At 75.0% G+C, this 56,310-nt stretch carries 49 protein-coding genes, 3 tRNA genes and 1 pseudogene (1 of these 53 only partly in view); 26 read left to right on the top strand and 27 right to left on the bottom strand.

Annotated features, from left to right (window positions below; genetic code table 11):
- Positions 1–1,146, bottom strand: the 5' portion of a protein-coding gene (locus Ae331Ps2_RS17400; protein ID WP_075307714.1) for an FAD-dependent oxidoreductase. The gene continues 354 nt to the left of window position 1, outside the view; only the first 1,146 of its 1,500 coding nucleotides appear in the window; its start codon is at positions 1,144–1,146; its stop codon lies off the left edge, out of view.
- A 13-nt stretch (positions 1,147–1,159) separates the two neighbouring features.
- Complete coding sequence (locus Ae331Ps2_RS17395) at positions 1,160–2,089, bottom strand: diiron oxygenase (RefSeq protein ID WP_075307716.1); 930 nt, start codon at positions 2,087–2,089, stop codon at positions 1,160–1,162.
- Between the two features lie 186 nt (positions 2,090–2,275).
- Between Ae331Ps2_RS17395 and Ae331Ps2_RS17390 the strand changes: the two genes are divergently transcribed.
- Both Ae331Ps2_RS17390 and Ae331Ps2_RS17385 read left to right on the top strand, forming a co-directional pair.
- Positions 2,276–3,100 (top strand): collagen binding domain-containing protein, encoded by an 825-nt coding sequence (locus Ae331Ps2_RS17390; protein WP_075307718.1) that lies wholly within the window; start codon positions 2,276–2,278, stop codon positions 3,098–3,100.
- Complete coding sequence (locus Ae331Ps2_RS17385) at positions 3,093–3,905, top strand: YceI family protein (RefSeq protein ID WP_020627540.1); 813 nt, start codon at positions 3,093–3,095, stop codon at positions 3,903–3,905. Before Ae331Ps2_RS17390 ends, Ae331Ps2_RS17385 begins: the two co-directional genes overlap by 8 nt.
- 106 nt (positions 3,906–4,011) lie before the next feature.
- On the opposite strand, the gene Ae331Ps2_RS17380 is transcribed toward Ae331Ps2_RS17385, so the two are convergent.
- The 11 genes from Ae331Ps2_RS17380 to Ae331Ps2_RS17330 form a co-directional block, all read right to left on the bottom strand.
- Complete coding sequence (locus Ae331Ps2_RS17380) at positions 4,012–4,341, bottom strand: hypothetical protein (RefSeq protein ID WP_020627541.1); 330 nt, start codon at positions 4,339–4,341, stop codon at positions 4,012–4,014.
- Between the two features lie 38 nt (positions 4,342–4,379).
- Positions 4,380–5,675, bottom strand: a complete 1,296-nt coding sequence (locus Ae331Ps2_RS17375; protein ID WP_083696293.1) for a YeeE/YedE family protein — start codon at positions 5,673–5,675, stop codon at positions 4,380–4,382.
- A gap of 23 nt (positions 5,676–5,698) precedes the next feature.
- Entirely contained in the window at positions 5,699–7,705 is a 2,007-nt protein-coding gene (locus tag Ae331Ps2_RS17370) for a hypothetical protein (RefSeq protein ID WP_075307720.1), read from the bottom strand.
- On the bottom strand, positions 7,705–9,537 hold the full coding sequence (locus Ae331Ps2_RS17365) for a hypothetical protein (protein WP_075307722.1): 1,833 nt from the start codon (positions 9,535–9,537) through the stop codon (positions 7,705–7,707). Before Ae331Ps2_RS17365 ends, Ae331Ps2_RS17370 begins: the two co-directional genes overlap by 1 nt.
- Complete coding sequence (locus tag Ae331Ps2_RS17360; protein ID WP_020625532.1) at positions 9,534–9,884, bottom strand: hypothetical protein; 351 nt, start codon at positions 9,882–9,884, stop codon at positions 9,534–9,536. Before Ae331Ps2_RS17360 ends, Ae331Ps2_RS17365 begins: the two co-directional genes overlap by 4 nt.
- 773 nt (positions 9,885–10,657) lie before the next feature.
- On the bottom strand, positions 10,658–11,530 hold the full coding sequence (gene couO / locus Ae331Ps2_RS17355) for a 4-hydroxyphenyl-beta-ketoacyl-CoA hydrolase (protein WP_170917040.1): 873 nt from the start codon (positions 11,528–11,530) through the stop codon (positions 10,658–10,660).
- A 14-nt stretch (positions 11,531–11,544) separates the two neighbouring features.
- Positions 11,545–12,558: a 3-hydroxyacyl-CoA dehydrogenase NAD-binding domain-containing protein gene (locus Ae331Ps2_RS17350; protein WP_249265272.1), complete on the bottom strand. Its 1,014-nt coding sequence runs from the start codon at positions 12,556–12,558 to the stop codon at positions 11,545–11,547.
- Positions 12,555–14,501 (bottom strand): acetoacetate--CoA ligase, encoded by a 1,947-nt coding sequence (locus tag Ae331Ps2_RS17345; RefSeq protein WP_075307724.1) that lies wholly within the window; start codon positions 14,499–14,501, stop codon positions 12,555–12,557. The genes Ae331Ps2_RS17350 and Ae331Ps2_RS17345 overlap by 4 nt, the downstream gene beginning before the upstream one ends.
- Positions 14,498–15,271 (bottom strand): crotonase/enoyl-CoA hydratase family protein, encoded by a 774-nt coding sequence (locus Ae331Ps2_RS17340; RefSeq protein ID WP_020625536.1) that lies wholly within the window; start codon positions 15,269–15,271, stop codon positions 14,498–14,500. The genes Ae331Ps2_RS17345 and Ae331Ps2_RS17340 overlap by 4 nt, the downstream gene beginning before the upstream one ends.
- Positions 15,271–16,794 (bottom strand): long-chain fatty acid--CoA ligase, encoded by a 1,524-nt coding sequence (locus Ae331Ps2_RS17335; RefSeq protein WP_075307726.1) that lies wholly within the window; start codon positions 16,792–16,794, stop codon positions 15,271–15,273. Before Ae331Ps2_RS17335 ends, Ae331Ps2_RS17340 begins: the two co-directional genes overlap by 1 nt.
- A gap of 57 nt (positions 16,795–16,851) precedes the next feature.
- A complete protein-coding gene (locus Ae331Ps2_RS17330) occupies positions 16,852–17,331 on the bottom strand; it encodes a MarR family winged helix-turn-helix transcriptional regulator (RefSeq protein WP_249265587.1) in 480 nt (159 codons plus the stop codon).
- Positions 17,332–17,416: 85 nt separating this feature from the next.
- On the opposite strand from Ae331Ps2_RS17330, the gene Ae331Ps2_RS17325 reads away from it, so the two are divergent.
- The gene (locus Ae331Ps2_RS17325; RefSeq protein WP_075307728.1) at positions 17,417–18,748 is read left to right on the top strand and encodes an MFS transporter; all 1,332 of its coding nucleotides are present in this window, start codon (positions 17,417–17,419) and stop codon (positions 18,746–18,748) included.
- A 70-nt stretch (positions 18,749–18,818) separates the two neighbouring features.
- Here Ae331Ps2_RS17325 and Ae331Ps2_RS17320 read toward each other — a convergent pair whose 3' ends face one another.
- Entirely contained in the window at positions 18,819–20,270 is a 1,452-nt protein-coding gene (locus Ae331Ps2_RS17320; protein ID WP_075307730.1) for a DHA2 family efflux MFS transporter permease subunit, read from the bottom strand.
- 163 nt (positions 20,271–20,433) lie between these two features.
- On the opposite strand from Ae331Ps2_RS17320, the gene Ae331Ps2_RS17315 reads away from it, so the two are divergent.
- From Ae331Ps2_RS17315 to Ae331Ps2_RS17300, 4 genes are all read left to right on the top strand, one after another.
- Entirely contained in the window at positions 20,434–21,600 is a 1,167-nt protein-coding gene (locus Ae331Ps2_RS17315) for a geranylgeranyl reductase family protein (protein ID WP_075307732.1), read from the top strand.
- A gap of 52 nt (positions 21,601–21,652) precedes the next feature.
- Positions 21,653–22,192 carry an isopentenyl-diphosphate Delta-isomerase gene (gene idi / locus Ae331Ps2_RS17310; protein WP_043281743.1) on the top strand — a complete coding sequence of 180 codons (540 nt, stop codon included), beginning with the start codon at positions 21,653–21,655 and terminating at the stop codon, positions 22,190–22,192.
- Positions 22,193–22,216: 24 nt separating this feature from the next.
- A complete protein-coding gene (locus Ae331Ps2_RS17305; RefSeq protein ID WP_075307734.1) occupies positions 22,217–23,233 on the top strand; it encodes a small ribosomal subunit Rsm22 family protein in 1,017 nt (338 codons plus the stop codon).
- 164 nt (positions 23,234–23,397) lie between these two features.
- Positions 23,398–23,970, top strand: a complete 573-nt coding sequence (locus tag Ae331Ps2_RS17300; RefSeq protein WP_020625846.1) for a hypothetical protein — start codon at positions 23,398–23,400, stop codon at positions 23,968–23,970.
- Between the two features lie 17 nt (positions 23,971–23,987).
- On the opposite strand, the gene Ae331Ps2_RS17295 is transcribed toward Ae331Ps2_RS17300, so the two are convergent.
- Positions 23,988–24,989 (bottom strand): GTP-binding protein, encoded by a 1,002-nt coding sequence (locus tag Ae331Ps2_RS17295; protein ID WP_020625845.1) that lies wholly within the window; start codon positions 24,987–24,989, stop codon positions 23,988–23,990.
- A 98-nt stretch (positions 24,990–25,087) separates the two neighbouring features.
- Between Ae331Ps2_RS17295 and Ae331Ps2_RS17290 the strand changes: the two genes are divergently transcribed.
- Positions 25,088–26,098, top strand: coding sequence for a carbohydrate kinase (locus Ae331Ps2_RS17290; protein WP_075307736.1), 1,011 nt, complete (start codon positions 25,088–25,090; stop codon positions 26,096–26,098).
- Between the two features lie 67 nt (positions 26,099–26,165).
- On the opposite strand, the gene Ae331Ps2_RS17285 is transcribed toward Ae331Ps2_RS17290, so the two are convergent.
- A complete protein-coding gene (locus Ae331Ps2_RS17285; protein ID WP_139318784.1) occupies positions 26,166–27,113 on the bottom strand; it encodes a glycoside hydrolase family 16 protein in 948 nt (315 codons plus the stop codon).
- 375 nt (positions 27,114–27,488) lie between these two features.
- Here Ae331Ps2_RS17285 and Ae331Ps2_RS17280 point away from each other — a divergent pair, with 375 nt between their 5' ends.
- Positions 27,489–27,890, top strand: a complete 402-nt coding sequence (locus tag Ae331Ps2_RS17280) for a cupin domain-containing protein (RefSeq protein WP_020624207.1) — start codon at positions 27,489–27,491, stop codon at positions 27,888–27,890.
- 10 nt (positions 27,891–27,900) lie between these two features.
- Here the strand turns inward: Ae331Ps2_RS17280 and Ae331Ps2_RS17275 are convergent, their stop codons facing one another.
- The 4 genes from Ae331Ps2_RS17275 to Ae331Ps2_RS17260 form a co-directional block, all read right to left on the bottom strand.
- Positions 27,901–28,935 (bottom strand): PHP domain-containing protein, encoded by a 1,035-nt coding sequence (locus Ae331Ps2_RS17275; protein ID WP_075307742.1) that lies wholly within the window; start codon positions 28,933–28,935, stop codon positions 27,901–27,903.
- 10 nt (positions 28,936–28,945) lie between these two features.
- Positions 28,946–30,529 carry a CHAD domain-containing protein gene (locus tag Ae331Ps2_RS17270; RefSeq protein ID WP_075307744.1) on the bottom strand — a complete coding sequence of 528 codons (1,584 nt, stop codon included), beginning with the start codon at positions 30,527–30,529 and terminating at the stop codon, positions 28,946–28,948.
- Positions 30,530–30,588: 59 nt separating this feature from the next.
- On the bottom strand, positions 30,589–32,076 hold the full coding sequence (locus Ae331Ps2_RS17265) for an FAD-binding oxidoreductase (protein WP_233147458.1): 1,488 nt from the start codon (positions 32,074–32,076) through the stop codon (positions 30,589–30,591).
- A gap of 178 nt (positions 32,077–32,254) precedes the next feature.
- Positions 32,255–33,208 carry an NAD(P)/FAD-dependent oxidoreductase gene (locus tag Ae331Ps2_RS17260; protein WP_075307746.1) on the bottom strand — a complete coding sequence of 318 codons (954 nt, stop codon included), beginning with the start codon at positions 33,206–33,208 and terminating at the stop codon, positions 32,255–32,257.
- A gap of 74 nt (positions 33,209–33,282) precedes the next feature.
- On the opposite strand from Ae331Ps2_RS17260, the gene Ae331Ps2_RS17255 reads away from it, so the two are divergent.
- Positions 33,283–33,894 (top strand): MSMEG_1061 family FMN-dependent PPOX-type flavoprotein, encoded by a 612-nt coding sequence (locus Ae331Ps2_RS17255; RefSeq protein ID WP_020627377.1) that lies wholly within the window; start codon positions 33,283–33,285, stop codon positions 33,892–33,894.
- On the opposite strand, the gene Ae331Ps2_RS17250 is transcribed toward Ae331Ps2_RS17255, so the two are convergent.
- Positions 33,881–34,852 carry an o-succinylbenzoate synthase gene (locus tag Ae331Ps2_RS17250; RefSeq protein ID WP_075307748.1) on the bottom strand — a complete coding sequence of 324 codons (972 nt, stop codon included), beginning with the start codon at positions 34,850–34,852 and terminating at the stop codon, positions 33,881–33,883. The genes Ae331Ps2_RS17255 and Ae331Ps2_RS17250 overlap by 14 nt on opposite strands.
- Before the next feature lie 50 nt (positions 34,853–34,902).
- Between Ae331Ps2_RS17250 and Ae331Ps2_RS17245 the strand changes: the two genes are divergently transcribed.
- From Ae331Ps2_RS17245 to Ae331Ps2_RS17230, 4 genes are read left to right on the top strand one after another with little or no spacing between them, the layout of a single operon-like run.
- Positions 34,903–35,508, top strand: coding sequence for a TetR/AcrR family transcriptional regulator (locus Ae331Ps2_RS17245; protein WP_020626810.1), 606 nt, complete (start codon positions 34,903–34,905; stop codon positions 35,506–35,508).
- Positions 35,509–35,534: 26 nt separating this feature from the next.
- Positions 35,535–36,296 (top strand): siderophore-interacting protein, encoded by a 762-nt coding sequence (locus Ae331Ps2_RS17240; RefSeq protein ID WP_075307750.1) that lies wholly within the window; start codon positions 35,535–35,537, stop codon positions 36,294–36,296.
- Positions 36,297–36,348: 52 nt separating this feature from the next.
- Positions 36,349–37,089 carry a response regulator transcription factor gene (locus tag Ae331Ps2_RS17235; RefSeq protein ID WP_060711037.1) on the top strand — a complete coding sequence of 247 codons (741 nt, stop codon included), beginning with the start codon at positions 36,349–36,351 and terminating at the stop codon, positions 37,087–37,089.
- A gap of 4 nt (positions 37,090–37,093) precedes the next feature.
- Positions 37,094–38,584, top strand: coding sequence for a cell wall metabolism sensor histidine kinase WalK (locus Ae331Ps2_RS17230; protein WP_075307752.1), 1,491 nt, complete (start codon positions 37,094–37,096; stop codon positions 38,582–38,584).
- Here Ae331Ps2_RS17230 and Ae331Ps2_RS30495 read toward each other — a convergent pair.
- The gene (locus Ae331Ps2_RS30495) at positions 38,570–39,376 is read right to left on the bottom strand and encodes a MerR family transcriptional regulator (RefSeq protein ID WP_083695676.1); all 807 of its coding nucleotides are present in this window, start codon (positions 39,374–39,376) and stop codon (positions 38,570–38,572) included. The genes Ae331Ps2_RS17230 and Ae331Ps2_RS30495 overlap by 15 nt on opposite strands.
- 365 nt (positions 39,377–39,741) lie before the next feature.
- The gene (speG, locus tag Ae331Ps2_RS17215; protein ID WP_075307754.1) at positions 39,742–40,281 is read right to left on the bottom strand and encodes a spermidine N1-acetyltransferase; all 540 of its coding nucleotides are present in this window, start codon (positions 40,279–40,281) and stop codon (positions 39,742–39,744) included.
- Between the two features lie 427 nt (positions 40,282–40,708).
- On the opposite strand from speG, the gene Ae331Ps2_RS17205 reads away from it, so the two are divergent.
- Both Ae331Ps2_RS17205 and Ae331Ps2_RS17200 read left to right on the top strand, forming a co-directional pair.
- Entirely contained in the window at positions 40,709–42,379 is a 1,671-nt protein-coding gene (locus Ae331Ps2_RS17205; RefSeq protein ID WP_075307756.1) for an AMP-binding protein, read from the top strand.
- Between the two features lie 53 nt (positions 42,380–42,432).
- Positions 42,433–43,371: a sucrase ferredoxin gene (locus Ae331Ps2_RS17200; protein WP_075307758.1), complete on the top strand. Its 939-nt coding sequence runs from the start codon at positions 42,433–42,435 to the stop codon at positions 43,369–43,371.
- Here the strand turns inward: Ae331Ps2_RS17200 and Ae331Ps2_RS17195 are convergent.
- Both Ae331Ps2_RS17195 and Ae331Ps2_RS17190 read right to left on the bottom strand, forming a co-directional pair.
- Positions 43,368–44,153, bottom strand: coding sequence for an HAD family hydrolase (locus tag Ae331Ps2_RS17195; protein WP_075307760.1), 786 nt, complete (start codon positions 44,151–44,153; stop codon positions 43,368–43,370). The two genes, Ae331Ps2_RS17200 and Ae331Ps2_RS17195, sit on opposite strands and share 4 nt — an antisense overlap.
- Entirely contained in the window at positions 44,150–44,668 is a 519-nt protein-coding gene (locus tag Ae331Ps2_RS17190; RefSeq protein WP_198932139.1) for a GNAT family N-acetyltransferase, read from the bottom strand. Before Ae331Ps2_RS17190 ends, Ae331Ps2_RS17195 begins: the two co-directional genes overlap by 4 nt.
- A 220-nt stretch (positions 44,669–44,888) precedes the next feature.
- Here Ae331Ps2_RS17190 and Ae331Ps2_RS17185 point away from each other — a divergent pair, with 220 nt between their 5' ends.
- The 5 genes from Ae331Ps2_RS17185 to Ae331Ps2_RS17165 all read left to right on the top strand — a co-directional run bounded on the left by Ae331Ps2_RS17185 (position 44,889) and on the right by Ae331Ps2_RS17165 (position 52,967).
- Positions 44,889–47,069 carry a glycosyltransferase family 39 protein gene (locus Ae331Ps2_RS17185; RefSeq protein ID WP_075307762.1) on the top strand — a complete coding sequence of 727 codons (2,181 nt, stop codon included), beginning with the start codon at positions 44,889–44,891 and terminating at the stop codon, positions 47,067–47,069.
- Between the two features lie 83 nt (positions 47,070–47,152).
- Positions 47,153–48,439 (top strand): bifunctional glycosyltransferase family 2/GtrA family protein, encoded by a 1,287-nt coding sequence (locus tag Ae331Ps2_RS17180; RefSeq protein ID WP_075329753.1) that lies wholly within the window; start codon positions 47,153–47,155, stop codon positions 48,437–48,439.
- Positions 48,436–50,574, top strand: a complete 2,139-nt coding sequence (locus Ae331Ps2_RS33855; protein WP_075307766.1) for a glycosyltransferase family 39 protein — start codon at positions 48,436–48,438, stop codon at positions 50,572–50,574. Before Ae331Ps2_RS17180 ends, Ae331Ps2_RS33855 begins: the two co-directional genes overlap by 4 nt.
- A gap of 156 nt (positions 50,575–50,730) precedes the next feature.
- Positions 50,731–51,282, top strand: a complete 552-nt coding sequence (locus Ae331Ps2_RS17170) for a PH domain-containing protein (RefSeq protein ID WP_075307768.1) — start codon at positions 50,731–50,733, stop codon at positions 51,280–51,282.
- Positions 51,279–52,967, top strand: coding sequence for a PH domain-containing protein (locus Ae331Ps2_RS17165; RefSeq protein ID WP_075307770.1), 1,689 nt, complete (start codon positions 51,279–51,281; stop codon positions 52,965–52,967). The genes Ae331Ps2_RS17170 and Ae331Ps2_RS17165 overlap by 4 nt, the downstream gene beginning before the upstream one ends.
- Here Ae331Ps2_RS17165 and Ae331Ps2_RS17160 read toward each other — a convergent pair.
- Entirely contained in the window at positions 52,930–54,489 is a 1,560-nt protein-coding gene (locus tag Ae331Ps2_RS17160; protein ID WP_075307772.1) for a helicase HerA-like domain-containing protein, read from the bottom strand. The genes Ae331Ps2_RS17165 and Ae331Ps2_RS17160 overlap by 38 nt on opposite strands.
- 79 nt (positions 54,490–54,568) lie before the next feature.
- Between Ae331Ps2_RS17160 and orn the strand changes: the two genes are divergently transcribed.
- The 4 genes from orn to Ae331Ps2_RS17140 all read left to right on the top strand — a co-directional run bounded on the left by orn (position 54,569) and on the right by Ae331Ps2_RS17140 (position 55,560).
- The gene (orn, locus tag Ae331Ps2_RS17155) at positions 54,569–55,201 is read left to right on the top strand and encodes an oligoribonuclease (RefSeq protein ID WP_043280303.1); all 633 of its coding nucleotides are present in this window, start codon (positions 54,569–54,571) and stop codon (positions 55,199–55,201) included.
- 64 nt (positions 55,202–55,265) lie between these two features.
- Positions 55,266–55,338: transfer RNA gene (locus tag Ae331Ps2_RS17150), tRNA-His, on the top strand.
- A 49-nt stretch (positions 55,339–55,387) separates the two neighbouring features.
- Positions 55,388–55,460: transfer RNA gene (locus Ae331Ps2_RS17145), tRNA-Lys, on the top strand.
- A gap of 24 nt (positions 55,461–55,484) precedes the next feature.
- Positions 55,485–55,560 (top strand) — tRNA-Lys (locus Ae331Ps2_RS17140).
- A gap of 90 nt (positions 55,561–55,650) precedes the next feature.
- Here the strand turns inward: Ae331Ps2_RS17140 and Ae331Ps2_RS17135 are convergent.
- Complete coding sequence (locus tag Ae331Ps2_RS17135) at positions 55,651–56,073, bottom strand: amidohydrolase family protein (protein ID WP_249265588.1); 423 nt, start codon at positions 56,071–56,073, stop codon at positions 55,651–55,653.
- 90 nt (positions 56,074–56,163) lie between these two features.
- Between Ae331Ps2_RS17135 and Ae331Ps2_RS33350 the strand changes: the two are divergent.
- A pseudogene (locus Ae331Ps2_RS33350) lies at positions 56,164–56,310 on the top strand (IS5/IS1182 family transposase); the annotation flags it as partial.

Here is a 56,310-nt window from a genome sequence, read left to right as displayed (position 1 = left end):
GGGCGCCGAGTGGAACCGGAACACCACCCGTGGGCGCTCGGCCGGCACCGACCAGTCGATCTTCTCCCGGCGGGCGCCGCGCAGCAGCGCGTGCGACGGGGACGCGGCGGGGCCATCGAGGGACTCGGCGATGCGCGGGTCGTGCTCGTCGACCACGACCTCGACGCCGCTGCGGCCGAGCAGCTCGCGCAGCTCCGGTGCGGTCGCGGCGACGGCCTCGGGGCCACGGCGGGCGAGCAGCACGACCTCGGTGATCGCACCGGTGCGCAGCGCGGCGAGCGCGGCCGGGTCGATCGGCGTGCCCTCCAGATCGGCGGCCGACGCGGTGAGGACCCGGGCGACGTCGATCGCGACGTTGCCGGTGCCGACCACGACGACACGCTCCACGGAGGTGTCGACGGCGTCGCGCGGCACGTCGGGGTGGCCGTTGTACCAGCCCACGACGGTGTCGGCGGCGATGCTGCCGGGCAACCCCTCCCCCGGCAGGCCCAGGTCGCGCGGCGCGGGCGCGCCCACGGCCCAGACCACCGCGTCGTGCCGGGCGGCCAGCTCGTCGGCCGAGACGTCCCGGCCGACCTCGGTGCCCAGCCGCATCCGCACCCGCGGGTGGGAGTGGAACCGGGCGAAGGACTCCCCGATCCCCTTCGTCGACGGGTGGTCGGGCGCGACCCCGAACCGCACCAGCCCGCCCGCGACGTCGAGCCGGTCGTAGAGCGTGACCGTCGACGAGGTGTGCAGCAGCAGGTCCTGTGCGGCGTACATCCCCGCGGGCCCGGTCCCGACGACGGCGACGTCGAGCGGGGCCATGTCCGCGGGCAGCGACCGCGTGAACTTCAGCGGGTACCACTCGTGGAACAGCGGGGAGTCGCCCTCCAGCTTCCCGGCGACCGGCTTGCCCTCGAAGTAGTCCGCGTTGACCTCGGCGTACCCGGCGAGCGATGCGCTCAGCCGCTCCACCGGGAAGATCGCGTCCACCGGGCAGGCGTCGGCGCAGGCCCCGCAGTCGATGCACGCCCGCGGGTCGATGTAGAGCATGTCGGTCGTGGCGAAGTCGGCCTCGTCCGGCGTGGGGTGGATGCAGTTGACCGGGCAGGCGGCGACGCACGACGCGTCGGTGCAGCAGGTCTGGGTGATCGCGAAGGGCACGGCCGGCTCCGGATCAGATCAGGTTGGCGCGACGGTAGAGGGCCAGCGCCGGCTTGGTGAGCAGGCCGCAGGAGGACAGGAACTCCATGAGCCCGGCGCAGGAGGACCGCAGCAGTGCCTTGTGGTGCTCGTTGTTCCGCGCCTCGCGCAGCGCGCGCTTCCGGCCGAGGCCCGCGTTCTCGTACAGGTCCTCGTTCCACATGGCGGTGACGATCTCGTAGGCGGCCAGGGCCACGAACAGGGCCTGGACCTGGCGGCGCAGCGGGCCCGCCCCGCGGAGACGGTCACGCGTCTCCTCGCGGGCGAACTTCATGTGCCGCGACTCCTCGACCACGTGGATGTTGTTGATCGTCCGGACGAACGGGACGACGCGCTCGTCGCGCATCCAGTCCCGCTGCATCACGTCGAGGACCTCCTCGGCGACGAGGATGGAGGCGTAGGCGGCCTCACCGGAGTAGACGGCCGCGCAGAGCCGGCCCATCGCGACGACACGCTTCTTCGGGATGTAGGCCGGGGCGCCGAGCTTGGCCGAACCGCGGGCGAACATGATCGAGTGGCGGCACTCGTCGGCGATCTCGGTCAGCGCCCACTGGAACGCCGGGTCGGTCGGGTCCTTCGCGTAGAAGTCCCGCAGGATCAGCTGCTGCAGGATCATCTCGAACCAGATGCCGGTCGAGGCGACCGACGCCGATTCCTGGCGGGTCAGCTCCTTGCGCTGCTCCTCGGTCAGCTCGGCCCAGTAGGCGGTGCCGTAGAGGCTGCTCCACTCCGGGCTCATGCCGTGGTAGTCGCGGTCCAGCGGCGTGTCCCAGTCGACCTGGGTGGCCGGGTCGAACGAGAGCTCCTCGGAGGACCGCAGGAGGCGCTCGGCGGTGTCGTGCCGATCCTCCGCGTGCCGGTCGTTCCCGGCCTCGAGCCCGTGCTCCGGAACGGTGGCGGTCATGTCGACTCCTCGCAGACAACGACGTCAATGCTGTAACCACCGGTAACGTTACCACCGGTTACACGTGACGCAAGCCCCCCGAGCGCACGGCGGCCCGATCACCGGCCGACGACACCGGTGCGGGTGACGCACCGCCCACCCGGGAGGGTTATCGTTGCGATGCGCAACTAACTGGGAGGTCGCGACGTGACACCGGAACGGGACGGACCTGCGGTCGTCGGCACCGTGCGGGGGCGGTCCGGCACCCCCGTGCCGGGCGCGACCGTCACCGTCACCGACCTCGACGGCCGCCAGCACGGGCGGACCGCCAGCGGCGACGACGGCACCTACGCCGTGCCCCTGGGCACCGGCGGGACGTACCTGGTGGTGACCCGCACCGACGGCGCCGGGCCCGACGCCGGGCTGGTCGCCGTCGGCGCGTCCCCCGCCCGGCACGACGTGACCGTCGCCGGCGGCGGCACGGTGCGGGGCACCCTGACCGACGCGACGGGCCACCCGGTCGGTGCCGCCGCCGTCACACTGATCGACACCGCGGGCGAGGTCGTCGCGCACACGCCGACCGACCCGGCCGGCCGGTTCCTGGTCGAGACCCCCGGCACCGGCCCGCACACCCTCACCGCGACCGCACCCGGGCACGGGCCGCTGGCCCGCACCGTCGACGCCGACCCGGCCGCGCCGCCGGTGGAGCTGCGCTTCCCCGCCCTGGCCGGGATCGCCGGCGTCGCCCGCAGCGGCGACGGCCGCCCGGTGCCCGGGGCTCGGATCGTGATCGGCGACAGCGACGGCCGCACCGTCGCCGAGACCACCACCGGCCGGGACGGCAGCTACGAGCTGCACGGGCTCCCGCCCGGACGGCACGAGCTGACCGCGAGCGGCTGGGCGCCGGTCGTCGTCGCGGTGCAGGTGGCACGGGGGGCGACCACGCCGGTCGAGGTGCGCTTCGGCGCCCCGGACCCGACCGACGACGACCGGATCGGCGGCCCGACGCGGACGGAGCACGGACATGGCTGAGCTCTACGGACGGCTGAGCACCCCCGACGGCTGGCCGGTGACCGGCGCGACGGTCACCGTCATGGACGCCACCGGCGTGCAGCGGGGCCGGGCGGCCAGCCGGGCCGACGGCGGGTTCGCGGTGGCGGAGCTGGCGCCGGGGCCGCACACGGTCGTCGTCGCCGCGGCGGGGTACGAGCCCTCCGCGCGGGCGGTCTCCCTCGCCGGGGACGGCGTCGACCTGGGCCGCGTCGAGCTCGCCAGGGCCGGCGGCGCGGTGCTGCCCACCCCGGGGCTGTGGCGGATCGACCCGCAGCACTCCAGCATCCGGGCCACCGCGCTGCACCTGGGTATGAGCCGCATCCACGGCAGGCTGCGCCGGTTCTCCGGCGACCTGCGGGTGGCCGACCCGTTCGAGGCCAGCTCGGTCAGTGTGTCGATCGACGCGGGATCGGTGGACTCCGACGACCCCGACCGCGACTCCCACCTGCGGACCGCGGACTTCCTCGACGTCGAGACCCACCCGGCCATCGGCTACGAGGGCGACGGCCTGACCCGGGTCGACGCCACCCGCTGGACGGTGCACGGGATGCTCTCGCTCAAGGGCGTCAAGGCGCCGGTCGACCTGCACATGACCTACGGCGGCACCGGCCCCGACCTGTGGGGCGGCACCCGGGCGGCGTTCACCGCCACCACCGAGATCTCCCGCGACGAGTTCGCGATCGACTGGAACCAGTCGGTGCTGGCCGGCGTGCTCGCCGTCGGGCGGACGCTGCGGATCGACCTCGACGTGCAGGCCGTCCTGCAGGAGGCTCCGCACGCGTGATCGCCCCGCCCGGGAGATCCCGGACGGGGCGATCCCGGCCCGCCTGCCCCGTGCGAGCCGGTTGCACCCCGGGCGGCCCTGTGCACGACCGTCCGGGGCGGACCGGTCAGCTCAGGCCGTCGAGCGCCCCGAACACGGGCGCGGTCAGGTCGACCGGGGTCAGCAGGTCCTTCGGCAGCGGCGCCGCCGGGACGTCCTTGAGCAGGTACACGGGGGTGTTCCCACCCGGCCGGTCACCGGCGGACGGGTTCAGCTCGGCCGAGTCGCTCGGGGTCGCCTCGCCGTCGTAGTGCCAGACGGTGCCGTCGTAGTGGGCGTCTCCGTGGCCGTGGCGCTGGTGGCCCTCGTCGGCGTGCGCGAGCCCGCCGGCCAGGGTGGCCAGCGCCCCGGCGCCGGCGACGGCGGCCAGTGCGCGGGCGGTGGTGCGTGCGGTCATGGTGTGAACCTCTCTGGTGGGGGGAGCGTCCGGCCTGCTCAGCAGAGCGAGTCGACCGGCTTGGGGTTGGTCAGGCCGAACAGCGGCCGAAGCCGCAGCCCGACCCAGGTGCCGCCGAGTGCGACGACGGCCCAGATCCAGCCGTGCAGGCTGAACGAGGCGATGCCGGAGAAGTAGGCACCGATGTTGCAGCCGCCCGCGAGGCGCGCGCCGTAGCCCATCGCGATGCCGCCGAGGACGGCGCCGAGGCCGAGCTTCCAGGGGATGCGCTTGTGCAGCACGAACGCGCCGCCCACCGCGGAGGCCACCAGCGCGCCGATCATGATGCCGACGTCGAGGTTGGAGATGCGGTCGGCGAGCACCGGCGCGGCCAGCGACCGGGCGTTCGCCGGGACCTGCCAGTAGGCCAGCCCCGCCATGTCGAACCCGACCGCCTGCAGGACCTTCGAGCCCCACAGCGCGAACGCCGAGGTCACACCCCACGGGGCGGCGGAGACGAACAGGACGGCCGCGTTGAGCACCGCGAGCACGAGCGCGCCGACCCACATCGGCCACGAGCCGCGCAGCACGCGTGCCGCACCGCGGGCCGACGGCGGCCGCTCGACCGGGGGCGGGGTGCGGCGCCGGGCGACGACCCAGGTCACCACGGTGATCCCCGCCGTGACCAGCAGCGTCACCGCGACCGCACCCGGGTAGCCGAGCAGCTGGGCCAGGTTGATGCTCGGACCCTGCGGGACGGTCTGCGTCCAGAAGGTGTGGGTGAACACCGCGAACATCGACCCGACGATGAACCCGAACAACGTCAGCACGATCGCGGACTGCCCGCTGCCGACGGCGAACAGCGTCCCCGACGCGCACGACCCGCCGACCTGCATGCCGACGCCGAACAGGAAGGCGCCGACGACGAGCCCGATGCCGATCGGGTTGGTGAAGCCCCGCGGGTCCCCGGCGAGCGCGAACCCGGACGAGAGGATCACCGCGAACAGCACCGACGCCGTCGCCAGCATGAGCATGTGCGCGCGGATCGCGGCGCCCTGCCCGACGGCGACGAGCTGCCGCCAGCCGGAGGTGAAGCCGAACCGGGAGTGGAACAGCGTGAAGCCCAGGGCCAGGCCGAGCGCGGCGGTGCCCACCATCGTCGCTGGGGCGACGGCGCCCACCCCGACGAGGAACAGCACCGCCAGGACCAGGCCGACCGCGACCACCGGCCACTGCGGCGGGGCGGCCTCGCGGTCCTGCGGGCCGTAGGCGGTGCGCCCGGAGGCGGGCAGCTCGCGCAGGGCACGGACCAGGGAGCCCGGCGACCGGCCGGGCGGATCCTTCGTGATCGACACGGGAGTCTCCTCGTGGGTGGCGGTCAGGGGGTCGGGCCGGCGGGGGTGCCGGGACCGGTGTCGAGTGCGGAGCCGATCCGGACGACCGCGCCGCCCGGGAACCACGCCGCCTCGTTGGGCGACCCGTGGTGGCCGCCGTCGGTGTCGGCGGTCATGGGCACGTCGACCGGTGCGGCGGCGTACAGCGACGGCACCGGGTCGGCGTAGGTCTCGCCGGACGTGGCGGCCCAGGCGCGCAGCCCGGACAGCGACGGCGCCGAGCCCGGGGCGACGGCGGCCAGCAGCCGCACGTAGCGCTGCGGGGCCGGCTCCTGCGGACCGAAGTCCAGCGGGAGCAGGGTGCCCGGGCTCTGGCCGAGCACGCCGCCGGTCAGCAGCCAGGGTGCCAGGTAGGTCCCGCCGAGCGCGGTGGGTGTGGTGAGCGCCGCGCGGGCGGTGTCGCGCACCGTGGTGGCGGCGAGCTGCCAGCCCGACACGACCAGCAGCGCGTCCTGGGGGCCCGCGGACGGGCGGACGGGCAGTCCGGCGGCCGCGGCCTCGGCCCGCACGACGTCGGCGGCGGCCCGCGAGCGCGGCGACGCGTCGCCGGCGATCGCGAGGCCCGGCGCGCCCTGGCCCCCGAGCGCACGCACGATGCCACGCAGGGCACCGGCGTCGGCGGGGTCGAGCGCCTCGGACGGGCAGTTCCCGACGGTGGCGTCGCCACCGGCGACGATCCGCCCGACCGTGGCCGACAGGCACTCCGGGGCGTCGGGCCCGGTCGCGCCGGCCGGGGCGGTGCGCTCGGTGCCGACGTCGACCGGCACCGAGCGGGTCAGGCCACCCGCGGTGAGGGTGATCGACGAGGCCCCCGCGGGCAGGTCGACGAGGGCCCAGCCGCCGCGGACCTCGGTACGGGCGGTGAACGGGACGACCCGGTCCCCCACCCGCACCGCGTACCCGGCGGGGGCGCCCGGGTCACCACCGTGCCCGGCTGGCATCCGTGCGTCCGGGCCGGTCACCTCGACCCCGCCGCCGGTGAGCTGCACCAGGTTGGGTCCGGGGCGCATCGGGGACACCGCCAGGGTCAGCGGGCCCGCGCCGAGGTCGACCGAGCGCAGCAGCGCCTGGCCGGGGGTGGCCCCCGGGGCCGGGGCGGGCAGTGCGGCCGGCAGCGTCGCCGCACCGACCGCGGCGAGGGCGGCCAGCACGACCGGGGTGCGGAGACGGTCGCGCAGCTCGGCGGCCCGCACCGCGTCGGAGCGGGTCCCGGCCGTCGCACGGCGGGTCACCCACGCCTGCACGGCGAGCAGGGCCACGACCGCGGCCGGGGCCAGCACGGTGACCAGCACCGCCCGGCCGTAGCCGGTGCCGTGCAGGTCGGTGAGCGAGAACGGTCCGGCGAGGGCGACCCGGACCGCGGCGAGCACCACCCCGACCGTCCCCGCCCCGATGCCGACGATCCGCACCCGGGCGGCCCGCGGCGCCGGGTCGGTCGCGGTGGCCAGGTGCAGCGCGGCACCGGCGGCCAGGGCACCCGCGACCGCGTACCCGGCGTCGAGGACGAACCACGGCGCCGACGGGGTCCCGGCCAGCTGGATCGCCAGCAGACCGGTCACCACCAGCGCGGGGGCGACGGCGAGCACCGGCCGCGGGCCGGCGAGCAGCGCGGGCACCGCCACCGTCGCCAGCAGGAGCAGCAGGGTCCAGCCGGAGATCCCGGCGCCGGACCGGGTCACCGCGGCAACCGCGGCGGAGACGGCGACGAGCGCCGCGACTCCCGCGACGACCCGCTCGGCGCGTCCGGGGGCGTCGGCGAGGACACGCACCAGGCCGGACCCGGCCACCACGGCGAGCGCGGTGAGCAGGACCAGGCGCAGGGCCGTGTCCACGAACGGCACACCGTCGGAGGGTCCTGCGGCGAGGACCGCCGGGGCGGCCCCCGCCACTGCACGGAGCAGGGCGGGGGCGTCCCCGGCCGGGCCGGCGGGCAGGAGCCCGCCGGCCGGCACGAGTGTCGCGAACGACGTCGAGAACGACACGGACGTCATCAGTCCTTGATGTCCTCGTCCGCGGCGACGAACAGCATCGAGTGCGGCTTGGCATTGCCGAACGCACCGTGCGGCCAGTTCTCGCGGTTGAAGTTGACGCAGGTCTCACCGGTGTCCTCGTCCTTGAACGACTCGTCCAGGGACAGCGAGCCGTCCGGGGCGATGTCGGTCATGCAGAGGCGGTGGTCGCCGTCCAGCCCGGTGCGGGCCACGAAGTAGTTCGCGGTCGCGAGGCGCTTGGGCTGGTCGGTGTGGTGGTAGTAGCCGTCGTCACCGAGCTCCAGGTTGTCCAGCGCGCCCCAGTGCGGGCCGGCGCCGGTCTGGTCGGAGTTGATGCCGACGGTGCCCTTGATGGTCGGGCAGTCGGCCTCGGCGCCACCGGCGGTGGTCTCCTCGATCGTGTCGATCGAGCAGCTCGGGTTCGGTCCCGAGGCCAGCAGCTTCTCGATGTCGAGCGCGATGACGCCGCCAGCGGTGCCCTTGTCGTCCGGGCCCAGCGTGCCGGCCTTGCGGCCGATCGTGGCGTGGTAGAGCGTCTTGTCGTCGGCGCTGGTCTGGATCCAGCCACCGTTCGCGCTCGGGCCACCGTTCTCGCCCCCGACGCCCAGGTGCGGCGCGGCGGTCCCCAGGTCGAAGACCTCCTTCCACTCCGGGTTGTCGGCGGTGATGTCGGGCGTGTAGAAGATCGCGCCGCCCTGCATCGTCTGGGCGAAGGCGCCCTTGTGCTCCGGCCGGTTGGTGACCGTGGTCTCCATGACGGCGCGGTTCTCGTTGCGCAGCGGGTCGACACCGTTGCTGCGCGGGCCGGTCGGCAGGTACTGCACCGACTTGACCTTCGGCTTGTTCAGGTCGGAGATGTCCCAGGTGCGCACCGTGGGCCGCCGCAGGTACGGCGACGGGTTCTTCACCGGGTCGAGGATGATCGTCCGCGGCTCGGCGTAGTCACTGGTGATCATGGTGTTCAGGTCCTCGCGGACCTGGATCCCGTGCGGGTTCGCGCAGGTGGGGTTGCCCAGGGCCGGCATGTTGAGGCACTGGGTCGGGTCCTCGGGCGTCTCCGTCGCGGCCGGGGCCTCGACGAGGTTGCGGCCCTCCTGGTCGAACCGGATGACCGAGCCCGGGGCGCCCGCGAAGCCGTTGCCGGTGCGGACCTCGCCGTTGGTGTAGCGGCACGGACCCGGGGCGACGGGGCCGCCCATGTAGGTGCCGTACGCGGTGCCGTCCTTGAGGACCCAGTAGGCGTCCGGGACCGACCCGCACAGCGTCTGCGACGGCAGCGAGATGCCCGAGAGCTTGATCTCCGGCAGCGCGGCGACGTCGAAGACGTAGGTCGCCGCGGTGAACAGGCCGCCCGCGTAGATCTTGTCGCCCTTGCGCCACGAGTACTGCATGTGGTGCGGCTCGTTCTCCACGAGCGGGCCGACGGTCGCGGTGTTGACGACCTTGCCGTAGTCCGGGGTGCCCTTGGTGACGTCGACGACGGCCAGGAAGTCCGGACCCGGCAGGGCGTCACGGACCTTGTCGACCGGGTCGAGCAGCGACCCGGGCAGGTTGCGCACGTCCGCCACGGCGTCGTCGGCGATGTTCTCGTCGCCGGCCCAGACCAGGGCGTACTCCTTCTTGGGCCCGTCGGCGGACTGCTGACGGGCCTCCGGCGTGAGGTTGTTCTCGACCCAGTAGTTCTTGCCGTCGGCGCCGGTGACCTCGGACTTGACCTTGTCGATCGTTCCCTGGGCCGACGCGGGGATCGCGACGACCCCGGCGACGACGGCGGCGCTCGCGAGGGCGATCAGCCCCCGCCGCGCCCAGCGGGACTGCGGGAGCAGGCTCATTCGCCGGCCCCGCCGCTCAGGAACGTCGGGGTGATCTGCTTCGGCGCCTTCGACACGACGTCGACCAGCCCGGCGACGGGGACGCCCGCGGGGGCGAAGTCGCGCAGCTGCTGGATCGGCTGGTCGGAGTCGAACGCCTCGTAGGACGACTCGACCGGGGGTGCCGTCGGCGCCGGGTCGGGCTGGTCGTCATTGGGGGCGCTGAGGATCGGACCGAGGTCGGGGACCAGGTCCGGGGTGGCCGCCTGGGCCGCGCCGGAGAGGCCGATCAGGGCGGTGCCGGCGAGTGCGGCGCCACCGGCGATCAGCCGGATCCGGGAGGCGGACCGTGCGCGGTGCTGAGGCACGACGTGTCTCCTTCTTTCGTGACGGGGAGCGGTTCGGGGCCGATGTGGACGTCCGTCGAGCGGCGGACCGCGGCACCGTCCGGTATGGATGGTGTCGCGGGGCGCGGGCAGGCGCGGACGTGCGGTGGGCGTCGGACTCCGACCTCCCGGGCCGCCGGACGGCGGGGCGGGAGGGTCCGCGCGGGGGCGCGGTGGTCGACCGGGAAAGCGGGGTACTGGGGCGGTCCCGTGGCTACCGCGGCCGCGGTCCCCGTGGCGGGGACGGCGAGCGGCGGAGCGCGGGCGCGCCCCGGGAGCCGGGCGCGGTCAGGCGCCGGAACAGAGCGCGCTCGCCTGGCGGCGCAGGTCGACGTGACGCCGAACCGCGAACCGGGAGACGAGGTGCATGCGGACCAGTAAACAGACCCGTTCGGAGTAACCCCACACCGGATCGGTCCACATCGTGAGATCGGGCCCGCAGCGCCCCCGAAACGGGCGCGGGGGGTGACCTGGACTACTCCGGACGGACCGGGACGACCCACTCCAGAGCATCGGAACGCGGCAGAACAGATCACCCGATCGTGTCAACGACGTCGGGAACCGGATCGCTCCACGGCGCTGACCTGCGACGACGTCGCTGTTGATGATCTTTACGGGAAGAAGTCCGGACACCTGGTCGTCCGGTGGGGACTGTGGCGAGCCGGATCCGGCGTCCTGCCGCGGTCCGAGGCGGTGGTCGCGACGGGTGAGGGGTCCGGTGCCGGATACGGCACCGGACCCCTCACCGGGGCCGATCACCCCAGGCCGAGCACCCGCACGGCGTTGTCCTTGAGGATCATCGGCCGGACCTCGGGCTTCATCTCGAGGGTCTCGAAGTCCGCGAGCCACCGGTCCGGGGTGATGACCGGGTAGTCCGAGCCGAACAGCACCTTGCGGCGCAGCATCGTGTTCGCCGCGCGCACCAGCTGCGGCGGGAAGTACTTCGGCGACCATCCCGACAGGTCGATGTACACGTTGGACTTGTGGGTGGCGATCGAGATCGCCTCGTCCTGCCAGGGCACCGACGGGTGGGCGAGCACCACGGTGAGGTCGGGGTGGTCGGCGGCGACGTCGTCGAGCAGCATCGGGTTCGAGTAGCGCAGCTTGATCCCGCGCCCGCCCGGCAGCCCGGCGCCGATCCCGGTCTGTCCGGTGTGGAACAGCGCGGGAACGCCGAGCTCGGCGATGGCGTCGTAGAGCGGGTAGAAGCGCATGTCGTTCGGCTCGAACGCCTGCAGGCTGGGGTGGAATTTGAAGCCGCGGACCCCGTGCTCGGTGACCAGGCAGCGGGCGCGGGCGACGGCGGCCTTGCCGGTGTGCGGGTCCACCGAGCCGAACGGGATCAGGACGTCGGCGTGCGCGGCGGCCGCGGCGGCGATCTCCTCGCTGGACAGCGGCGGGTGCCCGGTGCCCGACGGCGCGTCGACGGTGAACACGACCGCGGCGATCCGGCGTGCCCGGTAGTGCTCGGCGATCGTGTCGATCGTCGGGGTGCGGTCCTGGTCGGCCCTGAAGTACGCGGCCGACGCGTCGAGCAGCTCCTGGTCCAGCGCCAGGCAGCCGTGGCCGTCCTGCTCGACGTGGACGTGCACGTCGATCGCGACGACGCCGGCGGGGTCGATGGGCATGCGGGGAACCTCCGTCAGGGGAGCTCGGTACGGGACTTGACCTCGAGCAGCGCGGCGAGGACGGCGTCGCGGCGGGCGGCGAGCGCGGGGCCGTCGAGGTCGCCCAGCTCGGCGTGGACGCCGTCGACCAGGGTCGTGGCCAGCTCGGGGGTGAGCGTGACCTGTCCGAGGTCGCGCCACCACCGCTCGGTGGGCGGACCGAGGTGCTCCAGGATGTGCGCGAGCCCGCCGGGGCCGCCGGACAGGTGCTGGTTGGCGAACGGGCCGAGCACCGCCCAGCGCAGGCCGGGCCCGTGGGAGATGGCGGCGTCGACGTCGGCGACGGTGGCGACACCCCGCTCGACCAGCGAGTACGCCTCCTGCCACAGCGCGGCCTGCAGCCGGTTGGCCAGGTGGCCGGGCACCTCGGCCCGCAGCCGGACCGGTCGCTTGCCCAGCGCGGTGTAGAAGGCCGTGGCGATGTCCACGGCGGCCTCCGCGGTCCGCTCGCCAGGCACGACCTCGACCAGCGGGATGACCTGGGGCGGGTGGAACGGGTGCCCGACGAGCACCCGCTCGGGGTGCCGGGCCGCGCCGCGGGCGATCGTCGTCGGCAGCAGGCCCGAGGAGCTGGAGGCGAGCACGACACCGGGTGCGGCGGCCTCGTCGAGCTCGCCGAACAGGGTGTGCTTGAGGTCCTCACGTTCGGGGCCGTTCTCCTGCACGAACCCGGCCGGCCCGGCGGCGGCACCGGCGCTGTCGGCGAACGTCAGGTTGCCGACCGGGAGCGGGCCGTCGTGGCCGGGGAACGGGCCGAGCGCGGCGAGGTCGGCGCGCAGCCGGTCCTCGGCACCCGGGGCGGGGTCGAAGGCACGCACGTGCAGGCCGCGGGACAGGAACAGCGCCGTCCAGCCGACGCCGATCACGCCCGTCCCCACGACGGCGACGGTGCCGATCCCGGCCGCCCCGCCGGTGCCCTCGCCGGTGTCGTCGCCGGTGCCGGTGCCGGTGCCGTCGACGGTCCCGGCGGGGTTCCCGGGCGCGCTCACGCCGGTGTCCCGGAGGCGAGGTGGACGAACGCGTCGAGCGCGGTGGGGTCGGCGAGCACGTCGCGGGAGGCGACGTCGTCGACGGCCGCGCCGAGCAGGATCCGCTTCACGGGGACCTCCAGCTTCTTGCCAGTGCGGTTGCGCGGCACGACCGGCACCGCCTCGACCCGGTCCGGGACGTGGCGCGGGGTGAGCTCGCTGCGCAGCGCGGTGCGGATGCGGGCGACCAGGGCGTCGTCGAGGGAGGTGTCGGCGGCGGGCTGCACGAACAGCAGCAGCTCGCCGTTGCCGCCGGCGGGGTCCTCCAGGTGCACGACGAGCGAGTCCTCGACCTCGGGCAGCTCCTCCACGACGCGGTAGAACTCGGCCGTCCCCAACCGGACGCCGCCCCGGTTGAGGGTGGCGTCGGAGCGGCCGGGGACGACCGCGGAGCCGTCGGCGGAGAAGCGGACCCAGTCGCCGTGCCGCCACACCCCGGGCCAGGTGGCGAAGTAGGTGTCGCGGTAGCGGCTGCCGTCGTCGTCGCCCCAGAAGCCGACCGGCATCGACGGCATGGGGGCCCGGATGACCAGCTCGCCGAGCTCGCCGACGACCGGGCGGCCCGCGTCGTCGAACGCGGCGGCGTCGACCCCGAGGCAGGGCCCGGAGATCTCGCCGGAGCGCACCGGCTGGAACGGGCTCCCCTGCACGATGCCGGAGCAGACGTCGGTCCCGCCGCTGCCCACGTTGAGCAGCACGTCCGGCCCGAACTGCTCGGTCACCCAGCGGTAGCCCTCCGGCGGCAGCGGGCTCCCGGCGGCGCCGATCTGGCGGACCGCGGACAGGTCGTGCTCGACGGCCGGGCGCAACCCCGCGGCGCGCGAGGCCATGAGGAACCCGGGGCTCGCGCCCAGCAGCGTCGCGCCGGTCTCGGCGGCCAGGCGCCACTGCCAGCCGAGGTCGGGGTGGGCGGGGTTGCCGTCGATCAGCACGATCGACGCCTGCCGCAGCAGCCCGGAGACCAGCGCGTTCCACATCATCCAGGCGGTCGTGGAGTACCAGAGGATCCGGTCGCCGGGACCGAGGTCCCAGCTCAGGGCGTGGTTCTTGAGGTGCTCCAGGAGGATGCCGCCGTGGCCGTGCACGATCGCCTTGGGCAGCCCGGTGGTGCCGGAGGAGAACAGCACGCACAGCGGGTGGTCGAACGGGACCGGGTCCGCGCCCGGCTCCGGGTCGGCGGCCAGCAGTGCGTCCCAGGTCATGGCGTCGGGCACGGTGTGCGGCCCGTAGGGCACGGCGACGACGTGGCGCACCCCGGGCAGCCCGGCGCGCAGGGCGGCGACCTCGGCGCGGCGGTCGACGTCGCGTCCGGCCCAGCCGTAGCCGCCGACGGTGAGCAGCACGACCGGGTCGACCTGGCCGAACCGGTCGAGGACGCTGCGCGCGCCGAACTCGGGTGCGCAGCTGGTCCAGACCGCGCCGAGCGAGGCCGTCGCGAGGAACGCGACGACCGTCTCGGGCAGGTTCGGCAGGTAGGCGGCGACCCGGTCGCCGCGGCCGACACCGAGCCTGCGCAGCCCGGCCCGGGCGCGGGCGACCTGCTCGCGCAGCTGCGCCCAGGTCAGCTCGACCCGGTCGCGGGTCTGGGAGTACGCGACGACGGCGGTGCGGTCGTCGGGCCCGTCCAGGGCGTGCGCGGCGTAGTTCAGGGTCGCGCCCGGGAACCACTCGGCACCCGGCATCTCCCGGCGCCCGAGCACCGCCCGGGGCGGGGTGTCGAACCGCACCCCGAGGTGGGTCGCGACCGCCGACCAGAACGCCTCGGGCTCGGCCACCGACCAGCGGTGCAGCGCGGCGTAGTCGGGCAGGGCCAGGCCGTGCTCGCGCTCGACCGCGGTGACGAAGCGGCCGATCTGCGTGGTCTCCCGGACGTCGTCGGCGACGGGGCGCAGCAGCTCGCTCACCGGCGCACCTTCCCACCGCGGCCGTCGAGGAAGGCCCGCATCCGCTCCTGGGCCTCGGCACTCGAGGAGGCGACCGCAGCGACCAGCGACTCCATCATGAAGCCGTGGTCCGGGGAGGCCTCGGCGATCCGCGGCAGCGCCTGGAGCACCGCGACGTTGGTGATCGCCGAGTTCCCGGCCACGGTGCGGGCCAGCTCGCAGGCGCGCGCCAGCCCCTCCCCCGGCCCGGCGCGGTAGTGCGACAGGCCCAGCGCGTGCCCCTCGTCGGCATCGAGGACACGGCCGGTCAGCATCATGTCGGTCATCCGGTGCACACCGATGAGCCGCGGCACCCGCACCGACCCGCCGCCGCCGACGAACAGCCCGTGCTGGCCCTCGGGCAGTGCGTAGAACGTGGAGTCCTCGGCGACCCGCAGGTGGGTGGCCGAGGCCAGCTCCAGCCCGCCGCCGACGACGGCGCCCTTGAGCACCGAGACCACCGGCAGCCGTCCCTCGGCGAGCCGGGCGAACGCGCGGTGCCACATCCGGGAGTGCTCCATCGCCGCGACGACGTCGCGGTCGCCGAGCTCGGACAGGTCCAGCCCGGCGCAGAAGTGGTCGCCCTCGGCGTCGAGGACGACGGCGCGCACCCCCTCGGGCGGGCGGGCGAAGAAGTCCTCGATGCCGAGCACGGTCGCGTCGTCGAGGGCGTTGCGCTTGCGCGGCCGGGACAGGCGCAGCACGGCGACCTCGTCGTGCCGCTCCACCGTCAGCGACTCCGGGAGTCCCATCACGACACCTCTTCCCCGGCGGCCGCGGCCGCACGCAGGTCGACGCGCCGGACCTTGCCGGACGCGTTGCGGGGCAGCTCCTCGACGAACCGCACGTACTTCGGGACCTTGTACCGGGCCAGGTGCCCGGCGAGCAGTGCGCGCACGGCGTCGGCGTCGAGGTCGGCGCCGGGGCGCAGCTGCACGTAGGCGGCACCGACCTCGCCCCAGCGCTGGTCGGGGACCCCGACGACGGCGCAGTCGGCGATGTCGGGGTGGGTGACGGCGACGGCCTCGACCTCGGCCGGGTACACGTTCTCGCCGCCGGAGATGATCATGTCCTTGACCCGGTCGACGGCGAACGCCCAGCCGTCGTCGCCGGCCCGGAGCACGTCACCGGTGCGGAACCACTCCCCCCGCCGCGACGCCGCGGTCTCGGCCGGACGGTTCCAGTAGCCCGGGCTGACGTGCGGCCCGCGGACCAGCAGCTCGCCGGGCTCCTCGTCGAGGGGGACGAGCTCGCCGTCGCGCTCGACGGCGACGTCGGTGAAGAAGTGCGGCACCCCGACCGAGGTCGGTGGGTGCGCGGCCGTCCCCTCGCGGGTCGCCATGTGCACCCCGGGCGAGGCCTCGGTCATCCCGTAGCCCTGCTGCAGCGCGACGCCGCGCTCCAGCCAGGCCCGCGCGACCCGCTCCTGCACCGGGGAGCCGCCGTAGACCACCGTGCGCAGCGACGACAGGTCGGTCCGCTCCCACGCCGGGGACTCGCACAGCATCTGCAGCATCGTCGGGACGGCGGCGAAGCTGGTGATCCGTGCCCTGGCGATCCGGTCGAGGACCGCCACCGGGTCGAACCGGGCGACGAGCTCGACGCTGCCGCCCTTGAACAGCGTGGGCAGCGTGACCTGGGAGAGCCCGACGCAGTGGAACAGCGGCGAGATGCACAGCGTGCGCTCGTCGGAGCAGACGTCGACGTGGGCGAGCTGGTTGACCGTGTTCCAGGTCAGGTTGCCGTGGGTCAGCACCGCCGCCTTCGGACGGCCGGTGGTGCCGGAGGTGTAGAGCAGCACGGCCGGGTCGTCGAGACCGGCACCGGCGTCGTCGCGGGCGGGCCCGCGGGCCAGGTCCTCGACGCCGCGGACGACCGGGATCCGTGGGGCGGTCGCGGCGACGAGGTCGTCGGTGCCGGGGTCGTCGGGGTCGGGGCCGTGCACGAGCAGCGTCGCGCCGCAGTCGTCGAGCATGTAGCCGATCTCGGCGGGGGCCAGGCGGAAGTTCAGCGGGACCGCGATCGCGCCGAGCCGCCAGGCGGCGAAGCAGGTCTCCAGGGTGGCGACGGCGTTCACCCCGAGCCAGGCGACCCGGTCCCCCCGACCGACCCCCCGCTCCGCCAGGCCGCCCGCGATCCGGGCGACGCGCTCGGCCAGCTCGGCGTGGTCGACCGCCCGGTGCCCGTCGGACAGGGCCGGGGCGCGCGGGCTGATCCGCGCCCGGCGGGCGGGCCAGGTGCCCAGCCCGAGGCCGGGACCGGTGATCGGGCTCATGGGGCTCCCTCGCTCCTTGATATCAATCAAGTTGATAGCAAGGTCCTTGCCATGAGGTCAAGCGTCGCCGTCCGGCGGGATCGGGTCGCGATCGACCAGGGCGGCCAGACACCGTTCGAGGGCGTCGGCGAACACCTCGGCCTGGTCGGGCTCCAGCGCGCCGAGCATCCGGCGCTCGACGACCCCGGCCGCGGAGTGGCAGTCGGCCAGCACCTCGTCCCCGTGGGCGGTGAGCCAGACCTGCAGGACCCGGCGGTTGTCCGGCGCCGCGCGGCGTTCGACGAGCCCGTCGCGCTCAATCCCGGCGACGAGCTGCTGCATCGCCTGCGGGGTCACGAAGTGCCGCCGGGCGAGCTGCGCCGAGGACAGCCCGCCGCGGCGCTCCAGCACGCTGAGCGCGGTGTACTGGGCCAGCGTCACGCCCAGCGGGCGCAGCGCCTCCTCCATCCGAGCGCGCTCGGCCATCTGCAGACGCTTGACCAGGTAGGTCAGCCGCTGCCCGCGCGTTCCCGTCGGTACCGACGCCGCATCCGTCACGTGCGCGATCCTAACGACCATGGCGTCGATCACAAGTTCCTTGCTATAAAGCTGCTTTCCATCTCACGGAAGGCACGGAGCTGCGATGACGCACCCCCGGTTCTCCCCGACCCAGCGCCGACGCGCGGTCCTGTCGAGCTACCTCGGCAGCCTGATCGAGTACTACGACTTCCTGCTGTACGCGACGGCCTCGGCCGTGGTGTTCAACCGGGTCTTCTTCTCCGACCTCGACCCGCTCGTCGGCACCGTCGCCGCGTTCGGGACGCTCGCCACCGGCTACCTGGCCCGCCCGCTCGGCGGGATCGTGTTCGGCCACTTCGGCGACCGCGTCGGGCGCAAGAAGATGCTGGTCATCAGCATGGTGCTGATGGGTGTGGCGAGCACCCTGATCGGGGTGCTGCCCACGTACGCGCAGGTCGGCGCGCTGGCCCCGGTGCTGCTGATCGTGCTGCGGGTCGTGCAGGGCGTCGCGGTCGGCGGGGAGTGGGGCGGCGCGGTCCTGATGTCGGCCGAGCACGCGTCGTCGCGGCGGGGGCTGTGGGCCAGCTTCACCAACGCCGGTGCGCCGAGCGGCATGGTGCTCTCGACGCTGGTGCTGGCGCTGTCGGCGTCGCTGACCGGGGACGCGTTCCTCACCTGGGGCTGGCGGATCCCGTTCCTGCTGAGCGTGGTGCTGCTGGGCATCGGGCTGTTCGTGCGGCTGTCGGTCACCGAGACCCCGGTGTTCGCCGCGTCCGCCGCAAACCGGCCGACGACGCCTCGCCGGGCGCCGCTGCTGGAGGTGCTGTCCCGTCCGCGCAACCTGCTGCTCGCCGTCGGCGTGGGGTTCGGGGCCTTCGTCGCGCAGGGGACGCTGACCACCTTCCTCATCGCCTACGCCGTGCGCGCCGGGTTCGAGCGTCAGACCGTGCTCAACGCGCTCACCCTGTCCTCGGTGGTCGCGATCGTCGGCATCATCGGGTTCTCCGCACTGTCGGACCGGGTCGGACGCCGACCGGTCGTCCTGGGTGGGGCGGTCGCGACCGGGCTGTGGTGCGTCGCGATCTTCCCCATGATCGACACCGGCTCGGCGGTGCTGCTCACCCTGGCCGTGGTGGTCGGTCAGGGCGTCACGCACGCGGCCTGGTTCGGGCCCTCCGCGGCCCTGTACTCGGAGATGTTCTCCACCGGCTCGCGCTACACCGGGGCATCGCTGGGCTACCAGATCTCCGGGATGGGCGCGGGGCTGTCGCCGGTGCTGTTCGCGTCGCTGCAGGCCGCCGGCTTCGGCACCGGGGTGCTGTCGGCGGTGATCGGGCTGCTCGCGCTGGTCTCGGTCGGGTCGGTGCTCGCGCTGCGCGAGACCGCCCGCGACGGTCTGACGGGCCCGGACGTCCCCGCACCCGCGGGGACCACCGAGGGCGCCGCCACCCGCTGACCGCCGGCCCGCGCCGGTGTCCGCCCGCGGTCACGGCCCGGGTGTTCAGCGGCGCGGCGGCCCGGCCGCCTCAGACCCGGGCGTCCTGCGGGTCCGACGCCGGGGCGGGCAGCCGGGACGCGACGACCGCGACGACCACCGTCACCAGGGACACGACCGCCGCGACCAGGAACGCCGCGTGCACCCCGGCCGCGTCGACACCGGCGCCGGCCGAGGCCAGCGTCATCACGGTGATGAACAGCGCCGTCCCCGCCGCGCCCGCGACCTGCTGGAGCGTGGTGAGGATGGCGCTGCCGTGCGAGTACAGCTCGCCCGGCAGCGATCCCAGCGAGTCGGTCATCAGTGGCGTGAACATCAGCGCCAGCGCCGCGGACAGGCCCACGTGCAGCACCACGACCAGCCAGAGCGGCGTCGTCGCGGCGAGGGTAGTGAACCCCCACATCACGACCGCGAGCAGCACCGCGCCGGGCAGCACCAGCGGACGGGCGCCGAACCGGTCGTAGGCGCGGCCGACGAACGGGCCCAGCAGCCCCATCACCAGCCCGCCCGGCAGCACCACCAGGCCCGCGACGAACGCGCTGTCACCCAGCACGTCCTGGATGTAGAGCGGCAGCAGGATGATCGCGCCGAACAGCGACATGAACCCGGTCGCGACGAGCACCAGCGACAACGTGTACCGGCGGACCGTGAACGGGCGCAGGTCCAGCAGCGGGGCCGTACCGGTGCCGCGCTGCAGCCGGACCTGGCGGTGCACGAACACCGCGAGCGCCACCGCGCCGAGCACCAGCGGCACCCACGGCGGCACCGCGGTGTGCGCGCCCCCGGCGGCGGACTCGCCGATCGCGGACAGCCCGTAGACGATCCCGGCGAACGCGACGGCCGAGATCAGGACCGAGGCGACGTCGAGTGGGGCCCGCGTCGTCTCCGCCTCGACCCGCAGCCGCAGCGCACCCGCGACCAGTGCGACCAGGGCGATCGGCAGCACGATCCAGAACATCCAGCGCCAGCCCAGCGCGGAGAGGATCACCCCGGACAGCGTCGGGCCGACCGCGGGCGCCACCGCGATGACGATCGAGATCGTGCCCATCGTCTGCCCGCGGCGGCTCGCCGGGACCAGGCGCAGGATCGTCGTCATGAGCAGCGGGACCATCACCGCGGTGCCGGTGGCCTGCACGACCCGCCCGGCCAGCAGGAACCCGAACGCGGGCGCGACCGCGCACAGCAGGGTCCCGACGCTGAACAGACCCATCGAGGCGAGGTAGACCGACCGCGGCGGGAACCGCCCCAGCAGGTACCCCGTGATCGGGATGACCACCGCCATCGTCAGCAGGAACCCACTGGTCAGCCACTGCGCGGTTGCCGGGGTGACGCGCAGGTCGGCGATCAGGGCGGGCAGCGCCACGCTCATGATCGTCTCGTTCAGGATCATCACGAACGCCGAGCCGACGAGCAGCCCGATGATCAGCAGGGCTCCGGCGGGCAGCCGCTCGGTGTCGCGGTCGGGGGCCGGCTCGGTGGTCACAACGTGCTCCTCGTGGACGGGACGGACGCGCCACCCACGGCACCGACGGCACGGCGCCGGTACCCGTCGCGGCCGGGCGACGGGGTGGCGGTGTGGGAGTGGACCACGGCCGGGCGGGCGACGGCGAACCGTTTCTGCCCGGCGCCGGGGGGACAATGGCGCCATGTCCACCTACGACGTCGTCGTGGTCGGGGCGGGTCCCGCCGGCTGCGCCGCGGCGCTCAACGTGTTGCGGCTGCGGCCGTCGGCGTCGGTGCTCCTGCTCGACGCAGCGGCCTTCCCCCGCGACAAGACCTGCGGAGACGGCGTCGCGGCCGAGGTGTTCGACCTGCTCGACGAGCTGGGCGCCACCGGGGTGCGCACGCTCGGCGTCGCGGCGCCGCGGCTGCGCCTGCGCACCCCGGCGGGCCGGGTCGTGCACCGCACCGCGCGCCGGCCGAACCGGGTGGTCCCGCGCCGGGAGCTGGACGCGGCGCTGGTCGACGCGGCCGTCGCCGCCGGGGCGCAGCTGCGCCGCCACCGGGTCCGCACCGTCGTCCCCCGCGGGGACCGGGTGCTGGTCGACGACGTCGCCGCCCGGGTCGTGATCGGCGCCGACGGGGCGAACTCGGTGGTCCGCCGCGCACTCGGCGCGCCGGCCGTGCCGCCGTGGTCGACGGCGGTGGCGATCCGCGGGTACGCCCCGGTGGCCGCCGAGCCGGGCACGCTGTCGATCGAGTACGCTGGCGGCGCCGTCCCGGCCTACGCCTGGTCGTTCCCGATCGCGGGCGGCGGCGCCAACGTCGGCTACGGCGTGTTCGACGAGCGCGGCGCCGGGAACCGGGCGTCGCTGCTGGAGCGGCTGGCCGCTCTGCTGCCCGGCCAGGAACCCGACCCGGCCACGCTGCGCGCGCACCACCTCCCGCTGTCGACCGCGCCCCGGTTCCAGCCCGACGGACGGGTGCTGCTGGCCGGTGACGCCGCGGCGAAGGTGAACCCGCTGACCGGCGAGGGGATCTTCGACGCCGTCGCCTCCGGGATCCTCGCCGGGCGCAGCGCGCTGCGCGGTGACGACGCGGGCGCCGCCCACCGCGCCGCCATGGAGCAGACCTTCGCCCGGCACCACCGCCACGTCGGTGCGCTCGCCCGGCTGGCGGCCCGCCCCGCGTTCCTCGACGCCGCGATCGGCGCCGCCGCACGGCACCAGCGGGTGTTCGACTGCGCGGTGGGGCTGGGGCTGGCGCGGGGCACGGTGTCCCCCGCCGCGCTCGCGGTCGTCGCCGCGCACCTGCCGGCTGCCGCGCTCGGCGCCGTGGTCCGGCGCCGGGCAGCCGCCCGCTCGGGCGTGTGAGCCGGTCCCGTCCCAGGAGCCGCCGCGGCCGGGCTCCGGTAGACAGGACGGCATGGAACAGGTTGTGCTGCTGGACGACGACGGCAACCCGGTCGGCGTCGCGGACAAGGCCACCGTGCACGGTGCGAGCACCCCGCGGCACCTGGCGTTCTCCTGCTACGGCGTCGACGACGCCGGCCGGCTGCTGGTGACCCGGCGCGCCCGCACCAAGACCGCCTTCCCCCTGGTCTGGACCAACACCTGCTGCGGCCATCCCGCACCCGGTGAGGACATGGCCGACGCGGTGCACCGCAGGCTGGCCGACGAGCTGGGCGTCCGCGCGACCGAGCTGCGGATGGTGCTGCCGGACTTCAGCTACCGCGCGTCGCAGGACGGGATCGAGGAGAACGAGCTCTGCCCGGTGTTCGTCGCCCGGATCACCGGTGAGCCCGAGCCGCGCCCCGACGAGGTCGAGGACCTGGCCTGGTGGAGCTGGTCGCGCTTCCGCGCCGCCGCCGACGACCCGGACTCGGGGCTGTCGCCGTGGGCCCGGCTGCAGGCCCCGCTGCTCGACGCGCTGGCCGACCCGCTGCTGGTCGGCGCCCGGGGCTGAACCCGGGACTGGTGGAATGGGCAGGTGGTCCCCGAGCCGTCCTCCGCGCTGTCCCACGACCTGTCCGACGCGCTGGCCGCCGCCCTCGACGACGCACTCGACCGCGTCCCCGCCGCCCGGCTCGCGCCGGTGGTCGAGCGGCTGATCCGCGACTACCGCAGCGGCACGGTGCCCACCGCGCCGATCCTGCGCACCGACGACGACGCGGCCGCCTACGCCGCGTACCGGATGCCCGCCACGTACGCGGCGGTCCTCGACGTGCTGGAGCGGGCGGCCGCGCGGGCGCCCGAGCCGGCGTCGCTGCTCGACCTCGGCGGCGGGACCGGCGCCGCGGTGTGGGCGGCGGCACAGGTGTGGCCGTCGCTGGAGCGGGCCACGGTGCTGGAGGCCGCCACGCCGGCCCGGGCGCTGGGCCGCAGGCTCGCCTCCGGTGCGCCGTCGCCGCTGCTGCGGGCGGCCCGCTGGGAGGCCGCGGTGCTCGGCACCGCCCCGGTGCTGCCGGAGACCGACCTGCTGACCGCCTGCTACCTGCTCGGTGAGCTGCCGGCACCGGTGCGCGACGCCGTCGTCGACGCCGCCGCCCGGGCCGCGCGGGTCGTCGTGCTCGTCGAACCGGGGACGCCGGCCGGGCACGCGCGCATCCTCGACGCCCGCGCCCGCCTGCTCGCCGCGGGCCTCACCGTCGCCGCGCCCTGCCCGCACGACGGGGCCTGCCCGGTGACCGGCGACGACTGGTGCCACTTCGCCGTCCGCGTCGGACGCAGCTCGCGGCACCGGGTGCTGAAGGCCGGCTCGCTGGGGCACGAGGACGAGAAGTTCTCCTACGTCGTCGGCGTGCGTGACGGCGGCGACGACGACGGGAGCGTCGGCCGGGCCCCGGGCCGCGTGGTCCGGCACCCGCAGACCCGCAAGGGTCTGGTGACGCTGCGTGTCTGCGAGTCGGACGGGACGCTGCGGGACACCCCCGTCCCGCGCAGTCGTCGGGAGCTGTTCCGGCACGCCCGTGACACGGCGTGGGGCGACGCCTGGCCACCCGAGTGAGCCTCGCAGGTTGCTCGCAAGTGGCGGAGGCGAACATCACAGACGGAACGCGCCGAGGAACGTTGTGAATCCGTAACACGGACCGGCATCGTGGGCGACTGACCGGGCGAGACGGCCATCAGGTGGGCCGCGAGCAGCAGCATTCTCACAGATCGAGCACGACCATGAACGACTTCGTCGCCGGCGCTCCCGCCGACCGCCTGCCCACCCTCGTCCGCACACGTACCGGGTACCGCGTGTACGACCCGGCCCTGATCGCCGGCACCGACTACGTCGTCGACGACGCGGGCGACCTCGTCTACACCCGGCTCCCGGCCGGCGCGCTGACCGGCACCGCCGTCGTCGCGGCCGTCGTGGTGGCCCTCACCGTGGGCGAGAACAGCTGGTCCCGGTCAGCGCTCGCGTTCCTCGTCTGTCTGCCCCTCGCGCTCGGGCTGGTGATCGGGGTGCTGTCGATCATCCACGCGGTCACCGACCCGGTCCGGGCCTACCGTGCCCGCACCGGGCACACCCGCTTCGCCCGCGACATCACCGAGTCCGACGCCGCTTCCTGGCAGCTCTGCGCGCGTGCCGAGCGGCTCGCGGCGACGCCGTCGTGGCAGGCGGGCCGGATCGACCCGTCCCGCAGCCTCGGTGTTTTGCTGTGGACCGCCGTCGCCGGTGGGGAGGCCTGGGCCGCCGAGGCCCTGACCCAGCTGGCCGAGCCGGCGACGGGCCCGGACCTCACCTCGGTCTGAGCACTCCCCCGGGGCCGTCAGACCGCGTAGCGGGCGACCGGGAGCAGGGCGTCGGCGTCGCGGCGGTCGGCGTCGGTCGCGACGCAGGCCCGCAGTGACCGCTGCAGCGCGTCGGAGTCGAGACCGGTGCCGATCAGGACCAGGGTGGTGCGCCGGGGCTCGTCGACGTCCCACCGGGTCCGGTGGAACCGCACGTACCGGCCGACGGTGTGGAGGTCCCAGCGTTCCCGGGCCGGGGCGGCGGCGAAGCGCACCGAGCCCTTGATCCGGTACAGCCCGGACGGCCTGGCGTCGAGCAGGTCCTGCAGGCGGGCGGCGTCGAGCGGTTCGTCGCTGAGGAACGTCAGGCTCTGGTAGCCGGCGTGCAGGTGCTGGGCGTGCGGCTCGTCGACGCGCTCGCCGAGCATCAGCTGCCGTCCCGGCACGATCTCGATGTCGAACAGCAGCGCCGGGTCCACCGCGCCGTCGCGGACCGGGACGATCGGCGCCCGCGGGTTCGCCTCGCGGCACAGCCTGCGGACCCGCCAGAGCGGCCCAGGCCCCACCCTGTCGATCTTGTTCAGGACGACGAGGTCGGCCATCGCGACGTGCTTGTCGAGCTGGGGGTGACGGCGCCGCGAGGTCTCGAACTCCGCGGCGTCGACGACCACGACGAGCCCGCCGAAGCTCAGGTGCTGGCCGAGTGCGTCGAGCACGAGCTGGACCAGGGTCCCGGGCTCGGCGATGCCGCTGGCCTCGATGACGACGACGTCGATCTCGTCGCGGCGGCGGGTCAGCGTCTCCAGCACCGAGGAGACGCCACCCTCGCCGACCTCGCAGCACAGGCAGCCGTTGCCGAGCCCGACGACGTCGCCGGCCTGTCCGGCCACGCGCATCGCATCGATGCCGACCGACCCGAAGTCGTTGACGACCACGCCGATCCGCGCGTCCCCGCCCGCGGCGAGGAGGTGGTTCAGCAGCGTCGTCTTGCCGGCTCCGAGGAATCCGGCCAGCACCACGACCGGGATCTTCCGGGGCATCCGTCATGCCTACCACGAGCGTGTCGACGCACCGTGACGCGGGCGTGACCCGTCACGGACCCCACCGGAGCCCCCGATCGGACCACTACAGTGCCGCCATGCCCGACACAGCCGCCGGACGCCCGCGACGCGGAGTGATCGCCGTCGCCGGAGAAGCACTCGTCGACATCGTCCCCGCGCCGACGCAGGCGGATCGCACCTCCGCCGAGCAGTACTGGCAGTTCGCGCCCGGTGGCAGCCCGGCGAACGTCGCGGTCGGACTGTCCCGCCTCGACGTGCCGGCCCGGATGCTGGCCCGCCTCGCCGACGACCTGCTGGGCCGCAAGCTGCGCGCCCACCTCGCCGACAACGGGGTCGACCTGTCGCACTCGGTCGAGGCGGCCGAGCCGTCGTCGCTGGCGATCGTGGAGCTGGCCGCCGACGGGCAGGCGTCCTACGACTTCCGGATCGCGGGCACCGCGGACTGGCAGTGGACCGACGACGAGCTCGCCGGCGCCCTCGACGACGGCCCGACCGGCCCCGTCGTCGCCGTCCACTCGGGATCGCTGGCGCTGACCACCGCGCCCGGCCACGATGCGCTGCGCGAGCTGCTCGCCTCCGCCGTGGACACCGCGACGGTCAGCTACGACCCGAACTTCCGGCCGATGCTGATGGGCTCACCGGAGGAGGTCCTGCCCGGTGTGCACGAGCTGCTGGGCGTGGCCGACGTGGTGAAGGTCAGCGAGGAGGACCTGGCCTGGCTGCACCCGGGCCGCAAGCCCGGCGACGTCGTCGGCGAGTGGCTCGAGCTGGGCCCGGCGGTCGTCGTGGTCACCCTCGGGGCGGACGGGGTGCTGGCCGGGACGTCGTCGGGGCTGCACCTGGTGCTGCCCGGCCGCACCGTCGAGGTCGTCGACACGGTGGGGGCCGGGGACAGCTTCTCCGCCGCGCTGCTCGCCGGACTGTACCGACGCGGGCTGCTCGGCGCGACCGCCCGCGACGACCTCTACCGCATCGACCGGCCGACGCTGGAGGCCGTGCTGACCGAGGCCGTCGCGGCGTCGGCGATCACCTGTTCGCGGCACGGCGCGAACCCGCCCACCCGGGCGGAGCTCGACGCCGCCATCTGACACCGCGGTCCGACGCCACGATCCGACGCCGCACTCCGACCCCGCGGTCCGGCTCCGCGGTCCGGCCTCAGCGCTGCTCGCGGGCGAGCATCGCGGTCTGCGCCTGCTGTTCGGACCCGGACAGCTCGCGCGGCTTCCGGCCCGGGAAGTCGCGGGGCTGCCCGGTCGCGGCCGAGCCGGGCGGCAGACTCAGCGTGGCCGCGCTGCTCTGCGGCAGCGCCCACTGCCGGGCCCAGTCCATGTGCATGGCGGTCGGGCCGCCGGCGTTGCCGAAGTAGTCGAGCTGCATGGTCATGTTCATCGCGCGGGGCGGGAACTGGTCGGTGTCGGTGTTGGAGTACCACTCCTTCCCGTTCACGTACCCGGTGATCTTCTCCGGGGTCCACTCCAGCGCGTAGGCCGACCACTGCGTCGAGTCGTGCTTGACCGACCCGTAGTCCTGGTCGTTGTCGGGTCCGTAGTGCAGGAAGAAGCTGGTCTTCTGGCGGGAGTCGTCCATGATCTCCATCCAGTCGATCTCGCCGCCCACCGGGAAGTCCTCGGCGACCGGCCAGAGCAGCAGCAGCGCGTTGATCCCGCCCTGTCCCTCGTCCGACTTCACGCAGGCCTCCCACCGGCCGTAGCGCTGGCCGGGGTGCCAGCTGACGGCGCCGGTGTTGCCGTCGGCGTCGGCGGAGATGCTCATCGCCCCGTCGGCGACGGTGACCGCCTCCGGGGTGCGGGTGCCCTTCTTGTTGTGGCCGGGCTCGGGACCGTAGGGATGCCAGTCCGGAGGGACCGTGGTGCCGTCGAAGTCGGACTCGCGGGTGGGGGCGCCCCAGCCGAGCTTCTGTGCCGCGGTCTCGGTGCAGTGCGACGACGCCGGGGGTGCCGCGGGGTCGGCGACGGTCCGGGTCACGACGCCCGCCGGACCGGCGGGTGCCGCCGACGCCGACGACGCCCCGGCCGTGGTGACCGCCGAGAGTGCGAGCGTCGCGGCCAGCATCGCCACCGTCGTCCTGGTCCTGGTCCGCACCGTGGATCACTCCTGTCACTCGGTCACCTGCGGTCCCATCTCACGTGCGGTGGGTGAGGAGCACCAGTCGAACCACCCGTCCGGGGAGCGCGCGCACGGGTGTGATGCGGTCGCCCGTGCACGGAAGGTGATCCTCCTGCGGGCACCGGTGACGTCGGGTGACCGGCCGGTGTGCGACGGCGGGTGTGGCACCCGTCGCCGCGCGGGGCGCCCCGCGGACGGAGGTGTCGCACCCCGGCGGGGACTCCCGCACCCGCCGCGACGGGTGCGGCGACCGCACCAGGGGTGCGACGCGCCCCAGGGGCCGATGCCCCCGGGGCGCCACGAGGTGGGGACCCGGGGACGGACCGTGCGTCCGCCTGCCACAGTGGCGGCGTGACACGTCCCGACCTCGCCGTCGCGCTGGACCTCGCCCCGCACCCGGAGGGCGGCTGGTACCGGCGGACCTGGACCTCGCCGGTCGTCGTCGAAACCCCGTACGGTCCGCGCCCCTCGGCGACGGCGATCCTCTACCTGTTCGACGCCCCCGGCCGCTGGCACCGCGTCCGGTCCACCGAGCTGTGGTGCCGGCACTCGGGCCCGGAGGCCGACCTGGTCCTCGGTGGCGACGGGCCGGACCCCGTCCCCGCGGCCCGGTTGCGGCTCGGGCCGGGAAGCCCGCAGCAGGAGGTCCCGGCCGGGGTGTGGCAGCGGGCGGAGCCGGTCGGGCCGGGGCCGGTCCTGGTCAGCTGCGTCGTCTCCCCCGGCTTCGACGTCGCCGACTTCGAGCTGCGCTGAGGGGACGGGCTCAGCGGCGCAGCAGGCCGGCCCGGTCGCGGGTGTTGCGGATCCGCTCCGGGTCCACCCCGCAGGCGACGGCGCGGGCGCAGCCGTGGTCGAGCCAGTCGAGCTGCCCGGGGGCGTGCGCGTCGGTGTCGATCGTGAACTCGCACCCCGCCTCGACGGCCAGGCGCAGCAGCCGCTTCGGCGGGTCCAGGCGTTCCGGCCGGGAGTTGATCTCGACCGCGACCCCGTTCGCGGCGCAGGCGGCGAACACCGCGGGCGCGTCGAACTCCGACTCCGGGCGCTTCCGGCGGCCGGTGACCATCCGCCCGGTGCAGTGCCCGAGCACGTCGACGTGCGGGTTCGCGACGGCGGTGAGCATCCGCTCGGTCATCTCGTCGCGGGGCATCCGCAGCTTCGAGTGCACGCTGGCCACCACCACGTCGAGCGAGGCGAGCAGGTCCTCGGACTGGTCGAGGGCGCCGTCGTCGAGGATGTCCACCTCGATGCCGGTGAGCACCCGGAAGTCCGACCCGGACGCGGCGATCCGCTCGTCGAGCTCCGCGATCTGCTCGACCTGGCGGCGCAGCCGGTCCGCCGACAGCCCGTTGGCGACGGTCAGGCGCGGCGAGTGGTCGGTGATCACGAGGTAGTCGTGGCCCAGCCCGATCGCGGTCTCGGCCATCTCGGCGAGCGGGGAGCCGCCGTCGGAGGCGTCGGTGTGGCTGTGGCAGTCCCCGCGCAGGGACTCGCGCAGCCGCAGCGCCGCCTCCGCCAGGGGGATCCCGGTGGCGTCGGCGCGGGCGACGGCGTCCTCCAGCCGTCGCAGGTAGACCGGCTCCTCCCCGGCGACCGACTCCCCCACGCAGCGCGCGGTCACCTCGCCGACGCCCTTGAGGTCGGTCAGGCCGCCCGCGGCGTGCAGCCGGGCCAGCTCCTCGGCGCTGCGGCCGCGCAGGGCGGCGGCCGCGGTGCGGAACGCGCGGACCCGGTAGGTCGACTCCTGCGCGCGTTCGAGCAGGAACGCGATCCGGCGCAGGTCGGCGACGGCGTCTCTCACGCCGCGCAGGCTAGCGGCGCATCCACCGGCGGGCGCGCCGCGTCCACGCCGTCTCCCACACCGTGGGCAGCCTGCGCTCGAGGTCGAGCATGGTCGCGGTGTCCCGGCCGTGCAGCACACCGAAGGTGAACCCGTTGCCGTGCTCCGCGCCGGCGCGGGCCCCGAGGGTCCGCAGGGTCTCGCGGGAGACGACGGCGTCCTGGTGCTCGCCGAGCACGTCGGAGACCTTCTTGAGCCGCTTCGCGAACGCCCGCGCCTCCTTCCCGACGCTGGGCCGGGCGACCTCGGTGGCGTAGCGGAGCTGCTTGCCGGTCTTGCGGGCGTCGTGCAGCGACTCGGGGGCGACGTGGCCGGCGTCGAGGTCGGCCAGCGCCCGCTCCATCCGCCGCTCCAGCTTGCGGGCCGTGCGCCCCACCATCGCCGGGACGACCGTCGCGGCGGGCCTGCGGGCCCGGCGCGACAACGGCGGGTCGGCGAGCAACCGGCGCAGGGCACCCTGCAGTGCGGCGTAGCGCTCGCCGTCGACGACCTCCAGCACGGCGGCCCCGGTCTCGGCGCGGGTACGGGCGAAGTGCCGGGTGACCGCGGCCTGCACCGGTCCCAGCAGCAGCTCGGGCTCCAGCGCGGCCAGCCGGGCGGTCAGGCGTTCCTCCTGCACCTCGGCGTCGCGCTCTCCGGCCAGGGCCCGGCCGAGCCAGCGCAGCTCGCCGACGAGGTGCCCGACCCGCGGCCCCTCCAGGAGCCCGCCGAAGGTGCGCAGCGCGCTGCGGAGCCGGCGGGCGGCGATGCGCATCTGGTGGACGGCGTCGGGCCGGTCGGCACGCAGGTCGGCCTCGCGGGCGGCCAGGGTGTCGACCTGGTCGCCGAGGTAGCGCAGGAGCAGTGCCCCGGCGCTGCCCTTCCGGCCGGTGCGGCGCGGCGGGTCGGCGGGCGCGGCGGCGGCGAGCAGCGCGGCGAGCCGGGCGTGCGCGCCGCGCGGTGCACGCACGAGTCCGGTGTCGCGCAGTGCCTCGTCCAGCTGCCGGAGCCCGGCGGTGTCGGCCGCCCCCGGCTCCACGACGGCCTCGGTCCAGCTCTCGACGGTCGCGACCTCCCCGAGCAGCGCGATGTCGACCTGCTCGCGGGCCAGCGTGGCGAGGTCCGTCCCGGTCGCGTCGCGCAGCCGGTCGACCCGGCGGGTCACGTGCACCCGACCGACCGGGACGAGTGGTGCGTCGCCGCGGACCCCGCGGACCAGGGCGTCGACACCGTCCGGGACGGCGCGCTCACCGGTAACTCCCTCGACCTCGCTCGCGGGCAGCGGCACGCGCAGCGGCTCGTCGGCGTCGGGCAGGCGCAGCACCCAGGTCGTGGACGGCGGCACCGCCGACGCGCGGTCGGGCACGGTGTGTTCGACGACGAGCTCGATGCCCGCGGCGACCAGCCGCAGGTCCGCGGTGTCGACCCGTTCCACCTCTCGGACCTCGGCCTCGACCACCGGCACGACCTCGGCGTCCCCGGCGACGCCGGTCAGGCGCGGCGCACCGGTGTGCGACGGACCGCGGTAGGTCAGCGCGAGGGCGGAGGGGACGAGGGCCGGGTCGGTGGTGCTCATCGAAGAGTGTTCCCGCTCTCCCGGCGACCACGCGCGGCCATCCGGGCGACACCCGCGGTTCAGACCGCCTTGCCCGGGTTCAGGATGCCGTCCGGGTCGAGCGCGGCCTTCACCGAGCGCTGCAGGGCCAGCACCCCGGGGCCCAGCTCGCGTTCCATGCCGTCGCGCTTGAGCAGGCCGACGCCGTGCTCCCCGGTGACCGTCCCACCCAGTTCGACGGCCGCGTCGATGATCTCGTCGAACGCGGCGCGGGTGCGCTCCCGGGCGTCCGGGTCGTCGTGCGGGGTGAGCATCAGCGGGTGCAGGTTCCCGTCGCCGGCGTGCGCGACGGTCGCGATCCGGACCGCGTGGCGGCGGCCGATGTCCTCGATCCGGGCGAGCATCTCCGCCATCCGGGGGCGGGGGACGCAGACGTCCTCGGTCAGCATGCCCATCCCGAGCTGCTCCAGCGCCGGGTAGGCCATCCGGCGGGCGGCGAACAGCGCCTCGGACTCGGTCGCGTCGGTCGCGGCCATCGCCTCGGTCGCGCCGTGCTGCTCGAAGGCCGCGAGGATCGCGTCGGCCTCGGCGGTCGCGGCGGGCTCGGGCAGGTCGGTCTGGGCGAGCAGCAACGCGGCGGCCCCCTCGGGCAGCCCGGCGTTGCGCCAGGCGTTGACCGCGGCCAGGCACTCCCGGTCGACCAGCTCGAACACCGCGGGCTGCAGCCCCTGCTCGGTGACGGCGGCGACCGCGGCCCCGCAGTCGGCGAGGGAGTCGAAGAACCCGACGACGGTGCGCGGCGCGGCCGGGCGGGCCGGGCGCAGCTTCACGGTGATCTCGGTGATGATCCCGAGCGTCCCCTCCGAGCCGACCATCAGCCCGGCCAGGTCGTAGCCGACGACGCCCTTCGCGGTGCGCCGCCCGACCCGCACGACCTCACCGGTGGCGGTGACGACCTCCAGGGCGAGCACGTAGTCGCGGGTGACGCCGTACTTGACGCAGCACAGCCCGCCCGCGTTGGTCGCGACGTTGCCGCCGATCGTCGACCAGGGCGCCGACGCCGGGTCCGGCGGGTACCAGAGGCCCTGCTCCGCGCAGGCGGCGCGCAGGTCGTCGTTGACCACCCCCGGTTCGACGACGGCGAGCCGCTCCCCCGCCGAGATCTCCCGGATCGCGGTCATCCGTTCCAGGCTGACCAGCACGCAGCCGTCGACGGCGTTCGCCCCGCCGGACAGCCCGGTGCCCGCGCCCCGCGCGACGACCGGCACCCGGTGCGCGGCGCAGGCCCGCACGGTCGCGGCGACGTCGGCGGTGGTCCGCGCCCGCACCACGCACAGCGGCGTGCCGTACTCGGCCCACTCGGCCTCGTCGTGCACGTAGGGACGCACGACGTCGGGGTCGGTCAGGACCCGGTCGGCGTCGAGCGCGGCCGCCAGCTCGGCGAGCACCGCGCGCCCCGCGGCGTCCGGGCCGGAGGCGTCCAGCTCCACGGGCGCGGTGGACCCGCCGAAGGGCCGCCCCTCCGGCGCGACGACGACGGGGGCGGCGGCGGTGACGCGGTCGGGCATGACCCGACGGTAGGTCGCCGACGCCCACGCGGCCAGGGCCCGCCACTACCCACCCTCCCCGGGACCTGTCGGGGCTCGTCGAAGTTCGTCGAGATGCGGCTCAGGGCTGCCCGCCGCGACAGCCCTGAGCCGCATCTCGGCGACGGGGCGTGGCGGGCCTGGGGCGGTGCGTGCGGGTTCAGCGGCCCAGGCGCCCCGTGAGCTCCTCCGCCAGCTCCAACCCGGACAGCCAAGCCGTCTGCACCCGGGACCGGCCCCAGCCGTCCCCGGCCAGGGCGACGCCGTCGTCGCCGAGGTGGAAGGTCTGCTCGCGCTGCGCGGCGGGGGCGGCGAAGCGCCAGCGGTGCACGTGCGTCCACTCCGGCGCGGCGGTGATGTCCAGCAGCTCACGGACCGCGGCGGTCATCGCGGGCACCGCGCCGGCGGGATCGGCGTCGTGGGCGCGCGCGAGGTCACCGGTGGAGTGCGCGACGAGCACCGGCGCGTCGTCGCCGCGGCGGTCGCCGTCGTCGGCGACGAGGGACAGGACGGGGTGGTCGTTGACGAACGCCGCGGGCAGCCGCGGCCAGTCCCGGCCGGCGAACCCGGCGGTCAGGGCGAGCACCGGGTTCCACACCCGCCCGGCGACGGCGGCGCCCGCGGGGGTGTCCGGGTCGAGCAGCCGGGCCGCCTGCGGGTCGGGCATCGCCAGGACGACGGCGTCGGCGCGCTCGCCGTCGACGGTCGGGCCGTCCGGGCCGGGGAGGACCCGCTCGACGGTCCGACCGGTACGGACGTCCAGGCCGCGGGCGGTGTCGGTGACCAGCGACCGCAGCCCGGCCGGTGCCGCGAACCGCAGCGGGCCGGGGCTGTCCGGGCCCCGGGTGGCGCCGTCGAACACCGCGAGGGTGTCGGTCCACCCGCGGACCAGGCCGTCGTCGCGCCAGCGTCGGACGCGGGCGTCGAACCGGTCGTCGGAGACGGTGAAGTAGGCGGCACCGATGTCGGCGGGGCGGCCCCCGTGGCGGTGCACCGCCAGCCGTCCTCCGACCTCGCGGGACCGCTCGTACACCGTCACGTCGACACCGCGGGCCGCCAGCTCCGCGGCGCAGGTCACCCCGGCGATGCCGGCCCCGATCACGATCACGCCCATCCCCGGGACCCTAGGCGGGGGTCGCCAGTGAAGCATGTTCACGGTTAGGGTGACCTAAGAGCGAAGGGGATGCGATGGAACACGTGACCGACGAGGCCAGACTCCGCGAGATCATCGGCGAGGTGCCCGCGTTCATCCGGGACAAGGCGCGTGAGCGCATCGACCCGGTGACCGCGGAGTTCCTGGCGGCGTCGCCGTTCTTCCTGCTGGCGACGACCGGGCCGGACGGCGTCGACGTCTCGCCCCGGGGCGACCCGGCGGGCTGCCTGCTGGTGCTCGACGAGCACACGGTCGCCTTCGCCGACCGCAAGGGGAACCGCAGGCTCGACTCGATGCGCAACATCCTGCACGACCCGCGGGTCGGGATGATCGTCGTCGTGCCGGGGTCCAACGACACCGTGCGGATCAACGGACGGGCCCGGATCGTGTACCGGCCGGACTTCGCCGAGCGGCTCACCGTGAAGGGCTCGACGCCCGAGGTGGCGATCGTCGTCGAGGTCGACGAGCTGTTCCTGCACTGCGCGAAGGCGTTCCTGCGCTCGTCGCTGTGGGACACCGCGACCTGGCCGGACCGGGGCGCGGTGCCCAGCGCCGGGAAGCTGGTGAAGGGCCAGTACCGGATGCCCGGCCCGGCGCGGGTGATCGACGCGGCCATGCGCCGCGACAGCCGGGTCAACCAGTACTGACCCGGTCGGCCCCGGCCGCGGCGTCGAGCAGCGCGGCGACGCGGTCGTGCCGGTCGCGCCACCAGGCGGCGCGGTCGGCATCGGCCGCGACCCCGGCCCGGTGCACCGGCTCGGGCGCGACCCGCGGCACGGGCAGGAACCCCCGCTCGGGGACGTACGGCTCGGCGACGACGTCGGCGGCCAGCAGCGAGACCGTCCCGAGCCCGCAGGCGTGGTGCAGCTCCGGCAGCGCCCCGGCCAGCGCGAGCCCGGCGGCGAGACCGACGCTCGACTCCACCGCCGAGGACACCACGACCGGCAGCCCGACCTCCTCGGCGATCCGCAGGGCCCGGCGCACCCCGCCCAGCGGCGACACCTTCAGCACGACGACGTCGGCCGCTCCGGCCCGCACCACCCGCATCGGGTCCTCGGCGCGGCGGATCGACTCGTCCGCGGCGATCGGCACGTCCACCGCCCGGCGGACGGCGGCGAGGTCGTCGACCTCCCAGCAGGGCTGCTCGACGTACTCCAGGCCCCCGGCGGCCCGGTCGAGCTCGCCGATCGCGGCGACGGCCGTCGCGACGTCCCAGGCGGCGTTGGCGTCCACCCGGACCAGCCCGGCGGGGCCGAGCGCGTCGCGGACGGCGGCGACGCGCTCGAGGTCCTCGGACAGCGGAGCACCCGGGTCGGCGACCTTGACCTTCGCGGTGGTGCAGCCGGAGGCGCGCACGATCCGCTGGGCCTGCTCGGGCCCGACGGCGGGCACGGTGCAGTTGACCGGCACCCGGTCGCGCACCGGTTCCGGCCAGCCCGTCCCGGCCGCCTCGCGAGCCGCGGCCAGCCACGCGACGGCCTCGCGGTCGTCGTACTCGGGGAAGGGGCAGAACTCGCCCCAGCCGGCCGGGCCGGACAGCAGCAGGCCCTCGCGCACGGTGATGCCGCGGAACCGGGTGGTCATCGGCAGGGAGTAGACGTCCATTCCCGCTCACTTCCTACCGTCAGTAACTTACTGAGGGTAAAGTCTCCGGCGTGACCGCGCAGACCGTACCCGGCCCCCGCCGCCGCGTGCCCAGGGCGGAGCGCGAGCGTCAGATCGTCGACGCGGCCGTCGCCGTCTTCGGCGAGCGGGGCTACGCCGAGGTCTCGATGGAGCAGGTCGCTGAGCGGGTGGGTGTCACCAAGCCGGTGCTCTACACCCACTTCGGGTCCAAGGAGGGCCTGCTGCTGGCCGCGATCGCGCGGGCCCGGGCCGAGCTGCTCGACGTCGTCGCGCAGGCGGCGGGGGCCGCGGACTCGCCGGAGGCGATGCTGCGGGGCGGGACGCTGGCCTTCTTCCACTACCTGGACCGGCGGGCGCCGGCCTGGCAGCTGTTCTGCTCCGAGGCCGGGGTCACCGACACCGCGCTGGAGGAGATCCGCGCCCAGCAGACCGACTTCATCGCCGCTCTGCTCGCCGCGCAGGTCCCCGGCACCGAGCCGACCCGGCTGACCGGCTGGGCGCAGGTGATCGTCGGGGCCTGCGAGCGGCTCGCCGTCTGGCGCGGCCAGGACGAGGCGGTCACCGCGGACCAGGCCACCGAGTACCTGATGGACCTGGTCTGGACCGGCCTGGCGGGCCTCGGCGACCGGACCTGAGCGCGCGTCCGGGACAATTCCCGGCCATGAGCACGACCGCACCACGCCTGCTGCAGGTGGCCCGCACCGAGCGGGTCACCCCCCGCATGGTCCGGGTGACCCTGACCGGCGAGGAGCTGGCCGGGTTCCCCGGGCACGGCCCGGACCGCCGGATCAAGATGTTCTTCCCGGTCGAGGGCCAGGAACGGCCCGCCGTGCCGCGCGCCTCGACCGGCGGCCCGGTCTGGCCAGCCGGTGAGGCCCGCCCCGCGATCCGCACCTACACGGTGCGCCGCTTCGCCCCCGACGCCGGCGGCCACGGTGAGCTCGACGTCGACTTCGTCGTCCACGCCGGGCACGGGCCGGCCGCCGCCTGGGCCGTGTCGGCCGCCCCCGGGGACTGGGTCGGGGTGTCCGAGCCCGGCGGGCGCTGGGAGCCGGACCCGGCCGCCGCGCACCACCTCGTGATCGGCGACGAGTCAGCCCTGCCCGCCATCGCGACCGTGTGCGAGACCCTCGCCGAGGCCGCCCCCGGGGTGCCGGTCCGGGTCGTCGCCGAGGTCGCCGACGCCGGCGAGGAGCAGACCCTGCCCGGCGACGTCGCCGTCACCTGGGTGCACCGCGGCGCCGCCCCGGCGGGTGAGCCGCTGGTCGCGGCGGTGCGGGCCGCCGAGCTGCCCGACGGCCGCGGCCAGGCGTGGCTGTCCGGGGAGTCCGCCGCGGTGAAGGAGCTGCGCGCGCACCTGCTCGACGAACGGGGGTTCGACCGGCGCGCCGTCTACGCCACGGGGTACTGGCGCGCGCGGTGAACCGACAGCGGACACACAGCCGCCGCACAGGTCCGTGCGGTGTGCTCCTAGCATGACCGAGGTGATGGACCGGGACGCCGACCCGCTGCGCCGCGCCGACGGCGGCCCGATCCGGGTGCTCGTCGTGGACGACGAGCCCACGTTGTCGGACCTGCTCTCGATGGCCCTGCGCTACGAGGGCTGGGAGGTCCGCGCCGCCGCCGACGGGATGTCCGCGGTGCGTCACGCCCGCGACTTCCGCCCGGACGCGATCGTGCTCGACGTGATGCTGCCCGACGTCGACGGCTTCGAGGTGCTGCGCCGGGTCCGCGCCGACACCCCCGAGGTGCCGGTGCTGTTCCTGACCGCGCGCGACGCCGTCGAGGACCGGGTCGCCGGCCTCACCGCGGGTGGCGACGACTACGTCACCAAGCCGTTCTCGCTGGAGGAGCTGGTCGCACGGCTGCGCGGGCTGCTGCGCCGCGCGGGGATGGCCGCCGCCCAGCGCTCCTCGGAGCTGGTGGTGGGCGACCTGGTGCTCGACGAGGACGCGCACGAGGTGTCCCGCGCCGGCGAGCCGGTGGAACTGACCGCGACGGAGTTCGAGCTGCTGCGCTACCTCATGCGCAACCCCCGCCGGGTGCTGTCGAAGGCCCAGATCCTCGACCGGGTGTGGAACTACGACTTCGGCGGCCAGTCCAACGTGGTCGAGCTCTACGTCTCCTACCTGCGCAAGAAGATCGACGCCGGTCGCCGGCCGATGATCCACACGGTGCGCGGCGCGGGCTACGTGCTGCGACCCGCCGCGGACTGACCCGATGGTCGTCACCCGCGTCTCCGGTCAGGTCCGCTCGCTGCGGGCCCGGCTCGTCGGCACGGTGCTGCTGCTGTTCACGGTGGCGTGCGTGGCGATCGGCGTCGCGACGACCCTCTCGCTCGACCGCTACCTGTCCACCCGGCAGGACCGCGAGCTGTCCTTCTCCCTGGAGGGCTTCGTCGCCCAGCAGACCGGGCGCGCCCCCGGCCGGCTCACCCACGACGACGGCACCCCCACGCCGGGCGGCCAGGGCGGGGGCCCGCCCGGGGGGATGTTCCTCGGCCCGGGCCCCGGCACGAACGCGATCGGGGCGGTGCTGGACGACGGCCGCGTCGTGAGCGCCCGCCTGGCCCAGCGGGGCGGGACCACCACCGCCGTCCCCGAGGCCGACCTGGCCGCGCTGCGCTCGGTGCCCGCCGACACCACCGCCCGCGACGTGACGCTGTCGCTGGGCGACTACCGGGCGATCGGCTGGACCGAGGGGACGACGACCTACCTGATCGCGCAGCCGGACAACGCCGGTGCCACCGTGAGCAGGCTCGTCGTCATCGAGCTCGTCGTGCTGGGCGGGGCCGTGGTGCTCACGGGCAGCGCGGCGGCCGTGCTGGTGCGGCGCGCGCTGCGCCCGCTCGAACGCGTCGCCGGCGTCGCCGCACAGGTCGGGAACCTGCCGCTGGACCGGGGCGAGGTGCACCTCGCCGCACGCGTCCCCGACCCCGACCCGCGCACCGAGGTCGGGCAGGTCGGCACCGCGCTCAACCACATGCTCGACAACGTCGAGGGCGCACTCGCCGCCCGCCAGGAGTCCGAGACGCGGCTGCGCCGTTTCGTCGCCGACGCCAGCCACGAGCTGCGCACCCCGCTGACGGCGATCCGCGGCTACGCCGAGCTGTCGCGCCGCGAGCGCGAGCCGGTCCCGGAGCGGACCACCCACGCGCTGGCCCGGATCAGCTCGCAGGCCGAACGCATGTCCACGCTGGTCGAGGACCTGCTGCTGCTCGCCCGGCTCGACGCGGGCCGGCCGCTGGAGCGCGCCGAGGTGGACCTCACGCGGCTGGTCCTCGACGCCGTCGGGGACGCCCACGTGGCGGGCCGCGACCACCGCTGGTTCCCGCAGCTGCCCGACGAGCCGGTCACCGTCACCGGCGACGCCCACCGCCTCGCCCAGGTGGTCACCAACCTGTTCGCGAACGCCCGCACCCACACCCCGCCCGGCACGACGGTCACCGTCACCCTCGGCCACCCCGTCCCCGGCCGGGTCCGGCTGCAGGTCGCCGACGACGGCCCCGGCATCGCCCCGGACGTGCTGCCCCGGGTGTTCGAGCGGTTCGCCCGCGGCGCGGAGGGGCGCACCCGCGCCGGGAACGACACCCCCAGCACCGGGCTGGGCCTGGCGATCGTGGCGGCGGTCGTCGCCGCCCACGACGGGACGGTCGGGGTCGACAGCGCCCCCGGCCGGACGGTGTTCACCGTCGAGCTACCGGTCCGCTGACGGTTGGGCTGCCTCGGAGTCGGCTTCGGGGTCGGCGCGCAGGTCGGCCGGGGCGAGGTCGATGGACAGCCGGCGGATGAAGTCGTCCATCGCCTGCTGCATCGTCTGGCGGAAGGCACCGAGCAGGGACTGGGTGGCGACCGGCTGCAGGGCCTCGACCGCCGTGCGCAGGTCCGCGACGCCGTGCCGGGGCAGCCCGGCCGCGACGTGCGCCGCCCAGACCTGCTCGCGGAACAGCTCGACGAAGATCTCGGCGATCTCCCGGGTGCGGGACAGCAGCTCCTCGCCGACCTGCTGCACCGCCTCCGGTGCCAGCCCGAGCGCGACGGCGTGCGCCCCGGACCGGACCATCGACGGGTTGAGCACACGCAGCCGACCCGGGCCGGTGCGCTCGATCAGCCCGGACGCGGCCAGCCGCTCGACGAACTCCGGGGACGTCCAGGCGCCGGCCCACTCGGCCAGGTCCTCCTCGGCGAGCTCGACCGCCTCCTCCGGCTGCCACGGCGCGAGCATGCCGCGGTAGAGGCGCAGCGCCTCCTCCGCGCTGCTGGAAGGGGTCTGGTTGATCAGCACGCCGATCGCGGCGAGGGAGAACCCGCGCCGCTGCAGACCCGCGATCAGCTCCAGCCGGGCCAGGTGGACCGGGCCGTACCAGGCGGTGCGCCCGCGCATCTCCCCCGGCTGCAGCAGGCCGCGGGACAGGTGGGCGCGCACGTTGCGGACGGTCATACCGGCACGTGCGGCGAGTGTGTCGATCGGGAACTCGTCCCCGGCCGTCGGGGTTCCGGACATCGGGGCAGATCCTACTCGCGACGGCCGGGCGCGCACGGTGACGACGAGCGGACCGCAACCACCCCGTTACCCACCGCGACGACGGTCGCGGGCACTCGCCGACGATCAACGATGTCATCGGTCGGCCGATCCGCACCGCGACATCGGTCCGACACCGGCCAGCACCCGATTCCCGCTGGTCACAGGAGCACCATGGCGAACGTTGACACGAATACGTGTCGAGATAGTAGTGTTCTCGGGTGTCGTCGTCATCAAGGTCGACGCGCCCGACTCCGGTCGCATGCCCGCGGCCGGTGCACGCCGGGCCGGCCGACGGGTCCCCCTCCCTGCCGGCCGGTCCGGTCAGCTCGGTGCGGCCCGTCTACTCACTGCGGTCCGTCGACGGTGCGGCCGAGATGGTCGCGCTGCAGCACCGCCATCCGGTAGGCGTCGTGGTAGCGACCGCTGGCGAAGTACTCCTCGCGCAGCTCCCCCTCGACGACGAAGCCGGTGCGCTCGTAGGCACGCACGGCGCGGGTGTTCTCGATGTCGACGACCAGGTAGACCTTGTGCAGGTTCAGCACGCCGAAGGCGTAGTCGAGGGCCCCGGCGGTGGCGCGGGCGGCGAGTCCCCGGCCCTGGAAGGCGGGGGCGACGATGATCTGGAACTCGGCGTTGCGGTGGATGTAGTCGATCTCCACCAGCTCGACCAGACCGGCCCGCTCACCCGCGCAGTCGATGATGAACCGCCGCTCGCGGTTGTCGTGCACGTGCCGGGCGAAGATCTCCTGCAGCTCGACGAGCGACTCGAAGGACTCCTCGAACCAGTACGACATGATCCCGGAGTCGTTCGACAGCCCGTGGACGAACGGCAGGTCCTCCCGCTCCAGGGCGCGCAGCCGCATCTCGGGGGTGGTCGTGCTCATGGGGGCCTCCGCGGTCGACGGGCACCGTGCCCGTCGCCCCGGGAACCTACGAGGCCGGTGCGCTCAGCGCCCGACCCGGGCCCGCTGCGGCGTACACGACGGACAGTCGCGCCACGGCAGGCTGCGCGAGTCGGCGGGGCGGGCCGCACCGCAGCGGCAGACGCCGGCGATGCCGCCGAACCCGGGCATCGACTTGGTCGGACGTCCCGCACGGACCAGCGTGCGGCCGGAAGCGGACGTGTGCGTGGGCAGGTACAGGCGCATCAGGATCCCCGACGGTGTGTGGTGGAGTTCGGCGACCTGTGGGCCACCGAAGGACACATCGTCTTCACCCTACGAAACATGACGGACATACTCAGTGACCTCTGACACAGATCCCCCCACCGGACCCGACGGCCCGGCGGGTCGCCCTGCCAGACTGCGCCGCATGGCTGGCTCCCCGCTGCTCCAGAACCTCTCCGGCACCGCCCGCACCGCCTACGAGCTGGGCAGCGGCACCGCCCGCGCCGCCGTGGCCCTGACCCGCTCGGGAGTCGTCCGCCCGCTCGGCCCCGGGAAGCTGTACGGGATGGGCCGGGCACTGGTGCGCTACGGCAACAGCATCACCGCGGCGTTCGCCGTCGGGGCGGCCCGCCACCCGTACCGGCTCGCCGTCGTCGACGACGACGGGGTCACCACCTACGCCGAGCTGGAGGAACGCACCGACCGCCTCGCGCTGGCCCTGCTCGACTCGGGCGCCGGACCGGGCGCCCCGGTCGGGGTGCTGTGCCGCAACGCCCGCGCACCGATCGAGGCGATGGTGGCGGCGGGCAAGGTCGGCGCCGACGTCGTACTGGTCAACACCGGGCTCTCCGCAGAGCAGCTGCGCGGGGTGCAGGAGCAGCAGAAGCTGCACACGCTCGTCGCCGACCCGGACTTCCTCGACATCGTCCCGCCCGGACCGCGCGTCGTGCTCACCTCCACCCCCGACGGGCCGCGTCCGGCCGGCGACCGGGTGCTCGACGACCTCGACGCGATGGTGGAGCGGGGCGGACCGGGCGAGCTGCCGTTCAAGCCGGAGCCGTCCAAGCAGATCGTGCTGACCTCCGGCACCACCGGGACGCCGAAGGGCGCCAAGCGGCCGCACCCGTCGACCCTCGCCCCGGCGGCGTCGATCCTCTCGGCGATCCCGCTGCGCGCGGGCGAGCCGACGCACATCGCCGCTCCGCTGTTCCACACCTGGGGCAACGCCGGGCTGCTGCTCGCCTCGCTGCACGGCGCGACCGTCGTGCTGCGCCGCAAGTTCACCCCGGAGGGGTTCCTCGCCGCGGTGCGCGAGCGCCGGTGCACCACGGTGTTCGCGGTGCCGGTGATGCTCCAGCGCGTCCTGGAGTCCGGCGCCGAGGGCTGGGGCGACGGCCGGGACGACCCGGCGGGCCCGCGGATCGTGGCCGTCTCCGGGTCGGCGCTGCCCGGCGGGCAGGCCAACCGGTTCATGGACCGCTTCGGCGACTGCCTCTACAACCTCTACGGATCCACCGAGGTCTCCTGGGTCTCGATCGCCGGACCGGAGGACCTGCGCGACGCCCCCGGCACGGCGGGCCGCGCCCCGGCCGGGACCACCCTGGTCATCCTCGACGAGGACGACCAGCCCGCCCCGGCAGGCGTCGACGGGCGGGTGTTCGTCGGCAACGACCTGCCGTTCGAGGGCTACACCGGCGGCGAGGAGGGCCTGGAGGAGCACGACGGGCTGCTGGGGACCGGCGACGTCGGGCACCTCGACGAGCACGGACGGCTGTTCCTCACCGGTCGGGCCGACGACATGATCGTCTCGGGCGGGGAGAACCTGCACCCCGGCCCGGTGGAGGAGCTCATCTCCGGGATGGACGGGGTGCGCGAGGCCTGCGTCCTCGGGGTGGACGACGACGAGTACGGCCAGCGGTTCGCCGCCTGGGTGGTGCTGGAGCCGGGTGCCGACGTCACCGCGGACGCGATCCGCAGCCGGGTGAAGTCCGACCTGGAGAAGTTCGCCGCACCGCGGGACGTGCACTTCCTCGACGAGCTGCCGCGCAACCAGACCGGGAAGGTGCTGCGCGCCGAGCTGCCCGGCCGGGAGTGACCCGTCCGGGCGGTCCGGGTTGAACTCAGGCAAACCTTCCCTAAGATGGCCCGATGACGGTCACCGCGACACGTGGCGCACCCGGCGGTCCCGCCGGGGCGCCCGTCGCGGGCTGTTCCGGGCTGAGCGAGGCGCTCGGCGAGCCGATGACCGGCACCGCGCCGCACGTGCGTCGCCTCGTCGCCGTCGAGCACATCGGCGCCTGGCCGCGGAAGGTCGCCGACCACCCGGACCCGGCCGTGTCCGCGCTGTTCGACCGGCTCCGCGCCGACGACGTCATCCTGCTGCTGATCCGCCGCCCCGGCCGCGAGGGCCGCTGCGACGCCGACGGTGCCCGCACCGTCTACGTCGCCGACCTCACCCCGGGCGGCTCACGGGCGTGGTCGCGCACCGTGCGCAGCACCGACGACCTCGCCGGCATCGACCTCGACCCGGGCGCGGGCACACCGGTGCTCGACCCGGTGATGCTGGTGTGCGCGCACGGCAGGCGTGACGTCTGCTGCGCCGTCCGTGGCCGCGCGCTCGCCGGGGACCTGGCCGCCGAGGGCGCCGACGTGTGGGAGTGCACCCATCTCGGCGGGCACCGGTTCGCGCCGACCGCGCTGGTGCTGCCCACCGGCTACGCCTACGGCCGCCTCGACACCGGCGGCGCGCTGGCCGCGCTGAAGGCCGCGGCCGGCGGCGGCGTGGACCCGTGGTGCTGTCGCGGGCACACCGGGCTGGACCCGGTCGGCCAACTCGCCGAGCTCGCCGTGCGCGAGCACACCGGGATCGGGGACGCCACGGCGCTGCTGGTCGACGCCGCCGGTCCGAGCGTGGGTGGTGACGGCGAGCGCCCGGACGGGCACCTGGTCACCGTGCGCTCCCGCGACGGCCGGAGCTGGACGGTGCCGGTCACGACCGACACGACGCTGCCGCCGCGGCCGCCGTCCTGCGGGGCGGCCCTGGAGGCGGCGACACCGCTGGTCGCCGGCACCCCCGTCGAGCACTAGCCGAACACACGCTCCAGGGCGCGGGCCAGGCCGTCCTGCTCGACGGTGTCGGTGGACTCGTCGGCGTCGGCGTGCACGTCCGGCGGGGCCTGCCCCATCGCGATCCCGCGGCCCGCCCAGCGCAGCATCGCGCGGTCGTTGTCGCCGTCACCGACGGCGAGGACCTCGCAGCGGTCGACACCGAGCCGGGCCGCGACCCGCGCGAGCCCGGACGCCTTGGACACCCCGGCCGGCACCAGCGTCACCCACGGCAGCTCGTGGTCGAGCGTCGGCTCGGTGCCGGGTACCCGGAGCCGGGAGGCGCGGGCCGCGGTCTCCGCCGGGTCGTGCCCCGGCCAGTACATGACCAGCTTGGGTGTCGGCTCGTCGAGCAGAGCGGCGCGGCCGACCTCGGTGACGGTGCCGGCGAGCACGCCGTCGGGGAACGGGGCGCTGACCCGCTGCCCGACGCCGACGTGCTCGCAGGCGAACACCGCCCCCGGGAACAGCTCGGTCATCGTGTCGATGGCGGCGGTCACGGCCTCGGGGGCGAGCCGCTCCATCGTCAGCACCCGGCGGGTCGCGGTCTCCATCTCGACCGCGCCGTTGGAGGTCAGGGTGACGCCGTCGCGCAGCCCGATCGCGTCCAGCGCACCGGCCACGCCGACGACGGTCCGGCCGGTGCACAGCATCACCTCGGCCCGGGTCCCGGCGAGCGCGATCGCGTCGAGGACCGCGGGGCTCGGGGGCCTGCGCCCGTGGACGATGGTGCCGTCGATGTCGAGCGCGACCAGCCGGATCACGTCCCCGACCCTACGTCGAGCCGGAACCGGGCGACGCCGTCGCGGGTCCCGGTGGGACGCATCCCGATCCGCTCCAGCACCCGCTCCGACGCCCGGTTGCCGGGCTCGACGCCCGCGACCAGCGGCGACGCCCCGGCCGAGCGGGCCAGGGCGAGCAACAGGCCGGCGGCCTCGACGGCGTAGCCGCGGCCGCGCCGCGACGGCACCACGCCGTAGCCGAGCTCGACGGCGGCCGGGCCGTCGTCGGGGGCGGGGAACAGCCCCGCACCGCCGACGACCGTGCCGCCGTCGCGTTCGACGAGCAGCCGGTGGCCGAGCTCGCCCCAGCCCGGCCCGCCCGGGTCGCGGGCGAGCAGCCGGGCGACGATCCGGTCGCCCTCGGCGGGGAAGTCCGGCGCCCAGTCGGCGCGCCGGACCCCGGCGACGACGGCCGCGGCGACCTCCGGGGTCCAGCCGGGGAGCACCAGCCGCGGGCCCGCCGGGACCGACGCCGGGAGCGGGGCGGAGATCGGCACGCCGTCGATCCTCCCCCGGGCCCGCCCACCCCGCGCGGCACCGGCCCGCCGCAACCGCCGCTGGGATGCCGGCGTCCCGACGTCGATCAGTACGTGAGGGCTGTCGCAGCGCGGACGAACCGCGCTCATGTACTGATCGACGGACCGGGGGTGGACCGGCACAGGAGGTTCACAGGTCGATCACCGGCTCCGCACAGCGCGGCGGAGCAGCGTCGCCCGGGTGACGAGCACCCTGTCCCGGCCCCGGCCCGCCCCCACCCCGTCTCCCCCGCCGACCCGCCGGTGGCGGCACCTGCCGCTCGCGGTGCTGCTCGCCGCGACGGCCGCGCTGTACCTGTGGGGGCTGTCGGCCTCGGGCTGGGCCAACGCGTTCTACGCCGCGGCCGCGCAGGCCGGTGGGCAGAGCTGGTCGGCGTGGTTCTTCGGCGCCTCCGACGCGGCCGGCGGCATCACCGTGGACAAGGCGCCGGGGGCGCTGTGGCCGATCGGGCTGGCGGTGCGGCTGTTCGGGCTGTCGAGCTGGAGCGTGCTGGTGCCCCAGGCGCTGATGGGCGTCGGCGCGGTCGCGTTGCTGCACGCCACGGTCCGGCGGATCGCCGGGCCGGGGGCCGGTCTGCTCGCCGGGGCCGCGCTCGCGCTCACCCCGGTGGCGGTGCTGATGTTCCGCTTCGACAACCCCGACGCGATGCTCGTGCTCGTCCTGACCGGCGCCGCCTACGCCCTCACCCGGGCGGTCGAGCAGGGTCGCACCCGGTGGCTGGTGCTCGTCGGCCTGCTGGTCGGCTACGGCTTCCTCACCAAGATGCTGCAGGCCTTCCTGGTGCTGCCGGCGTTCACCGCGGTGTGGCTGCTCGCCGCCCCGCTCGCCTGGTGGCCGCGGATCCGGGCGCTGCTCGCCGCCGGGGCCGCGCTGCTGGTCTCGGCGGGCTGGTGGGTACTGGTCGTGGAGCTGTGGCCCGCCGCGGACCGGCCCTGGATCGGCGGCTCCCAGGGCAACAGCGTGCTGGAGCTGGTCCTCGGCTACAACGGCGTCGGGCGGCTCACCGGCGACGAGGTCGGCTCCGTCGGCGGAGGCGCGGGCGGACGCGCCGGTGGCTGGGGCGAGACCGGGCTGCTGCGGCTGTTCGGCTCGGAGATGGGCCGGGAGGCGTCCTGGCTGCTGCCCGCGGCGCTGGTGCTGCTCGGGGTGCTGCTGTGGCGGACCCGGCGGGCACCGCGCACCGACCCGCTGCGCGCCGCGACCGTGCTGTGGGGCGGCTGGCTGCTGGTCACCGGGCTGACCTTCAGCCTGATGGCCGGGATCGTGCACAGCTACTACACCGTCGCGCTCGCCCCGGCGGTCGCCGCGCTGGTCGGGATCGGCGGGGCGACGCTGTGGCACGACCGTGCGTCCGCGGCCGCCCGGTGGTGGCTGGCCGCTGCGGTCGCGGCGACGGCGGTGTGGGCGTTCGAGCTGCTGCCCGCGGAATGGCTCTGGTGGCTGCGCCCCGCGGTGCTCGTCGTCGGGCTCGGCGCGGCGTTCGCGCTGCTCGGGGTGCACCGGATGCCGCGGGTGCTCGCGGCCGGGGTGCTCACCGCGGCGCTGCTGGCCGGCGCCGGCGGGACGACCGCCTGGGCGCTGGCGACGGCGGCGACGCCGCACACCGGGGCGATCCCGAGCTCCGGCCCGGCGGGCTACGCGTCCGGCCCGGGCGGGGGCCGGGGTGGTCACGGCACGATGCGCGGGCCGTGGGCCGGCGCCGGCGTCCCGGGCGGCGCGGCCGGCGCGGCCGGAGCCATCACCGGTGGGGCCGCCGGGACACCGGGCGCGACCGGACCGGGCGGAGCGGCTGCGGGCGCGGCCGGGCAGAGCGGAGCGGCCGCGGGCGCCAGCGCGACCGGGGCCGGGGCCGGGTCCGGTGCGTCCGCGGGCGCACCGGGTGCCGCGACGGCGGGCGGGCCGGGCGGGCCGGGTGGGCCGGGCGCCCGGTGGGCCGGTGGCGGACCCACCCGGGGTCCGGGCGGTGCCGGCGGGCGCGGCGGCGGCCCCGGGGGCATCCTCGGCGCGCCCACGCCGTCGTCGCAGGTCACGGGGTTGATCTCGGCGGGCGCGGGCGATTTCACCTGGGCCGCGGCCACGGTGAGCTCAATGCAGGCGGCGGGCTACCAGCTCGCGTCGGGGGCACCGGTGCTCGCCGTCGGCGGGTTCAACGGCACCGACCCCTACCCGACGCTCGCGCAGTTCCAGCAGATGGTGGCGCAGCACCGGATCCACTGGTTCATCGGCTCCGCGGGCACCGGGATGATCTCCACCGCCTCCGGCGGCAGCGACGACGCGCGCCTCATCGCCGAGTGGGTCGCGGCGACGTTCCCGGCCCGCACGGTCGACGGCGTCACCCTCTACGACCTGGGCGCGTCGTGACCCGACGACAGGACGCCCGGCTCACAGCCGACGCACAGGTCGATCACACAACCACGACAGCCCGGGACCCGATCGTCGACCCCATGACCACAGTCGTCACCGGCCCCGCAACCGGCACCCACCCGGGACGCCCCGGAGCGCGTCCGTCCGACCGCGACCGGACCGTGCTCGACATCGTCGTCCCCGTCTTCAACGAGGAGCGCGACCTGGAGTCCTCGGTGCGGCGCCTGCACGAGTTCCTCTCCTCCGGGTTCCCCTACACGTTCCGGATCACCGTCGCCGACAACGCCAGCACCGACGCCACCCCGCAGATCGCGCAGCGCCTCGCCGCCGAGATCGCCGAGGTCACCACGGTGCGCCTGGACCAGAAGGGCCGCGGCCGCGCGCTGCGCCACGTCTGGTCCGGTTCCGACGCCGACGTGCTCGCCTACTGCGACGTCGACCTCTCCACCGACCTCGGCGCGCTGCTCCCGCTGGTCGCCCCGCTCGTGTCCGGGCACTCCGACCTGGCGATCGGGACCCGGCTGGGTCGCGGGTCACGGGTGGTGCGCGGACCGAAGCGGGAGTTCATCTCGCGCAGCTACAACCTGATCCTGCGCGGCGCGCTCTCGGCCCGCTTCTCCGACGCCCAGTGCGGGTTCAAGGCGATCCGCTCCGACGTGGCCCGGCGGCTGCTGCCGCTGGTCGAGGACACCGCCTGGTTCTTCGACACCGAGCTGCTGGTGCTGGCCGAACGGTCCGGGCTGCGCATCCACGAGGTGCCCGTCGACTGGGTCGACGACCCGAACTCCAGTGTGGACATCGTGGCGACGGCCGTCGCGGACCTGAAGGGCGTGTGGCGGGTCGGCCGGGCACTGGCGACGGGTGCGCTACCGCTGGCCGAGGTCCGCGCGCAGCTCGGGCGGGCGCCGCTGGCCCCGCCGGAGGTCCCCGGGGTGCCGCGGGCGATGCCGTTCCAGCTGGCCCGCTTCGCCGCGATCGGCGTCGCGTCGACGGTGGCGAACCTGCTGCTGTTCCTCGCGCTGCGCGGGACGCTCGGACCGATCGCGGCGAACGTCGTCGCGCTGCTGGTCTGCGCGGTCGCCAACACCGCGCTGAACCGGCGGTTCACCTTCGGCGTCCGTGGTCGGGACCGCGCGGTCACCCACCAGTTCCAGGGTCTCATCGTGTTCGCGCTCGGCCTCGTCCTGACCACCGGCGCCCTCGCTGTGCTCGGCGCCCTCGCCCCCGGCGCGCACCTGGCCGTCGAGGCCGCGGTGATCGTCGCGGCCAACCTGGTCGCGACGGTGCTGCGCTTCGTCCTGTTCCGGTCCTGGGTGTTCCGCACCCGGTCCACCCCCTCCCAGCTCGAGAAGGCGACCGCCGCGTGACCAGCACCCTCGACCGGTTCCCCACCCGGTCCGACGCTCCTCCGCCCCCGTCCGACGGTCCACGCCGCTGGACACGACCCGTCTCGGTCGTCGCGCTGCTCGTCGCGACGGGCGCGCTCTACCTGTGGAACCTGGCCGCCTCGGGCTGGGCCAACTCCTTCTACGCCGCCGCGGTGCAGGCCGGGGCGAACGACTGGACGGCGTTCTTCTTCGGGTCCCTCGACCCGGAGAACGCGATCACCGTCGACAAGCCGCCCGCATCGCTGTGGCCGATGGAGATCTCCGCACGGATCTTCGGGTTCTCGTCCTGGAGCCTGCTGGTGCCGCAGGCGCTGATGGGCGTCGCCGCGGTCGGGCTGCTGTACGCCGCGGTCCGCCGGGTGTCCGGGCACGGCGCCGGGCTGCTGGCCGGGGCGCTGCTGGCGCTCACGCCCGTCGCGGCGCTGATGTTCCGTTTCGACAACCCCGACGCGATGCTCACGCTGCTGCTCGTCCTGGCGGCGTACCTGCTGGTCCGGGGTCTGGAGGACGGCCGGACCCGGTGGATCGCCGCGGTCGGGCTGGTGCTGGGGTTCGCGTTCCTCGCCAAGTCGCTGCAGGCGTTCCTGGTGCTGCCCGGTCTGGCCCTGGCCTGGCTGTGGGCCGCGCCCGGCCGTCCGTGGCGACGGGTGTGGCAGCTGCTCGTCGGGGGTGCCGGGATCGTCGTCGGCGCCGGCTGGTGGCTGCTCGCCGTCGCGCTGTGGCCGGTCGACGCCCGCCCGTACATCGGCGGGTCCGGGGACAACACCCCGCTCGGCCTGGCCTTCGGCTACAACGGGCTGGGCCGGATCGTCGGCGGCGAGGGTGGCCGGGGCGGTGACACCGCGCGCGACGCCGCGGCCGGTGCGTTCCCCGGCGGCGCGTTCCCGGGCGGTGCGTTCCCGGGTGGTGCCCCCGGCGGTGGCGGCATGCCCCCGGGTGGCCCCGGCGGCGCGGTCTTCGGCGGTCAGGCCGGGTTCCTGCGGATGTTCGGGACGTCGTTCGGCACCCAGGTCTCCTGGCTGCTCCCGGCGGCGCTGCTGCTGCTCGTCGCGGCGCTGGTGCTGCGTGGCCGCGCACCGCGCATCGACGCCGTCCGCGGCTCGCTGCTCGTGTGGGGCGGCTGGACGCTGGTGACGGTGCTGGTGCTGTCGTTCATGGAGGGGATCGTCCACCCGTACTACACGGTGGCGCTGGCGCCGGGGATCGCGGCGCTGATCGCGGTCGGCGGTCGCGAGCTGCTCGGACACCGTGACCTCCGGTGGGTCCGCGGGGTGCTCGCCGTCGCCACCGTCGGGACCGCGGTCTGGACATTCGTGCTGCTCGGCTGGTCGCCGCAGTTCCTGCCCTGGCTGCGCTGGGTGGTGCTGGTGGCGGGCGTCGTGTCCGGTGCGGCGCTGCTGGCCCCCGCGCGGGGACGGCGGTGGCTCGCCGTGGCGGTCGGCGTCGCGGTCCTGAGCGGTGTGGCCGCGCCGGCGGCCTACGCCGTCCAGACCGTGGCGACCCCGCACGAGGGCTCCATCCCGACCGCGGGGCCGGAGGTCGCCGGGGCCGACCGGGGCCCGGGCGGGTTCCGCGACGGGCGGGGCGATCGCGACCGGGCCGACGGTGCCGGGACCGCCGCGCCCGGGGCCACCGGGGCCCCGGCCGACGCCGGTGGGGGTCTCCCGGACGGTGCCGCGCAACCCGGTACCGGACAGACCGGTGCGGGACAGACCGGTGCGGGTGGGCCGGGCGGGATGTTCGGCGGTGGTCCGGGGACCGAGCGGACCGGCCCGCAGCTCGTCGCGCTGCTGCGGGACGCGGGTCCGGCCCGCTGGGCCGCGGCGACGATCGGCTCCCAGGGCGCGGCGTCGATGATGCTCGCCGCGGGCGGGGACACCGCGGTCATGGCGATCGGCGGCTTCTCCGGCAGCGACCCCTCCCCCACCCTGGACCAGTTCCGGCAGTACGTCGCGAACGGCGACATCCGGTACTTCGTCAGCGGCGGCCAGCGGGGCGGCCCCGGCGGCGCTCGCGGCACCGGGGCGGAGATCACCGCCTGGGTCGCGCAGCACTACACCGCGACGACCGTCGACGGCACCACGGTCTACGACCTGTCCGCGCAGGCCCACTGACCGTCGTCGCCCGCCGAGTGGCACACCAGGTACCCGTCACCGGTCGACGGGTGCAGCTGGTGTGCCACTCGGCTGCACCCCACTTTCGGCCACAGTGTGCTGCCCCGACGGCGCGCGCGGATGCTCCCGGCGCGCTCCGTTCGGCAGAGTGGGGCCATGACCGCCACCGGCCCCCGCACCGGCGACCCCGGACCCGGGATCCCGACCGACGCGCTGCCGCTCCCGTTGCGCCCACCCGCGAACCGGCTGGACCCCCGCGCGATCTGGTGGTGGCGGCTCTCGGCGGTGCCGGTCCCTCTCGTGCTGCTCGTGGGCCAGGTCGTCGCGTGGTTCCTGCTGCCCGCGGTCCCCTGGCACGGGCTGCTGATCGCGACCGGGGTGCTGACCGTGCTGTGGCTGCTGGTCGGGACGCTCGTCGTACCCGGTCTGCGGTACCGGCTGCACCGCTGGGAGGTGACCGAGGACGCCGTCTACACCCGGTCCGGCTGGCTGGTCCGGGAGTGGCGGATCGCGCCGATCCCCCGGGTGCAGACGGTCGACACCGAGCACGGGCCGCTGCAGCAGGCGCTGGGCCGGGCGACGGTGACCGTCACGACCGCGTCGGCCCGCGGCCCGGTCCGCATCGCCGGGCTCGACGCCGACGCCGCCGCCGAGCTCGCCCGACGGCTCACCGAGACGACCGGGCGGCACAGCGGGGACGCGACGTGACCGAGCCCGACGCACCCGCCACGGGCACCGGCACCGGCACGCCCCCCGACGAGGTCGAGTGGCGACGGCTGCCGGTCCAGATGCTGCTCGTCGGCCCGGCCACCGCGCTGCTGCGCCTGGCCCCCGCGCTGGTCGTGCTCGTCCTGTTCGGTGCGGGCAGCGGCAACTCGACCCAGGTCTGGATCGCGGGGGCGGCGGTCGTCGTCACCGTCGCGGCGGGTGTCGTGCGGTGGCGCACGACCCGCTACCGGATCACCGACGAGCGGGTCGAGCTGCACAGCGGGCTGCTGATCCGGCAGCGCCGCTCGGTGCCGCGGGACCGGATCCGCACCGTCGACCTGACCGCACCGCTGTTGCACCGGATCGTCGGGCTGTCGGTGGTGAAGGTCGGCTCCGGGCAGAGCAGGTCGGACGCGGGCCTCGACCTCGACGCCGTCACCACCGACGAGGCCGAACGGCTGCGCCGCGAACTGCTCGCCCGGCCCGCCACGGCGGCGGCCAGCCCGGCGACGGCCGCCACCGGGAGCGACCCCGGCGGGACCGGGACGGCGCCCGGCGGGGTCGACGGGAGGGATGCCGACGGGAACGGCTCCGCCGGCGGCCCGGCGGACCAGGAGGAGCCCGCCGGCGAGGAGCTCGACCGGATCGACTGGTCCTCGCTGCGCTACGCCCCGCTGACGGTCAGCTCGCTGGCCGCGATCGGCGCGCTGGCCGGCGCGGGCTGGAACCTGCTGAACGAGACCGGTCTCGACCCGCGCTCGCTGCCCGGTGCCGACACCGTCGCCGGGGAACTGTCGACCGCGCCGGTCTGGGCGACGGTGCTCGTCGCGGTCGGTGCCCTGCTGCTGGTCATGGTCGTCGGCAGCATCGTGCTGTTCGTCGAACGCTGGTGGGACTACCGGCTCAGCCGCGAGCCCGACGGCACGCTGCGGGTGCGCCGCGGCCTGCTGACCAAGCGCTCGCTGTCGGTGTCCGAGCAGCGGCTGCGCGGGGTGACGGTGTCCGAGCCGCTACTGGTGCGGGCCCTGGGTGGCGGCGCTCAGGCCGGGGCACTGGCCGTCGGCCTGGCCGGCGACGACGCCGACTCCGGCAGCGGCGCGCTCGGCCCGCCGGTGCGCCGCGCGCACGCCCACACGGTCGCCGCGACGGCCACCCGCGCGACCGGCCCGGTCACGGACGGCCCCCTGCGGGCGCACCCGCCGCGGGCCCGGACCCGGCGCCTGGTGCGCGCGGTCGGCCCTGCGCTCGTCCCGGCCGCCGCCCTCGGGGTGTTCGCCTGGTTCGACGCCGCGGTGTGGCCGGTCGTGGTCGGGCCGATGGTGATCAGCGCAGCGCTGGTCGTGGTGGCCGTACCGCTCGCGCTGGACCGCTACCGCGCCCTGGGCCACCGACTCGACGAGCACTACCTCGTCGCCCGACACGGGTCACTGCTGCGCACCACGACCGCGCTGCGCCGCGACGGCGTCATCGGCTGGCGGATACGGCAGAGCCTGTTCCAGCGCCGCGCCGGGGTGCTGACGCTGGAGGCGACCACCGCCGCGGGCGGCGGCTCGGTGCAGGTGCTGGACCTGGACCCCGCCGACGCCGTCGCGCTCATGGCCGCGGTCACCCCGGACCCGGTCGCGCCGTTCCGGGTCCCGCCGCGGGTCAGCGACGCCGGCGGGTCCCGAACAGACTGCGGGTGATCTCGCGGGTCACCGTGGTGGTGAGCTGACGACCGGTCGGTGACTGCAGGAAGTCCCCGATCTTGGAGAAGATCCCGCCGCCCGACGAGTCCTGCGGCGGGGGCGGCGGGGCCTGGCCCGGTTCCGGAGCAGGGGCGGGCGCCCCGACCGGCGTCGCCTCGCCACCCGGCCCGGCCGCGATGCTCGCGGTGAGCTTCTCGTAGGCCGACTCGCGGTCCACCATCTGTCCGTACTTCGCCTGCAACGGCGAGGCGGCGGCGTCGGCGCGGACGTCGTCGACCGGCAGGGCGGCCATCAGCGAGCGCGGGGCCCGCAGCCGGGTCCAGGCGACCGGTGTCGGCGCGCCGCGCTCGGACAGCACCGTGACGATCGCCTCACCGGTGCCCAGCGAGGTCAGCGCCGACTCCAGGTCGTAGACCTCGGACTTCGGATAGGTCCGCACCGTGCGCGACAGCGCCTTCTGGTCGTCCGGGGTGAAGGCCCGCAGCGCGTGCTGGATCCGCGCGCCCAGCTGGGACAGCACCTCGTTCGGCACGTCGGTGGGCAGCTGGGTGCAGAAGAACACCCCGACGCCCTTGGACCGGATGAGCTTGACGGTCTGCTCGATGCGGTCGAGGAACGCCTTCGAGGCGTCGGTGAACAGCAGGTGCGCCTCATCGAAGAAGAACGCCAGCTTGGGCCGGTCCAGGTCGCCCGCCTCGGGCAGCTCCTCGTACAGCTCGGCGAGCAGCCACATCAGGAACGTGGAGAACAGCACCGGGTTCGCGGCGCGTTCGGCCAGCTCCAGCAGGGTGACGACACCCTTCCCGTCGACCTGACGCATCAGGTCCGCGGGTTCGAACTCGGGCTCGCCGAAGAACTCCTCGCCGCCCTGGGCCTCCAGGTTGACCAGCGCCCGCAGGATGACCCCGGCCGTCGCCGGGGAGACCCCGCCGATGCCCTTGAGGTCGGCCTTGCCCTCGTCGGAGGTGAGGTGCGTGATGACCGCGCGCAGGTCCTTGGTGTCGAGCAGCGGCAGCCCGCGCTGGTCGGCCCAGTGGAAGATCAGGCCGAGGGTGGACTCCTGGGTGGCGTTGAGGCCGAGCACCTTCGCCAGCAGGATCGGGCCGAACTGGGTCAGCGTCGCCCGCACCGGGACGGCGACGCCGCCGTCGCCCAGGGACAGGAACTGCACCGGGTACGCGGTCGGGACCCAGTCGTCGCCCGTGTCGGTCGCGCGAGCGGTGACCTTGTCGTTCGGCTCACCCGGCCGGGCCATGCCGGACAGGTCGCCCTTGACGTCGGCGAGCAGGACCGGGACCCCGGCGTCGGAGAGCTGCCCGGCCAGCGCCTGCAGCGTCTTCGTCTTGCCGGTGCCGGTCGCCCCGGCCACCAGGCCGTGCCGGTTCAGCGTCGCGAGCGGGATCCGGACCCTGGCCTGCGGGTCGCACACGCCGTCGACGAGGACGGTGCCGAGCTCCAGCGCGGGTCCGTCGGTGGCGTATCCGGCGGCGATGGTGCGAGCGGGTGTGTCGTCAGCCACGGCGCGAGCCTAGGGCACACCCCCGACGGTGGTGGGCGAGGCTCGCGCCCGTCGCACCGATGTCACCTAGGCTGTGACGATGACCGATCGGCTGGTGTGGATCGACTGCGAGATGACCGGGCTCGATCTGGGGTCCGACGCCCTCATCGAGATCGCAGCCCTGGTCACCGACGGCGACCTGAACATTCTCGGCGAGGGCGTGGACGTCGTCATCGCCTGCGACGACGCGAAGCTCGACGCGATGCCCGACGTCGTGCGCGACATGCACGCCCGGTCCGGGCTGACCGAGGAGGTCCGGCGCGCGACGGTCACGGTCGAGCAGGCCGAGAAGATGGTGCTCGACTACGTCCGCACCCACGTCCCGGACGCCCGGTCCGCGCCGCTGGCCGGCAACTCGATCGCCACCGACCGGGGCTTCATCGCCCGGGACATGACCGAGCTCGACGGGTACCTGCACTACCGGATGATCGACGTCAGCTCGGTGAAGGAGCTGGCGCGGCGCTGGTTCCCCCGGGTGTTCTACGCCAAGCCGGAGAAGGGCCTCGCGCACCGCGCGCTCGCCGACATCCGCGAGTCGATCCGCGAGCTGGCCTACTACCGGCAGGCGCTGTTCGTGGCCCCGCCCGGTCCGACGACCGAGCAGGCGCAGGCCGCGGCGGCCGCGGTCGCGCACGTCGCGGCACCCCCGCAGACCGGTACGACCCCCGGCTGAGGGCTCCCGCGGACCCCGGTCTATAGTTTCTCCAGCGCTTCCGGGAGTCCGGGAGATCGCGATGGTGGGTGTAGCTCAGTTGGTAGAGCACCTGGTTGTGGTCCAGGGGGCCGCGGGTTCAAGTCCCGTCACTCACCCGGTCGCCGATTCTGCAGCAGCAGAGCCGTGCGACGGACAAGTACACATGCGCCGTTAGCTCAATTGGCAGAGCAGCTGGCTCTTAACCAGCGGGTTCGGGGTTCGAGTCCCTGACGGCGCACGCACGATCACAACCGAATAGCACGCGCCGTTAGCTCAATTGGCAGAGCAGCTGGCTCTTAACCAGCGGGTTCGGGGTTCAAGTCCCTGACGGCGCACCACCGATTCTGTGGGGGTAGGACGTCATCGTCCTACCCCCACAGCTCGTCCTGTCCCCTGCAGCTCATGGTGCCGACGGTTCCCGGCCGTGCTCATCCCGGCAGCCCCAGCAGCCGTTCGGCGTTGAGGTGGGCGATCTTCTCCATCGCGAGCGGGGGCAGGTCCGCCTCGCGGAGGAACGCCCGGGCGCCGTCGTTGCCCAGCATCGGGTAGTCGACGCTGAACATGATCCGGTCCACCCCGACCGTCTCGACGCAGAACCGGAGCTGGGCCTGGTTGAACATCCCGCTCGGGGTGATGTGGACGTTCTCCCGGAAGTAGTCCCCGACCGGACGGTCCAGGTGGGTGATCCGCTGCGGGAGGGCCTCCTCGATCCGTTCGAGGTAGAAGGGGACCATCTCGCCCCAGTGGCCGAGGACGAGCTGCAGGTCCGGGTACCGGTCGAACACCCCGGCGAGGACCAGATGGAGGAAGTGAGGTGTTCTCAGTAGCGGGGTGGCAGGTCGTGGCGACACGCCGAGGGTGGTGAGATGAGCGGGAACGGGGCAGGACCCCGGTAGATCGGTTCGGTCCAGCACAGATCGACACCGTCACCGAGGTCCTGCATGTCTGATCCTGTCACCTACACCGCTGTCCTCCCGATCGGGGAGCGCACCGTGGCCTATCTGGCGCGGCTCCTGGTCCTTCAACGCCGTCGACGTGGCACCCGGCGGCGGGCGTTGACCCCGTTCGCCCAGGCAGTGCTGGTGATC

It is taken from the genome of Pseudonocardia sp. Ae331_Ps2 (genome assembly GCF_001932405.1).
GTDB lineage: Bacteria > Actinomycetota > Actinomycetes > Mycobacteriales > Pseudonocardiaceae > Pseudonocardia.
This window is presented reverse-complemented; position numbering and strand designations above follow the sequence as displayed.

What these genes read in the sequence shown, in the direction of transcription:
- Ae331Ps2_RS17395 (WP_075307716.1), bottom strand. Translation starts at nt 2,089, where the DNA reads ATGACCGCCACCGTTCCGGAGCACGGGCTCGAGGCCGGGAACGACCGG.
- Ae331Ps2_RS17385 (WP_020627540.1), top strand. Translation starts at nt 3,093, where the DNA reads ATGGCTGAGCTCTACGGACGGCTGAGCACCCCCGACGGCTGGCCGGTG.
- Ae331Ps2_RS17380 (WP_020627541.1), bottom strand. Translation starts at nt 4,341, where the DNA reads ATGACCGCACGCACCACCGCCCGCGCACTGGCCGCCGTCGCCGGCGCC.
- Ae331Ps2_RS17370 (WP_075307720.1), bottom strand. Translation starts at nt 7,705, where the DNA reads ATGACGTCCGTGTCGTTCTCGACGTCGTTCGCGACACTCGTGCCGGCC.
- Ae331Ps2_RS17365 (WP_075307722.1), bottom strand. Translation starts at nt 9,537, where the DNA reads ATGAGCCTGCTCCCGCAGTCCCGCTGGGCGCGGCGGGGGCTGATCGCC.
- couO (WP_170917040.1), bottom strand. Translation starts at nt 11,530, where the DNA reads ATGCCCATCGACCCCGCCGGCGTCGTCGCGATCGACGTGCACGTCCAC.
- Ae331Ps2_RS17340 (WP_020625536.1), bottom strand. Translation starts at nt 15,271, where the DNA reads ATGGGACTCCCGGAGTCGCTGACGGTGGAGCGGCACGACGAGGTCGCC.
- Ae331Ps2_RS17335 (WP_075307726.1), bottom strand. Translation starts at nt 16,794, where the DNA reads ATGAGCCCGATCACCGGTCCCGGCCTCGGGCTGGGCACCTGGCCCGCC.
- Ae331Ps2_RS17325 (WP_075307728.1), top strand. Translation starts at nt 17,417, where the DNA reads ATGACGCACCCCCGGTTCTCCCCGACCCAGCGCCGACGCGCGGTCCTG.
- Ae331Ps2_RS17315 (WP_075307732.1), top strand. Translation starts at nt 20,434, where the DNA reads ATGTCCACCTACGACGTCGTCGTGGTCGGGGCGGGTCCCGCCGGCTGC.
- idi (WP_043281743.1), top strand. Translation starts at nt 21,653, where the DNA reads ATGGAACAGGTTGTGCTGCTGGACGACGACGGCAACCCGGTCGGCGTC.
- Ae331Ps2_RS17300 (WP_020625846.1), top strand. Translation starts at nt 23,398, where the DNA reads ATGAACGACTTCGTCGCCGGCGCTCCCGCCGACCGCCTGCCCACCCTC.
- Ae331Ps2_RS17295 (WP_020625845.1), bottom strand. Translation starts at nt 24,989, where the DNA reads ATGCCCCGGAAGATCCCGGTCGTGGTGCTGGCCGGATTCCTCGGAGCC.
- Ae331Ps2_RS17290 (WP_075307736.1), top strand. Translation starts at nt 25,088, where the DNA reads ATGCCCGACACAGCCGCCGGACGCCCGCGACGCGGAGTGATCGCCGTC.
- Ae331Ps2_RS17270 (WP_075307744.1), bottom strand. Translation starts at nt 30,529, where the DNA reads ATGAGCACCACCGACCCGGCCCTCGTCCCCTCCGCCCTCGCGCTGACC.
- Ae331Ps2_RS17265 (WP_233147458.1), bottom strand. Translation starts at nt 32,076, where the DNA reads ATGCCCGACCGCGTCACCGCCGCCGCCCCCGTCGTCGTCGCGCCGGAG.
- Ae331Ps2_RS17260 (WP_075307746.1), bottom strand. Translation starts at nt 33,208, where the DNA reads ATGGGCGTGATCGTGATCGGGGCCGGCATCGCCGGGGTGACCTGCGCC.
- Ae331Ps2_RS17255 (WP_020627377.1), top strand. Translation starts at nt 33,283, where the DNA reads ATGGAACACGTGACCGACGAGGCCAGACTCCGCGAGATCATCGGCGAG.
- Ae331Ps2_RS17250 (WP_075307748.1), bottom strand. Translation starts at nt 34,852, where the DNA reads ATGGACGTCTACTCCCTGCCGATGACCACCCGGTTCCGCGGCATCACC.
- Ae331Ps2_RS17240 (WP_075307750.1), top strand. Translation starts at nt 35,535, where the DNA reads ATGAGCACGACCGCACCACGCCTGCTGCAGGTGGCCCGCACCGAGCGG.
- Ae331Ps2_RS17235 (WP_060711037.1), top strand. Translation starts at nt 36,349, where the DNA reads ATGACCGAGGTGATGGACCGGGACGCCGACCCGCTGCGCCGCGCCGAC.
- Ae331Ps2_RS17230 (WP_075307752.1), top strand. Translation starts at nt 37,094, where the DNA reads ATGGTCGTCACCCGCGTCTCCGGTCAGGTCCGCTCGCTGCGGGCCCGG.
- Ae331Ps2_RS30495 (WP_083695676.1), bottom strand. Translation starts at nt 39,376, where the DNA reads ATGTCCGGAACCCCGACGGCCGGGGACGAGTTCCCGATCGACACACTC.
- speG (WP_075307754.1), bottom strand. Translation starts at nt 40,281, where the DNA reads ATGAGCACGACCACCCCCGAGATGCGGCTGCGCGCCCTGGAGCGGGAG.
- Ae331Ps2_RS17205 (WP_075307756.1), top strand. Translation starts at nt 40,709, where the DNA reads ATGGCTGGCTCCCCGCTGCTCCAGAACCTCTCCGGCACCGCCCGCACC.
- Ae331Ps2_RS17200 (WP_075307758.1), top strand. Translation starts at nt 42,433, where the DNA reads ATGACGGTCACCGCGACACGTGGCGCACCCGGCGGTCCCGCCGGGGCG.
- Ae331Ps2_RS17180 (WP_075329753.1), top strand. Translation starts at nt 47,153, where the DNA reads ATGACCACAGTCGTCACCGGCCCCGCAACCGGCACCCACCCGGGACGC.
- Ae331Ps2_RS17170 (WP_075307768.1), top strand. Translation starts at nt 50,731, where the DNA reads ATGACCGCCACCGGCCCCCGCACCGGCGACCCCGGACCCGGGATCCCG.
- orn (WP_043280303.1), top strand. Translation starts at nt 54,569, where the DNA reads ATGACCGATCGGCTGGTGTGGATCGACTGCGAGATGACCGGGCTCGAT.